Origin of the sequence: Acinetobacter sp. NRRL B-65365, from assembly GCF_001605865.1 — a bacterium.
GTDB lineage: Bacteria > Pseudomonadota > Gammaproteobacteria > Pseudomonadales > Moraxellaceae > Acinetobacter > Acinetobacter vivianii.
This window is the reverse complement of the sequence record NZ_LRPD01000027.1, coordinates 56,926-100,604: the sequence shown is the minus strand read 5'-3', so window position 1 is coordinate 100,604 and position 43,679 is coordinate 56,926. Positions and strand designations below refer to the sequence as shown.

Sequence of the window (43,679 nt, the reverse complement as noted above, 5' to 3'; positions counted from 1 at the left end):
TTATGCAGAAATCAAAATGAAAGAATATCGTGTTATTGAGGATACTTTTCTTGTACAGTCAAATATAGATCAAAAGAGTGGTTTGATTGTTTCACCAGATCAAGGAGAAAAAGAGTTTGCCCTTCATGCTTTGACAACAATCGAGGGTACACCTAAGAAGTCTGGTGTTTATAAGATAAATATTTCTGGCACCGTCAGAGATGGATTAAAAGATTTTAATAAGGATTTTATTTTAAAAATTGAAGAGTAAGAGGATTGTGTATATAAGAAATATGAGTGGATAAATGACAAGGAATAAGTGTTTTTATGTATTTGTTTATATTGTTCTTTTGATAGAATAGACAGTTTAAAATAGAATTTTAGAATTGACTAGCTATCTCAACGAAACTTAATAATTACAGTGGATTATATTGTAGGTAAATTTTTTATCTAATAATAAAATAGTCGGGAAAGTATTTTATTGAAGTTTATATAGGTTTTTATGAGAAACGTGATGATGAGTTAAGTAAAACCTATGTTTTTATAAACAGCACCCCAATATTATATGATTAATCTTGGGGTATTCTAGGTCAGAAACGACTTTCCCAAAGCTCTTTCGCGTTTGCCATTGCATCATCATAGCTACTGACCACACCCATGGTATACAACGCAATCCCCATCGTTTCGATCACTGCCATTTCTCCATATTCATGCGTTTGTTGACCCAACCAAACTGCTTTAAATACTGCAAGATCAAGCTCTTCTTCAATCGGGCTACGGTCAGGAGTAAGTTTTGGCAACTCATGTTCGTATAACTCACCATTTTTAATCCCACAGATTAAAGTTTTTGCATCAGGATTACGTTCAAACTCGCCGCCTTCACCCTTAATCACCGCACTATTTTGATATCCCAAACGGAAAGCAGTTTGCTGGTGTGACGTTCGATAAGCAGGATGAAAAATGGCTTGTAAGGTGGCTTTGGCATTAAATGGATTAATCAGTCGCGCCAGAGTGTGAATCGGAGAGCGTAATCCCATCACATTTCGCAGTGAAATAAGTTCGCTTAAAATCGGTGAAATTGCTTCTAGTGGAAGGTAGGCAAAGTTGTGCTGTTGAAGTTGTTCACGGACATCCTGTTCATTCTGGCAAATAGAATAGCCTAAGTATTGCAAAACCTGTTCAGTATAAACACGGTTAATGGTGTGGCCAGATGCGCCGTGCATCACAATCTTGTAACCATGATGCGCTAAAGTCAGTGCAGCCAATAAAAACCACGGATAGTGTTTACGTTTACCTGCATAAGAAGACCAGTCTAGATCCACCTCCAGTGGCAGAAAGTTAAGCTGGTCACGCGTAGCTTGGACAAAACCTGCCAGTTCATCGACAGATTCTTCTTTAACGCGGAGTAGCATTAAAAATGCGCCAAGCTGCACATCTAGTACTTCATCTTTCAAGATCATGCTAAAGGCCTGATAAGCCTCTTCGTAACTGAGTGAACGTGAACCTGTTTTGCCTTTCCCTAAAATACGAACATATTGAGCAAATGGATGTTCTGCGGTTTTATAGATATTTCGTTTTGTGTTCATGGCCGTATTGAGGATTGTCACTGAAAATGAGATCAATATGACATAAAATAAGGGCATGTAGCATAAAAAAACCAATAGGCTGTTTAATCAATAAACAGTTGTGGTCTGGGAAGCCATCGTGCAAATAAAATTATTGACCCAATCAGTCTAGTGATTTGATGTAAACGGGACATGACATCTGATCTAAAAGTTATTAGCATGACTTCGTACAAATTTTTAAGAACAAAGAAAGCGAAAGGAAATAAAGATGTTAGCTTATGATGCAGATTTGGAACTCTTCCGTGATAATTTTAAACGCTTTATGAGCGAGCAGATTGCACCGCATTATGATCAATGGGAACGTGAAGGCATTATGCCGCGTTCAGTGTGGTCTGCATTGGGTGAAAATGGATTCTTGTGTGTGGATGTACCAGAAGAATACGGTGGTTATGGTGTGCCAACACATTATTCACTCATGTTGGTGGAAGAATCTGCTCGTGCAGGTTACTGTGCATTATCAACTGCAATTTCATGTCATTCTGAAATCGCTGCACCGTATATTCAGCACATTGCAACAGAAGAACAAAAACAGTACTGGTTACCTAAAATGGTATCGGGTGAAGTCGTCGGTGCGATTGGTATGACTGAACCAGGTGCAGGCTCAGACTTACAGGCAATGCGGACCAGTGCAATTTTGCAAGATGACCACTATGTATTAAATGGTTCGAAAACCTTTATTTCAAATGGTCAGCATGCTGATCTGGTTGTGCTTGCAGTAAAAACTGACCCACAAGCGCGTGCTAAAGGTGTGTCATTGATGTTAGTCGATACGCATTTGGATGGCTTTAAAAAGGGCACCAACCTCGACAAAATCGGATTACATTCACAAGATACCTCAGAGCTATTCTTTGATAATGTCAAAGTGCCGAAAGATCAATTGCTAGGCCAAGCAGGGCAAGGTTTTGCTTACTTGATGCAGGAGCTGCCACGTGAACGTACTGCGATTGCAGCAACAGCTTTAGGTGCGATTCGTGGAGCAATTGATTTAGCAACGGCTTATGTCAAAGAGCGTCAGGCATTTGGTCAGGCCATTTCACAATTCCAGAATACACGTTTTGTCTTGGCACAAGCGAAGATTGATGAGTTGGCAACTGCTGCTTTCTATAACCAAAACGTTGAGCTCTATAACGAAGGTAAACTGGACGTAGAAACTGCTGCGGCATTGAAGAGCTTCAGTACTGATATGCAAATGAAAGTTGCAGATAACTTACTTCAGTTATTTGGTGGTTATGGTTATATGACTGAATACCCAATTTCACGTTTCTTCGTTGATGCGCGTATCCAGCGTATTTATGGTGGTACCAACGAAATTATGAAAGAAATCGTGGCGCGTGGAATTATTGGTAAAGCTTAATTCATACGCTTCAAAAACAGCCTGCTCAATAGCAGGCTGTTTTGTTTCATGCAGGAGGATTAAGGCTTTGGTTCATCAAATAAGGCCGCACAGCGTTCAGTTTGACATCCTGCAAGTAGAATGGCTTTGGGTAAGCTGGCATACATATTGGTCAGGTGTTGTTCAGCGGGATGTTGAAAATACCAAAAAGAAAATTGTTTTGAGTGTTGGTCTTTAAAATTTTGATAAAAATCATTTTGCTTTTTTAAAGCATCTGGATCCGCCGAGGGGCCTTTGCCTAATTCTTGTGTACCCACGGTGGTCATGAGCATCACGTTTTGAGTTGTATTGGCTTTATTTTTTAACCATTCAGCCTGTCTATTTAATAAGGCATAGTTGTCAAACCAGAGTGAAGGGCTTGCTGCAATATAGCGCTGAAATGTTTGTGGCTTGGAAAAGAAGGTATGCAATGCAAATAATCCGCCAAAGGAGTGTCCGAATAAGCTTTGTTGTTGGGCATTGACTTTAATCCGTGAACTGATTGCTGGTTTCAGTTCTTTATCCAAAAACTGGATGAACTGGTCTGCACCACCATATTGATATTTTGCTTGCGCTTGAAACTCGGCAGACGTTTTAGGGGTATAGTCTAAAGCACGTTTTTGCACATCAAACGTGCTCTGGTCAGGATAGCCTACTGCAACAATTACCACAGGGCTAAGCCCCAAACGATTTGCACCTGCACCAACTGATTTCGCAATATTGGCAGCGCTTTCAAAAGCGGCATTGCCATCTAAAACATACAGCACAGGAAAGCCTTCCACAGGTGCTGTACGATCGGGAATGGAAATCTGAATCAGGTAGTCCTGAGCAGTATATTTCGATTTCAGGATAAAACTTTGTCTGGTCTGGGTATTTGCTTGCACTTCACGTGCTGAACTGGAACTTGCTGTAGAAGGCTGCGCAATCACGGACTGGGTCGCGATCATAAGAGAAAAAGTTAAAATACCAAGACGTTTCAACATCACTTTATTTACACTCGTCAAAATTTTGACAAGAAATATATAATGAAAATCATTATCAATAAAGTTTAATGGGAAAAAGAGTTAAAACTCAGCGTGTTTAATGCATAAAAGTATTGTTATACTCTAGCTCGGATAATCGATTCATAGATAGATTGTAATCCATTCTTATAGATGATTTTGCTGAGGCTGCATTCAATGGTAAACGATGGACAAAACACATCGAATTCACTTAATTTAGAACAAATTCGTAACGATATTGATAGTGTTGATCAACAAATCCAAGAGTTACTCAACCGCCGTGCGACACTGGCAGAAGCGGTAGCTAAAGCGAAATTTGCATCCGAAGAAAATCCACTGTTTTATCGCCCGGAACGTGAAGCGCAAGTGCTCCGTAAAGTCATGGAGCGTAATCAAGGGCCTTTGTCTGATGCAACCATGGCACGCTTATTCCGTGAAATCATGTCTGCATGTCTGGCGCTTGAAGCACCACAAAGCATTGCATTCTTAGGACCAGAAGGGACGTATACGCACTCTGCTGTGTTAAAGCATTTTGGTAAAGATGCGGTTGTGCGTCCATTACCAACCATTGATGAAGTTTTCCGTGAAGTCGAAGCGGGCAGCGCGCATTATGGTGTTGTTCCTGTAGAGAACTCATCTGAAGGGATTGTGAACCATACGCTGGATTGCTTTAAAGCATCGACAGTGAATGTGATTGGTGAAGTTGAGCTTCGTATCCATCACCAATTCCTTGTCTCAGAAAATACCCGTAAAGACAGCATCAAACAGATTTATGCGCATCAACAAACCTTGGCTCAGTGCCGTAAATGGTTAGATGCCCATTATCCAGGCGTTGAGCGTGTTGCACTGAATTCAAATGCAGAAGCGGCTCGTCGTATTCGTAACGAATGGCATTCTGCTGCGATTGCATCTGATATTGCGGCAAGCATGTACAATCTTGAGATTTTACATAGCAATATTGAAGATAACCCAGAAAATACCACACGTTTCCTTGTGATTGGGCGTGAGAAGATTCCTCAAAGCGGTAATGACAAGACCTCGTTATTGATCTCTGCACATGATCGTGCGGGTGCTTTACTGGAAATTCTTGCACCGTTTGCGAAGCATCAAATCAGCTTGACCAGCATTGAAACACGTCCAGCTTTACCTGAAAAATGGGCTTATGTGTTCTTTATCGATTTAGAAGGACATATCGGTCAGGAAAATGTTGCGGCGGCATTGGAAGAAATTCGTCCAATGGTAAAAGAGTTACGTGTACTCGGATCTTATCCAATCGCTGTTTTATAATCCCGTTTTATCGAATGGATAGATGACTTCGGTATCTATCCATATCAATGTCGTCTCATTAGGCAAATATGTTTTATGTCTCAACCATTATTTAAAAAAGTTGCATTTATCGGACTTGGACTGATTGGGTCTAGTCTTGCCCGTGTGATTGTGGCAGAACAACTTGCATCTCAAATTGTGGCTTCAACACGCTCAAAAAAAACATTAGAAGATGCCAAGACACTCGGTCTTATTCAACACGGTTATGCAACGCCTGAAGAAGCAGTTCAGGATGCAGATTTAATTGTTTTAGCATTACCCGTTCGTGCGACACAAAAAGTGCTTGAACAGATCAAGCCCTTTCTTGCCGAAAATGCCATTATTACCGATGTAGGTAGTACGAAAGGCAATGTGGTTGAAGCGGCAAAAGCAGTATTTGGTGAAAATTTACCTGTCGGTTTTGTGCCGGGGCATCCCATTGCAGGTGCAGAACATACTGGCGTACATGCGGGTAAAGTGGATTTATTCGTCAATCACAAAGTGATTCTAACGCCACTGCCGACCAGCGCGGAGTGGGCGGTTGAAAAGCTGATTCAGCTTTGGTCTGCGGCAAAAGCAGAAGTGATTTGCATGGATGTTGCTAAACATGATGAAGTGTTGGCACATACCAGTCATTTACCGCATTTGATGGCATTCAATCTGGTTGAGCAACTGGCAAATCGTGAAGATAATCTAGATATTTTCCGCTATGCTGCGGGTGGTTTTAGAGACTTCTCTCGGATTGCAGCCAGTGATCCGCAGATGTGGCATGATATTTTCTTTGCCAACAAAACCGCAATTTTGAATGCTGTTGATGGTTTTGAACAGCAATTATCCGTTTTGAAAAAATTGATTGAACAGGAAGATTCGCATGCGTTGATGGGGCTACTGGGCCACGCGCAAGCGGCACGCCAACATTTTAATCATATGTTAGCCAAAAAACCTTTGATGGAGAAAAACAAGGTGACACAGCAATTTAGCATTTTACCGGGAAAGAAAACATTTACAGGTAAATTCACCGTACCGGGTGACAAATCTGTGTCACATCGTTCCATCATGTTTGGTGCGATTGCAGAAGGCACAACTCATGTGACAGGCTTTTTGGAAGGTGAAGATGCACTCGCAACTTTACAGGCATTCCGTGACATGGGCGTGAGCATCGAAGGACCAAAGAATGGTGAAGTGACCATTCATGGCGTGGGCATGCAAGGCTTAAAAGCACCTGCAAGCGCATTGTATATGGGCAACTCAGGCACCAGTATGCGCTTGTTATCAGGCATGCTGTCTGCGCAAAAATTTGACTCGGTAATGACGGGTGACGCGTCATTGTCTAAACGTCCAATGGAGCGTATTGCCAAGCCACTTCGTGAAATGGGTGCACTCATCCAGACCACAGGCGAGAAAGGTACACCACCTGTGAGTATTACAGGTAGTCAGGCGCTTAAAGGAATCCAATACGATTTACCAATGGCGTCAGCTCAGGTGAAATCAGGCATTTTATTGGCTGGTTTATGGGCTGAAGGTGAAACATCGGTGACTGAACCAGAACCGACGCGTGATCATACTGAACGTATGTTGCGTGCCTTTGGTTATGATGTAAAAACTGAAGGCAATAAAATCTCGCTTGTCGGTCGTGGCAAGTTAGTCGGTACAGATATTCAGGTGCCTTCTGATATTTCATCTGCTGCATTCTTTATGGTGGGTGCTGCGATTACTGAAGGTGCTGATGTGGTACTGGAAGCAGTCGGTATTAATCCAACTCGCACAGGCGTGATCGAGATCCTTAAGCAAATGGGTGCTGATCTGACAGTTGAGAATGAGCGTATTGCAGGTGGTGAGCCGATTGCAGATATTCATATCAAAGGTTCAAGAACATTGAAAGGCATTCACATGCCAGAAGATCAAGTGCCTTTAGCCATTGATGAATTCCCAGCATTGTTCATTGCTGCTGCATGTGCAGAAGGTCAAACTGTATTGACAGGTGCTGCTGAGCTTCGTGTTAAAGAATCTGACCGTATCCAAGTGATGGCAGATGGTTTGAAAATCATGGGGATCGACTGTACACCAACGGAAGATGGCATCATCATTGAAGGCAAAGGTAAATCTGGCGACTGGTCAGCGATCTTTACGGGTGGTGAAATTGAATCACATCATGACCATCGTATTGCCATGAGCTTTAGTATGGCTGGTTTACGTACCTCAGGTGAAATCACGATTCATGGTACAGAAACGGTTGCGACAAGTTTCCCAACTTTTACCGAACTTGCAAATTCAGCTGGATTGGATTTAAGTGTAGTCAATCCGTAATCTGATTTGAATCAAGCAGCATTCAGCTATTGAAGGTTGAGTGCTGCTTTTTTTATGTACTTATCTCTAAAAAGAATTTGTTAAAACCATCCATTTAACGCTTAAATACTAAAAATGATGACTTCTCTGATGTACATATCTAATCGGGTCGAAATTTATCAATTTAACAATAGAACTAAGACAATCAGCTAATCGTTTAGAGACGATTGTATATATAATAATTCAGAGTATAGGCGTTGGATTTAGATTGTGATGCAGCGCTAAAATATAATAAAAGAGGGAATAGCATGAAAACGTTGCAATTTATAGCAGATTGCCCAAAACATGGAGTGGTCGATCATCCACCGAATGAGTGCTATATCACACAAGAATATGTGGCTGCACTGCTGTTTAAACAATTAGAACAATATGGTTTTGATGCACAGCATATTCGTCATGAACATGAAAAAATTGAAGTGCGCATCGACAATCATCAATTGCCGCTTTCGATCTTATGCTCGCAACAAGACACAGAAGGACATATTTTGTGTGAGATTTCAGCCAATCCACAACGTGAACAAGCGTGGTTTGAAAAGATCGAGACGCAAAGTATTATTCGCCAACTGGCTCAGGCCGTAGAAAATAGCTTAAAAGCGGAACATAGTTTTTCTCAGTTTGTATGGAAAAGCTAAGTCTTTTTTACGAATAGAATCTTAAATGAAGTGCATTAACATCATGACCGTTTCGGTGTATGGTGTATATTGATTTAAACGCTTTATTTGAGAGTATAGGTGCATGATACAGGTCGATTTTTCTAAATTATCACCCCAAGTGGTTTGGCAACATTTTGAGACCTTATGTACGATTCCTCGGCCTTCCAAGCATGAACAACAATTAAGACAACATTTAAAAGATTGGGCGGAACAGCGTAAGCTCCAAACTTATGTCGATGACATTGGTAATCTGATTATTCGTAAAGCGGCAACTGCGGGTAAAGAACAGGTGGCTGGTGTGATTTTGCAGGGGCACTTGGATATGGTGACTCAGGCAAATCGAGGAACCCAACATGATTTTTTTAAAGATCCCATTCGACCTGTATTAAAAGATGGCTGGCTAATTGCTGAAAATACCACTTTAGGTGCAGATAATGGGATTGGCGTTGCATTGGCACTGGCGGTATTAGAATCAAATGATATTGCACATGGGCCGATTGAAGTCCTGTTGACGATTGATGAAGAAGCGGGAATGAGTGGTGCGCGCTTACTTGAATCTGGCGTTTTAACTGGACAATGGCTTTTTAATATCGATACCGAAGAATGGGGCGAGCTATATCTTGGCTGTGCAGGCAGTATTGACCTAGAAATAGGGCATCCACTTGAATATGAAACAGCACCAAATGATTTAATCTTTGTAGATTTACTGGTATCAGGTCTGAAAGGTGGTCACTCTGGGGTTGATATTCATTTAGGTCGTGGGAATGCCAATGTCATTCTAGCCAATTTCCTTAATGACCATTTAGCACAATCCAATGGTCGATTGGTTGAATTTGTCGGTGGAACAGCACGTAACGCCATCCCGCGTGAAGCTGTTGCAACCATTGCAATTCAGGCAGAACAACTGACTGATTTGGAAAACGCTGTTGTAGCGACACAAGCTGCATGGCAACAGACACTACAGGGTATTGATGATCAGTTGCAAATCACGGCACAGCAAAATACCAGTCAGATAAATGAAGTGATTGCGTTACATCAACAACAAGCGTGGTTGCAGGCATTAGCAACTTGCCCTTATGGCATTGCTCAATGGAGTAGTGCTTTACCTGATGTGGTTGAAACCTCGAATAATATCGGTGTGGTCAAACTCACTAAAGACGAAGCAAAAACCTTGATTATGGTTCGTTCGATGGTGAATCAGCAGGCGTTAGCCTTTGCACAGAACATTCAACAGCACTTTGCCAATTTCCAGATCAAATCTGAATTAACGCCGTTAGTATCAGGTTGGACACCGAATCCAGAATCAGCGGCATTAAAGTGCTTGCAACAAGCGTATCAGTCTGTATTTAAAATTGAGCCAAACTTGAAAGTGATTCATGCGGGGTTGGAGTGCGGCATTATTGCGGAACATTATCCTGATTTGCAAATGGTGTCTTTTGGCCCAGATATTCAGGGGGCGCATGCACCGGGAGAGCGAGTTAAAGTGGATACGGTAGAGAAATGCTGGAAGTTGTTGGTGACGGCGCTAGAATCTATTGAGTAATTTTTGTTTAAGATTCAGTAATCAAAAGATTAAAGTAATAAAACCCTTTTGTTAGACTGACGGTACGTCCTTGCTACCGCAGTCTAACAGAGCGACATCCATGCCGCCTACGCGATAGTTAATAGTGGTTGAGGTAGAAAAACACAAAATAATGAAACTTTAAATTTTGCCATAAAGATTTACTTTGATTTGAAATAGGTTTTTATCCAACTCGATAAATTCAAATTCACAATTAATAAATTTTTCAATCATGGTGGCCTGAGTACGGGGATGCTCGCTCAACATACTAGATGGCTGCTGGTATTACATCTATTTTCCTTATTATTTAATTAAATGAACATACTGTCAGTACATGGTAATGCGAAGTAACGAGTCACTTTACTTTCGGCAAAGGTTTACTAGGTACATGGTGCTGAGCCTAATCTGTGAAGATTGATGCACGGCTCACATGCTTCCGTAGCCGCCTGAATTATTTTCAATCCCTCAAGCGGATGCAGGATCTTGTACTCGCCCAGTATGTCCAAACTGTGATTGTGAACTAAATTCACAAAATCTGTTGTCTATTCGACTAAATCAATCTGCCAATTGGCAGCCTGAATCTTGATATTTAAATCGCGTAGTTTCGCGCTGATATCATCGGCTTGTTTTTGCAAGCTAGAAACAGGGATAACCTTTTTCCATTTAATCTCTCGTGAACTATAACGATCAGATTCACGATGGGTATTGGCAATCGCATCAACGAGAATTTTATGCTGTTCTGCATAATTATCACGTAAGCTTAATAGGGATAGCAATATTTTACCATCCTCTAATTTTGCTTGTGCATTGGTCAAATGAATACGACAAATCAATTGATTGCTTTCTTGGGTTAAAGCAAACACTTGTTTGATTAGCTCATTTGGATCTTCACTTGGTTCATCACCATCTTGTACCAACACATTGGCATTGATCCGTTGTTTTAATGAAGCAAGCTTTTTTTGTTGATCACTTCGAAGTAATAGCGCTTCTGCGAGTTTCATTTTATTTACCTTTTATTCAATATGTACAATGACTAAGTTTGAAACATCTTCCAATTGCATACTAAATTTTGCAAATTCCGTAATATCTTCTAAAGTTTCATTTTCATGCCAGGTTGTCATGAAGCAATGATTGACTGGTGGTTGATAGTTATAAAAACCTAGATAGGTTTCATCTAGGATATCATCCCAAATAGAGCACTCATATCCTGTCACCATTGCTTGAATGCATCGTTTTGAATAGACAATCTGCTCACAAATCCAATTACGCCATTCAGGTCGGATTTTTTCAGCATTGACAATCAAGATGATGAAATAGGATTGCTCTGGTAGCACGAGATGGGCTTCCTCATTTGCTCTGATTCTATAGCTTTGAATATTTAAACAATCCTTTTCCATAACTAACCCTTAACATTCATCACTTGTCTTAGTGTATACACCACTTCAACCAAATCCCGTTGTGGTTTCGGCTATAGGCCGATGCAATTTTATCAATCACAGCAGCTTACAGTATTCCGCATCTTTGGTTTGAATTAGAGTGACTTCCAGTAATCATTCTCCTAGACGATCTTTCTTATTTTGAGATGGGCTGGATAGAAACTCTAAATTCCAGAGTTTTTCGGCATGTCGACCTAACCACCAGAAAGATGCTGCCAATATAATAAAGAAAATGGCTTTATGCATACCATTCCAGAAGAACTCAAAGTACTTGGTATATAGGTTGATAAATAAGAAGGTGATACCAAAACCACGTGAGGTGGCATCGTCATGTTTCAAACCATAGACAATTGCAATGATGGCAATAAATGCGAATAAAACACCCCAATGCAACAGCTCATATTGTTTAACGTTATACCAGCTACTTAAGTCACCATAGTTGCCAAAGATTGATAGAAGCCATAAGGCAATAAATAGATAAAGCAATCCCATGACATAAGTTGAGTGCGCAAAGTCTTTAAAATGCGCATAACGTTTAAAGAGAAGACTTAATCCAATCAGTACTCCACCAAAGAACACAAACCGTAAAGGGAAGTTCATCCCTAGATAATATGCACCCCAACCAGACATATAACCTGTTTCAGTTCCAAACCATGAACCCAATGAAAGTAATGAAAATACCCAAATCAGTTTGGATGGAAACCAGAAGGCAAGAGCGGCATAAATGAGGGTTGAGAGCAGGAATAACAAAGAGAAATGTCCGCTGCCTGTATCAATCGCTTGTCCGAAATAAGCAACAGATGCTGCTGTGGAAAGGACACCAGCAAAAATAATGGCTTCATTGCTAAATTGATGCAGTGGTTTGGTTTTACGTCGACGATATGCAAAGCCATAAAAGGCCGCCGCAACTCCTGCAAAAATCAGACAAGGAATGATTTTGGAATCAATAAATATTTTTTCAATCAGTTCCATCAAGAACTGATCCGCTGTAATTGCGGCAATGGCAATCACGGCACAAATCATCGAAATCCAGAAAGAGTATTTTGCCAAGCGTTCCCAGTCAAAAGGACGAATCGAAAAACTATGCTTTAACTCATTGGCAACATCAGGCGTAATGGTGCCTTGTTGTTGCCATTGTTCAATGGTTTGCTTTAAAAAAAGTCCTTGTTTTTTATTTAATTTCATTAAAGAACCCGAATGTCTGTACATCTATACTGATATAACAGACATTGGATTGAAAAGACGTATAGTTTTCTTAGTAATTTGTTGTTAAGTCTACAGTTTTAAAAAGCGAGCAATCACTTGTCTGAGCTGTTTTAAGTAACCTGTAAAGAAATGATTGGCACCTGGCAAAATCGTGATTGGATGTTTTTGCGGCTTTGCCCATGCAATCATATCTGATAGCAAGGTAATGTCATCTTGCTCGCCATGAACAAATAAGATATCGCCGTCAATTGCAGGGGTTTTATAGTGGCGTAAATCGACCACAGAACCTGTTGGTAATCCACAGAGCACCAATTGTTTTGGACGTAATTCATCGCTGAGTTGTGCTTGGCATTTTGCCAAAACATGTGAACCAAAGCTAAAACCACCTGCATAGAAGGTCAAACCTGCATGCTTCTCGCGGGCATATTCAATCACAGCCATAATGTCATCAGTCTCGCCGTGCCCTTGGTCATGTGTGCCTTCGCTGCCTGCCAGACCACGGAAACTTGGACGATAAACTACACAGCCCATTTCATTAAAAATCTGAGCCAGTAGTACAGGAACTTTATGATTTGGTGTCCCGCCTTGCAAAGGATGTGGATGGCAGACAACAGCAAAACCTGTGACTTCACCTTGAGGTTGATCGACAAACATTTCAATTTGACCAACAGGACCTTGGATGAATAATTGCTCAGACATAAGATACGCAATGGATAATGGAAGAATCCACTATTTTACCGATAATGAAGAATGAAAACACGAATTGGCATTAAAAATTATCAACTGTTATAGTTTCACCAAGATAAATTTATGTTTGATTGATTATGCTTGCTTTAATTTCTCCTGCTAAAACACTTGATTACACAACAGCACTTCCTACAGATACATATACTCAACCACGTTTGTTGGCACAATCACAGCAGTTGATTGATGTATGCCGTAAGCTTTCGGCAACTGAAATCGCGTCGTTAATGACGGTAAGCGAAAAAATTGCCAATTTAAATGTAGAGCGTTTCCGTGACTGGAATGCTGATTTTGATTTTTCCAATGCACGCCAAGCGATGTTTGCTTTTAAAGGGGATGTGTATACTGGTTTAGATGCTTATCACTTAAAAGATCAAGATATTGATTTTGCCCAGCAGCATTTGCGTATGTTGTCTGGTCTTTATGGATTGTTGCGTCCTTTGGATTTGATGATGCCGTACCGTTTAGAAATGGGTACTAAATTAAAAAATGCTCGTGGGCATAATTTATATGAATTCTGGGGCAGCATCATTACGGATCAAATTAACCAAGATTTATCTGAAATTAATTCGAAAGTATTGGTAAATTTAGCCTCTGACGAATATTATAAGTCTGTGAATGAAAAGAATATTCAGGCGGAAATTGTTAAGCCAGTATTTCTGGATCAGAAGAACGGAAAATATAAAGTCATTAGCTTCTATGCGAAAAAAGCGCGTGGTCTGATGGCAAGATACTTGATTGAAAATAAATTAAGCCAAGTAGAACAATTAAAAGCATTTGATAGTGAAGGTTATTACTTTGATGCTGAAAGTTCATCGGATAAAGAGTTGGTCTTTAAGCGAGATGAGCAACACGCAGCGTAAGTTTGCCTTGGGCAGGGTGGGATGTTAACCAAAGAGCATTTATTAAAGTATGCAATATCGTCTGATCAAGTTTGTGTTAAAGGGCAATTAACAGAACCTCGCAGTTATGGAGTGTACGCATTACCATTAGATACAGATGGTACTCGACGATTTCGATTTGGTAATCATCCCATGCGCCAGCAGGAACTAAAACAAGAGCTTGGTTCCTGCACTTTGTATCAGCTTTTTCTTGAGCGTAAAGATGCTGAATCTTTAGCAAAATGGCTTAATAAAGCAATTCAGTGAGAATTGGCAATGCAGCAATATTTAGCCGTATTAGAAAAATCATGGTTTGAGCTACATCAGTATTATCATTTTTCTGAACCGCAGAAAATTTTTAATAAGTTGATTGCTGCCTATAGTGAAAAGCAGCGCGCTTATCATACAGTTCAGCATTTGTATGAATGTTTGGTGTTGCTTGAATCGATTCGAGCCAATTTGAATGATGCAAATGCTGTTGCATTGGCACTTTGGTTCCATGATGCGGTTTATGATCCGCAAGCGAAAGATAATGAATTGAAGAGTGCCGAGCTATTTGAGCAATATGTAGCTCATAATTTATCAGCAGATGTTTTTCAAAAGATAAAGCGATGGATTGTTGCGACGCAAAAGCATGCATCGACTGATGAGTTGGATTTGCAATTTTTACTGGATATTGATTTAGGGATCTTGGCTGCATCTCCAGCGCGTTTTGAGGAATATGAACAACAGATTCAAAAAGAGTATGCTTGGGTAGATTCTGGGATTTATTCTATTAAAAGAAAAGAAGTTTTAGCGCATTTTTATCAAGCAGAACCACTGTATCAAACGGAATATTTTCAACAGAATTTTGAGCAAAGGGCGAAGCAAAATTTAAATCGAATATTAAATATTTAGAATTGAGAGAATCATGGATCAGCTAATTCAAATATTGAAAGAGCTAGCGAAACAGCATCCGTTAGAAAAATATTTTGTATGGGAGTTGCCAGAAAGTAATCCATTACCAATCCCTGTGCATCTTGCCTCCATATTTGAGCAAAATATTTATTTAAAACATAATTTCAATTCTTTATTGAATTCAGATGATTTAGCTGGTCGGTACTGGTTGATTCAAGAATGGGGAGGTATACGTTCTTTTAAGCAAAATCCTAAAAATGATCTGTTATTGCTTAAATTTGAAAATGAACTTACAAAAGGTGCTTTAACAAGAACTACTTTTTCAGTGATCTCTTCTTTATCAAAAGTAGCATCATTTATGGATCATCAGGCTTATGCAGTTTATGATTCCAGAGTCATTTATTCTTTAAACTGGTTGTTGTTTAAATATTCAACATTAAAGGAGTTTTATCCTCAACCGATTGGAAGGAATGCTGATATAACACAATATGAACTTAATACGATTTTTAATTTGTTTGATGGTCCTGTGAACTAAAAAACTCACCGCATTGCTTATCATGATTATTGCCAATTAATGAAAAAATTATCGATGGAAGTGTATGCTAAGAGTGAGCCGTATTGGGCTGAAATGCTTTTGTTTATCCTTGCACCAAAATATATTGTGAATGATATAAAAAGTTCATTACAGATAGCATTAAAATGCTAGAAAGAAATGAGTGTTTTGGCGATTAAAAAAGGGAGCCCAAAAGCTCCCTTTAATATTTTGCTTACTTAAAGAAATAGCCAGTTTCTGGTGAACTCGCATTCGCCATACGCTTACGTGGCATACGACCTGCTAAAAATGCTTCACGACCTGCTTCAACGGCTTTTTTCATCGCAGAAGCCATTAAAATCGGGTTTTGAGCGGCAGCAATCGCCGTATTCATAAGAACGCCATCACAACCGAGTTCCATTGCAATGGCTGCATCACTGGCTGTACCAACACCCGCATCTACCAAGACAGGAACCTTGGCATTTTCTTTAATGATTGAAATGGTATGTGGATTCAAAATACCAAGACCAGAACCAATCAAACTACCCAAAGGCATAATCGCAACACAGCCCATGCTTTCAAGTTCTTGAGCAACAATCGGGTCGTCCGATGTATACACCATGATTTCGAAACCATTATCAATCAAGGTCTGTGCAGCTTTTAGGGTTGCAGTGACATTTGGATATAAGGTTTTTTCATCACCGAGTACTTCTAATTTCACCAGATTATGACCATCAAGTAGCTCACGTGCCAGCATACAAGTACGAATCGCACTATCTGCATCAAAACAACCTGCGGTATTGGGCAAAATCGTGTATTTCTCAGGTGGAATCACTGAAAGTAGATTCGGTTGATCGGCATGCTGACCGATATTTACACGACGAATCGCAACGGTGACAATTTCTGCACCACTTGCTTGAATGGCTAAATCGGTTTCATTTAAATCTTTATATTTACCAGTTCCGACCAATAAACGTGATTGAAATGTACGTGAACCAATAATTAAAGGGGAATCTTGCATGGGCTTACTCCATTTTTAGCCAATTAGCCGCCACCAACAGCTTGAATAATTTCAATACGATCTTCAGGAGCAATTAAGGTCTGCTCAAGTCTACTTTTCGGAATAATCTGTTGGTTCTTCTCTACAGCGAAGCGTTTACCTTCAAGCGCCAAGCTTTGAATGAGTTGCTGTAGATTTTCACAAGACGTGTCTGTTGACTCGCCATTTAAATAGATGTGCATGATAAATCCTTATTTCGCATGCTTAATCGCTTGCCATGCGAGTATTACCCAGCCTGCAATCATAAATGCACCGCCAATTGGGGTGATTGCACCTAAGATTCTCGGTAGACCAAGCGCCATAATGTACAACGAACCACAGAAAAAGGTGATGCCAATTTGGATCAAAATATAAGGAATTTTTATAGAGAATGTTGGCGTGGTTTTATGTAGGACACCTAAAATCAGTAAGCCCAACGCATGATAGAAAAAGTACTGGGTTGCTGTACCCCACCAAGCAAGCTGCTCTGGTGTAGCAAAAGATTTAAGACCATGCGCACCGAAAGCACCGACCATGACTGCAAGCGCAAGATTAAGCGCCGAGATTGCTATCCACATAATGAGAATGGAACAAGAAACTTGATGAACAAAGTTAACATATTCGGATGTTTAAACAAAGCCAGATAAAACAAAAGGGCATGAAAGCCCTTGTGTTTGATTTAATCTTAACTCGCTGACATAGCGGTTTTGATTTTTTCCATTGCATTCTTTTCTAACTGGCGGATACGCTCAGCAGAAACGTTATATTCAGCCGCCAACTCATGCAAAGTTGACTTATCATCATCTAACCAGCGACGTTGCAGAATATTACGCGAACGGTCATCAAGCTGATCCATTGCCTCGTGTAAAGCAGAAGTACTTTGCTCTTCGTAGTCTTCTTCTTCAACTAGGCGTGCTGGATCGTAACGATTATCTTCTAAATACAACGCTGGAGCAGTATGTGGTGTATCGTCATCATCATCGCCTTGCGCTTCAAAAGCAGCATCATAAGCGGTTAAACGACCTTCCATTTCTAACACCTGCTCAGGTGTTACTTTTAAATCATTAGCAATCGATTTTGCTTCTTCTAGCGTCAATCGTTTACTTGATTTCTTGAGGCTACGTAAATTAAAGAATAATTTACGTTGTGCCTTGGTGGTCGCGATTTTAACGATACGCCAGTTACGAATCACATATTCATGAATTTCAGCTTTAATCCAGTGCACTGCAAAAGAAACTAAGCGAACGCCCATATTCGGATCAAAGCGCTTAACTGCTTTCATTAACCCGAGGTTACCCTCTTGGATGAGATCACCTTGTGGTAATCCGTAACCTGCATAGCTACGTGCAATATGTACGACAAAGCGGAGGTGTGACATTACCAAAAGTTTGGCAGCATCAAGGTCTTGGTCATAATAATAACGCTCAGCAAGTTCTTTTTCCTGCTCGGCCGTTAAAATTGGAATTTGATTGACAGTACTGATATATGCACCAAGGTTTACGCCTGGCGCAGACAATGACAGGGGCATCAATTGATTGCTGCTGTCAGTAGTCATGGAGTCTCCTTATAGGATGGTATTTGAGTCAACAATTTCATCTTAATGCGAATGTTCTTCATCACTAAGGAAATTTGAGTATAGAAATGTAAAGTTAACTATTTTATCTTTACCAAGAGTTTAGCAAAGAATCATATAGATTCAATTAAATAGTGAAATTCATTGTCTGAAATTTTTTGTGTCTGGCACTGAAGTTGCTGAATTTGGCAATATCGTGTTACATCAATTTCACTGTGTGGATCTGATGATTTCAATAAAAACTGTGTTGGACGGTCTGCTTTTTTTAAAGCGCGCTTTAACATCAATAGGGGCATTGGGCAGGGTTGTCCCAAGGCATCAATAATTTCAGGTGAATTTGGTGTACCAGTCATAAGCATTTAAATTGTTCCATTCAAACGTATGTTAACAAATTTTCGCGTAATTTTTATGATAAAAATTTCATTAAAAAAACAGCTAAATTATTGAAAAAACCTGATAGAACATGTGGAAATAACTAAAAATAATCCTATTAATTGTCATAAACCCGTGCTAAGCTCGATGCGTTTTAGGAAGAGTTTAATACAATATTAATGTAATAAACCCTATAACAAATGGATGTAACCGGAAATTGTTGATAGTTTTACAGAATGATTACAAGCTTTAAAATTATAAATATTTTAAAACCTTGTTGGCTCTGCTGTTTGCAACACCGGAAGGTCCTTATCTTTCAATATCTGAGGATTGACTTATGACAGCTCGTGAACAAGGCGTAGTAAAGTGGTTTAACGACACTAAAGGCTTTGGTTTTATTCAGCGTAATGGTGGTGATGACGTATTCGTTCATTTCCGCGCAATTATGGGTGATGGCCACCGTTCTTTACGTGACGGCCAACGCGTAGAATTCAGTGTTGTTCAAGGACAAAAAGGTTTCCAGGCTGAAAACGTTCAGCCTTTAGACTAATTTGTTGCTTTAACGCAATATAAAAACGCTCCAATGTAATTTGGGGCGTTTTTGTTTATAATAGCCACTTTCTTTTGGTCATTGATGGTTCGAGAGCATATATGACGTCTGGTTTTGAAACCTTAAATTTACATCCGCAGTTGAAGAAAGCGATTGATGCTTTGGGTTTTACAAAAATGACCCCAATTCAGCAAAAGGTTTTAAAATATACATTAGCAGGGCATGATGCCATTGGTCGAGCGCAAACGGGTACGGGTAAAACCGCTGCTTTTTTGATTAGCGTGATCAATGATCTGTTAAATAATCCAGTTCAAGAACAGCGTTTTCGTGGTGAGCCACGTGCGTTAATTTTAGCGCCAACTCGTGAGTTAGCGTTACAGATCGAAAGTGATGCACAAGCATTAACCAAATTTTCAAATTTACATCTGGTCACTTTGTTGGGTGGCGTAGATTTTGAAAAACAAAAGAAAATGTTAGACCGTAATTTTGTCGATATTATTGTGGCTACTCCTGGTCGTCTAATTGATTTTGTCGAGCAAAAAGAAGTCTGGTTAGATAAAATTGAATTCTTGGTCATTGATGAAGCAGATCGCTTGCTCGATATGGGCTTTATCCCGTCAGTAAAGAGAATTGTTCGTTTTTCACCATTTAAAGAGCAACGCCAAACTTTAATGTTCTCTGCAACATTTAGCTATGATGTTCTTAATCTTGCACGTCAATGGTTATTTGAGCCGGTTACGGTAGAAATTGAACCTGAGCAAAAAACCAATAATGACGTTGAACAGCGTGTGTATGTGGTTGCGAAAGAAGATAAATACAAACTATTGCAAGAGATTTTGCGCGAAGAACCGATTGATAAGGTGATGATCTTTGCGAATCGTCGTGATCAGGTGCGTCGTTTGTATGATCATTTAAAGCGTGATGGTTATCGTGTTGGTATGTTGTCGGGCGAAATTGCACAAGATAAGCGTTTGAAGATGCTGGATCAATTTAAGCAAGGTAAGAACAATATTATGATCGCGACTGATGTTGCGGGTCGTGGTATCCATGTGGATGGCGTTTCGCACGTGATTAACTTTACCTTACCTGAACAGTCTGATGACTATGTACATCGTATTGGTCGTACCGGTCGTGCAGGTGCGCAGGGTGTAAGTATTAGCTTCTTATCGGAAGATGATGCTTTCTATTTGCCTGAAATTGAAAAAGCGATTGGTAAGAAATTGCCTTTAACGCGTCTGGATGGTTATTGCTAAGTCTGAAACTACTTTGATTTAAGCGATTTCTGACAGAGAAAGTTTTTCAAAAAAAGACCAAATTATTTTGTGATTTGGTCTTTTTTATTATTTAGTAAGATTTGCTACTCAAATTACACAAAAGATTAAAGATTTTTTTATAATTCCTGTGATTAGTTGCTGAATTGAAATAAATCAACATGTAGAATATGGCGCATTACCTGGGAGGATATTATGGCTCTAATCTCAATGCGCCAGCTCTTGGATCACGCTGCAGAATATAACTACGGCGTACCAGCGTTTAACGTAAACAACTTAGAACAAATGCGTGCAATCATGCTCGCTGCGGATGCAACAAATTCACCTGTGATCGTGCAAGCTTCAGCTGGTGCGCGTAAATATGCAGGTGCACCTTTCTTACGTCATCTTATTTTAGCTGCGATTGAAGAGTGGCCACATATTCCAGTGGTAATGCACCAAGATCATGGTACAAGTCCAGATGTTTGCCAACGTTCGATCCAGTTGGGCTTTAGCTCAGTTATGATGGATGGTTCATTGGGTGCGGATGGTAAGACACCAACATCTTATGATTATAACGTTGATGTAACCCGTCGTGTGGTTGCAATGGCGCATGCTTGTGGTGTTTCAGTTGAAGGTGAGATTGGTTGCTTAGGTAGCCTTGAAACTGGTATGGCTGGTGAAGAAGATGGTGTTGGCGCTGAAGGCGTACTTGATCACTCTCAATTACTAACTTCTGTTGAAGAAGCGACTCAATTCGTTGCTGATACCAATGTGGATGCTTTGGCAATTGCTGTTGGTACTTCACACGGTGCGTATAAGTTTACTCGTCCACCTACAGGCGATATTCTTGCAATTGACCGTATCAAAGAAATTCATGCTGCATTGCCAAACACGCATCTTGTAATGCATGGTTCAAGCTCTGTGCCGCAAGAATGGTTAGCTGTGATTAACCAGTACGGTGGTGATATTAAAGAAACTTATGGTGTGCCTGTAGATCAGCTTGTAGAAGCGATTAAACATGGTGTGCGTAAGATTAATATTGATACCGATTTACGTTTGGCTTCTACGGGTGCAATGCGTCGTATGATGGCAGAAAAACCAAGTGAATTTGATCCACGTAAATTCTTTGGTGAAACTGTTGAAGCAATGAAAGAAATCTGTGTTGCTCGTTACGAAGCATTCAGTACAGCAGGTCATGCAGACAAAATTCGTCCAATTTCTTTAGAGAAAATGGTTGATCGTTACAAATAATTGATTTGTAATGTAGAAAAATAGCGGCAATTGCCGCTATTTTTTTTATTTGTATTTTTCTGGGTAATAAAAATGCCAGCACGTGGCTGACATTTTCACTTCACTTAAGCTCAACTTACTTTTTTTGCTGAGCTTTAGAGTCTAGGTTAGCATCTTTGATTTCAACATAAGCATTGGCGCGAAGTTCACGCATCCAGCTGTCTACTTCAGTATCAAACTGACGTTCGCCCAAGATTTGACGTGCCATACGCTCTTGCACTTCTTTGGTCATATCTTGTTGACGAGTATCTGTGACTTGCAGAATGTGCCAGCCAAATTGACTTTGGAAGGGTTGGCTAACTTGACCAACAGGTGTCTCTTTCATTACTTTTTCAAACTCAGGCACCATCACACCTGGGCTAACCCAGCCTAAGCTACCGCCATCACGTGCAGAGCCTGTATCATTTGAATAAGTAGCTGCCAAGGTTGCGAAATCATCGCCCGCTTTAGCACGATTGTAGAGGCTATCAATCATTTGCTTGGCGCGATCTAAGCTCACGACTTCTGATGGTTGAATCAGAATATGGCGAGTCTTGTATTGTGGAACCAGCGCTTTTTGTTCATTTTGCTTACGTTCTAATAACTTTAATACGTGTGTTCCATCACGTACATTGATTAGCTCGGTTGTTTGTCCCACTTGAAGTGGAGTTATACGTGCTGCCAATTCTGTTGGAATCTCTGATAATGAACGGAAGCCCATATCAAGACCATCTACTTTTACAGCACCAGTTGAAAACTTGCTGCTAATCGCTTTAGGGTCATCACTGGTAGTGAGTGATTGTTTAACCTGCTGAGCGACTTGCTGTACATCATTGGTATTATCACCAGAGATACGCATATGGATGACGTGAACTTGTGTACCCAGTGCAGCTTGACCTTCTGGTGATTTCAGGAAGTTTTCAACATCATGGTCACTGATTTTAATACGTGACATCACTTGTTGCTGACGTAAACGGCCAATTGCAAGATCTTCCGCAACACGGTTACGCAAGTTTTCGTAAGTACCTGGTGCAATAGCATCTAGCTTTTGCTGAAAAGCTTCTAGTGAGTTTGCACCCGACTGATTTGCAACTTTCAGTACAGCAGCATTCAAGCTTTTCTCATCAGCTTTAATACCGTAACGCTTAACCTGTTCCAGTTGCGCTTGACGTACAATCAGTTGATCTAAAACCTGCATTTGCAAGTATTGTTGCGGTGGAACAGTTTTGTTTTGTGCTTTTAATTGGTGTTCTGTTTCAGCAACACCTTGTTCTAAATCACTTTTAAGAATGACACTACTATCCACAATTGCAACAACCTCATCCGTTGGTTGAGCAAAGCTTTGCATTGATGAAGAAATTAGGGCAGCGAGAACAGTGGCTCTAAAGATATGTTGAAAAGGTTTTATCTTCATTAACGTTGTGTCCAAGATTGATTAATTTTGTTGAAACCTAAAACTCTATTCTCCAGAAGTGAAGCGAGCTTATTGTTTAAAGCACCAAGACCTTTTAGCGTGAATTCAGCCATAACCGCATTCTTTTTACGAACGTCTGGGGTATTTGGATCATCCAGATCGTTATAGTAAGAACGGCCATAGACTGACACAGCCCAACAACAAGATTCATAATTTACGCCAAGTAGATATTCGCGCATGACATTGTTGTCGATGTCGTATTGAGCATGACCCATAATACGCCAATTGTCTTTTACAGGTTGTATAAAGGATGCAACCACTTGATCGTAAGAATTTTGACGATCAGGAATATCTTTGCGGTAGAAATAGCCTAAGTTATAGAGATTACCTTTGTCGCCTGTATAGTAGGCTTGGAAATCGCGCTGTGCATTGTCACCGTTTGACATCCATGCAGCATTTGAACTGATCGTAACGTTCTGGTTGAGCTGGCTAGATAAACTCACAATCGGGCCTGTACGGCGTTGTGTATCAAATTCATCTAGTTTTTCGTTTAGGCTTACACGACGATCACTGAAATAGTAACTTTGTCCAACACTTGCTTTGATACGTTCTAAACCTTCCGTATCTAAAAGGCTATAAGTCACGCCAAGTGATAGGAAGTTATTGTCATCTAAACGGTCATGACCATAGAAACGGTAGGGGTTAAATAGTTGGTCGTAATTGATTGACGCTGAAGTAGAGTCAAAGTTTGGATGATCATCCTGTTTTTTATATGGTGAATAAGCATAGAAAGCACGAGGTGAAATGCTTTGTAAGTACTTACCATCTTTTTCAAATGTCATTCCTGTAGCAAGTGTAAATTGAGGAACGACAACTGATTTTTCTAAGTCATCTGAAGCTGATAATCCACGGCCTTCTTTTGAATCCTGATCGAAGAAAGTATTGATACTGCGAACAGAAACTTCTGGAACGACATAGAACCATGATGGCGTTAGATAATTATATCGAACTGCAAACTGGTTGTAGATACGGGTACCACTTGATTCAAGTGCGGAACCATCTTCAATTGATTTCTTGAAGTATGCGGTATCATTATTAAATTCATATTGGAGGCCTTGTGGATCACCAGTGACATAATTTAATAAGAATTGCGGCAATCGCGCATAAGGTTTATCTGCATCTTTAATCGTTTTATCCAAGGTCTGGAAGTCTTCGACTTTTAACTGAGCTCTAAGACCAGGGATACCATTACCATAATTCAGTTCCCAGGCACGACGTAAATTTAGATCTGTACGTGTGTTGGGGTTGTTATTAAAGTCTGAAAAATAATCTTTATCTGATGCGTAGTTATATTCTAGATTGGTCGACCATTGATCATTGATTCTCCAGTTATGGAGAAAGTGGAGGTCTTCACGGTCTTCATTGTCATATTGATTATCTTGAGCAATATAACCACCCCAAATACGACCAGAACCAAAGCTTTCGGTCATGTAGCGGAATTCAGCATCTAATTTCGCCCCACGTTTACTCATAAAGCTTGGTGTGAGCGTAAGATCGTAATTCGGTGCAAGGTTTAGATAAACTGGTGCGGCAAGTTGTGCGCCACCATCATTACTATAGCCAAAGCTTGGACTCAGTAAACCTGTAGTACGGCGGTCATCAATTGGGAAATTGAAATACGGAACGGCAAGTACGGGCACATCTTTAACATAGAATTTTGTACCGCGTGTGACACCACGACCTGTATCCTGATTTAACTCAATCTCTTTGGCCTGGATTTTCCATGCTGGTTTTTGTTCTGGTGGACATGCGGTATAACTTGCATCTTTAAAGATCACCAGATTTTCGTTGGCACGTTTGATCTGAGTGGCATGACCATGTGCATGTTGTTGTTCTGAGATATAGAAACTATTGTTTAAATCCCCAGTCTGGGTCTTTAAATTATAGTCAATTGCATCACTTTGGGTGAGGAGACCTGATTGAGCAAGTTGTACTCGACCCTCGGCATTGGCATGCGTTTGTGTTGAGTCAATAGTGACCTGATCGGCACGAATAGTACGGCCTTCCTGATCGATGACGACATTGCCTTGCAGAACTGAATCGCCCGCTGGATTGTAGTGTCCATAGTCAGCGGTAATCACTGAAGTTGTGGTACTCGCATCTCCCGCTTTTGTTTCAGGATTAATTGGTGTTACCCAAGTCCCTTGGCAAAAAGAAGAGCTTAAATAGCGGTTATCACGCAATTGGGCTTCTGGTGCAGATTTGTCTACATAATATTGCTGGAAAAAATGTTCCCCAGGATAACTTTCTTGGTCTTGCTGTCCTTGATTTCGAATGGCTGCTTTGAGCTGTTTGTTGTCAAGCGTAGAGACAGCATCAGCTTGTGCCGCGAAACTGGATTGAATCGAGCCGCCACACAAGAGTGTCAAAATAGCTGTTGCTAAAGGATTAAATTTAAACTGATGTTTCATTGTCTCATTAACCAGTACGCTAATTCACAATTAATTATTGTCGCATCATAGAGAAAAAGTTGATAAGTGGCTACACTTAAGCTTTCAAAATCTCAGCTAGTTTTAGATTTTATTGCAAATGAATACACAACGTGAACAATTGATACAAACTTGGCTTCAAGCCACTCTCCAATCTGATCAATTCGAGATCAACTTTTTAGCAGGAGATGCAAGCTTTCGTCGTTATGCACGAATTAAGTTACAAAACAAAACATATATGCTCATGGATGCGCCGCCTGAAAAAGAAGATTGTGCACCATTTGTAAATATCGATGAGTTCTTTGACAAAAATGGTGTGCGTGTTCCGCATATCGTGGCTAAAGACCTGACATTGGGTTTATTGCTACTGGAAGATTTTGGTGATGTGGTGCTATCAACATTACTGAATGATAAAACAGTAGATGAGTATTATGCTCAAAGCTTTAAACAGTTGATTGAGCTGCAACAGATTGATGGGCAGGCTCATTTGCCAGCTTATTCTTATGAAAAGCTCATGACTGAAATGCGTTTGCTAACTGAATGGATGTTGCCTTCATTAAAGATTCAGCCGACAGAGCAGCAGTTGGAAACCATTGAACAAGCATTTGATTTTCTGGCGATCGAAGCAACTCAGCAGCCGCAAGTAATTGTACATCGTGATTTTCATAGTCGTAATTTAATGAAAATTGAAAATGAACAAGAATTAGGGGTGATTGATTTTCAGGATGCTGTGATTGGCGCAGATACTTATGATCTGATTTCGATTACGCGTGATGCCTACGTGCAATGGAATGCTGAGCGTGTTTATCAATGGTTTGAAGTGTTCTATAACTTATTACCCGCTTCTGCCAAAGAAAATCGTAGTTTTGATCAGTTTAAGCGTGATGCAGACCTGATGGCGATTCAGCGTCACATCAAGATTTTAGGTATTTTTGTCCGTTTATTCGAACGTGATGGCAAATCAGGTTACTTAAAAGATTTACCGCGAGTGATGTGGTACTTACTTGAAGAAAGCCAAGGTTATGATGAGTTGAATGACTTTATGCAATTTATCCGTGACGTTGTCATGCCTAAGTTTATTGCGCAATATGGTGATTACGAGGTAGCAGCATAATGAAAGCGATGATTCTTGCTGCTGGTTTAGGCAATCGCATGCGTCCACTGACTTTGCATACGCCAAAACCTTTGCTCGAAGTCGGTGGGAAACCGCTGATTGTCTGGCATATTGAAAAGTTGCAGAAGGTTGGTGTCACAGAGATTGTGATCAATACGGCTTGGTTAGGCGATAAGCTTGTTGCTGCTTTAGGTGATGGTTCACAATTTGGTGTCACTATCTTGTGGTCACACGAAGGCGAAGGTCTGGAAACAGCAGGCGGTATCATCAATGCTTTGCCATTGCTGGGTGAGGAGCCGTTCATTTTGGTGAATGGGGATGTCTGGACCACGATGGACTTTTCAACGCTGTTAAATGTTCAGTTAGAAGATAAGCAGGCGCATTTGGTTTTGGTCGAAAACCCGCCTCAACATTTAAAAGGAGACTTCATCCTGGCAAATGATTTAGCTTATACTTTTGAGCAGGAGCAGTTGGGCGAAGCCTTAACCTATAGTGGTGTTGCTGTTTTAGCGCCACACATGTTTACTGGGCTAGAAAATGGCAAGCGACCTTTGGCACCATTGTTGAAACAGGCGATGCAACAGCAGCAAGTTTCAGCAGAAAAGATGCAGGCGATCTGGGTTGATGTGGGAACACCTGAGCGTTTAGAACAGCTTGATCAACAAATCAAGCAAGGCGCTTTCGTATAACAAAAATTGCTTTGTCTATCTTTGATTTGCCTAAGAAAAGACAAAAACTTAATGGATTGTGCAGTTTATCATGCTTGTAAATGATTAACTGCATAATCGTTCAACAAGTTCTACTGTGCCTTGTATCAGAAATGGGTATACTGCACAGCAAATTTATCGAGATGTTGCACTGTTATGCATCCTTTTTTTCAAGAATTAAAGCAAGGTAGTCAAGCTCTGGGTCTGAACCTGAGTGAGGACACCCTAACACTCTTATTGAAATATCAAGATGCTCTGGTGCTGTGGAATAAGGCATATAATTTAACGGCTATTCGTGAGCCGAAAGAAATGCTGGTTAAACATTTATTAGATAGCTTAAGTATCTTGAATGATTTGCCGCAAGGTCGTTTATTAGATGTAGGAACGGGTGGTGGAATGCCAGGCATGATCATTGCATTATGCCAACCAGAACGTTCTTGTGTCCTTTTGGATTCGAACGGGAAAAAAATTCGTTTCCTGAAGCAGTTTATTGCTGACTTGAAACTGCAAAATGTAATTGCAGTTCAAACACGTGTTGAAAATGAAGATAGTATTGGTGAGTTGGGTCAGTTCGATGTCATTACAAGTCGCGCATTTGCGTCTTTAACCGACTTTGTCGATGCTGCACAACCATATATGCATGAGCAGAGTATTATTGCTGCAATGAAAGGCTTGATTCCAGCTGATGAAATTGAGCAAATGAAAGATGAGTATTCATGTAAGATCATTGAACTTCGTGTCCCGAGATTAGATGAACAACGTCATTTACTTTTACTTCAACGTATTCAATAAAAATATTAAGGGTAATCATGGCTCAAATTATTGCGATTGCAAACCAAAAAGGTGGTGTAGGGAAAACCACGACAGCAGTCAATCTTGCTGCCTCTTTGGCGATCTTGAAAAAACGTGTCTTGTTAGTTGATATGGACTCACAAGGGAATGCCACCATGGGGTCTGGCATTCAAAAGAATGATTTACTGTACTCGGTGACAGATGTGTTACTGGGTGAAGTGCCGATTGAAACTGCGATTCAGAAAGCAGAAGTCGGTTATAAGGTTTTAGGTGCGAACCGTGAACTTGCTGGGGTAGAGCTAGCAATTGCAGAACAGGAAGGGCGTGAGTTCATTCTTAAAAATGCCTTGCAGGAAGTAGAATCTGCTTTTGATTATATCATTGTCGATTGTGCGCCAAGTCTTAGCTTGATTACTGTCAATGCCTTAGCTGCCGTAAATGGCGTGATTATCCCGATGCAATGTGAATACTATGCACTGGAAGGTTTGGCTGATCTTACGCAAACCATTGACCGTATACAAAAAGCCCTTAATCCAAACTTGGAAATTGTAGGGGTATTACGTACCATGTATGACGCTCGTAATGCATTGACACGTGATGTGTCTGCCGAGTTAGAGCAATATTTTGGTAAAAAGTTATACGAGACCGTGATTCCTCGTAATATCCGTTTGGCGGAAGCGCCAGCACATGGTTTACCTGTGATCTATTTTGAGAAAAGTTCTAAAGGCGCTATTTCATATTTGAATCTCGCTGCAGAAATATTGAAGAAAAGTAAAGTGAAAAAAGGAAGCGCTGTATGAGCATCAAAAAACGCGGATTGGCTAAAGGTCGTGGTTTAGATGCGCTATTAGGTTCAATTCAAAAAGAGAAATTGCAACTTGAAGCACAGGCCTTGGATCATGGTCAACTCAAGCAAATTGATGTCAATTTATTAAAACGTGGTGAATATCAGCCACGTCGCTTTATTCATGAACAAGACTTACAAGAGCTTGCAGCATCGATTGAAAAACATGGTGTGATGCAACCGATTGTCATTCGTCCTGTCGACGATGAGCAGCAACCATACGAAATTATTGCCGGTGAGCGTCGTTGGCGCGCAGCGCAATTGGCAGGTTTGACTGAAATTCCTGCGATTGTGCGTGATTTAAATGATCAGGTTGCCATTGCTTTAGCGTTAATTGAAAACATTCAGCGTCAGGATTTAAATCCAATTGATCAGGCAATGGCTTTACAGCGTTTCCATGATGAGTTCGGTTTAAGTCATCAGGAAATTGCCGATACCGTTGGTAAGGCACGTACCACCGTGAGCAACTTATTGCGCCTCTTGAGTCTTGCTGATCCGATTAAAGACCTGATGCAACAAGGTCAAATCGATATGGGACATGCGCGTGCTATTCTCGCGCTAAAAACCAAAGACCAGATTTCAGTCGCGAAGATCGTGATTGAAAAAGGTTTATCGGTACGTCAAACTGAACAGCTAGTACGTGAGTGGAGTGAACCAAAACCTGAAAAGGAAAAGGCTCAGATTTCTCCTGACATTGAACAATTGACTCAGAAACTGTCAGAACGTTTCGGAGCAAATGTAAAAATTGACCATAACCAGAAAGGTAAAGGGAAAATGGTCATTCACTACCACTCATTGGATGAGTTGGATGGAATCCTCAATATTTGTTTACCTAACTAATATTTAGGATACGTCCTTTTATATTTTAAATATTATTGGGGAATAATATGTGGGAACTTGTGAAAGCGGGTGGCTGGTTAATGCTGCCCCTTATTCTGTCATCAATTTTTACGGTTGCGATTACGATTGAACGATATATTCGTTTAAAGCGATCACAAGTTTTACCTCAGGCTTTACTGGTCAATGCGACAGATGCTGATACTGTGATTGCACAGCTTGAGCAGGATGACGCTTTGAAAAGTCCACTCGGACGTATTTTAAAAGCAGGTTATGATCATCAGGATCAGGGTGAACAATTTGCCCGTGCGCAAATGGAAGCCGCTGCTTCGCAAGAGATTAGCGCCTTAGAAAAAAATATTAATTTCCTTGGTACATTAAGTGCAATTGCACCTTTGCTGGGTTTACTCGGTACCGTACTGGGAATCATTGAATCATTTTTGGTGATTGATGTCGGTTCTGCGGGCAATGCCAGCATGATGATGCCTGGGATTTCAAAAGCCTTGATTACCACAGCCGTGGGGATGCTGATTGCGATTCCTGCAATGATTGCCTATCGTTATTTTCAACGTGTCGTGCATGAATATGTTGCAGAGTTGGAACAGCAATCGACTTTATTTCATGCTGCGCTTTTCTATAAAAAAGCGTCTCCTTTACAAGAACACCGTCGTGCAAGCTGAGCCGAGGTGGCATCATGAAATTTAAACGTTCTCAAGTTGAAGATATTCATATTAATTTGACACCAATGATTGACTGTATGTTATTTATTTTGGTGTTTTTATTATTATCCACGACTTTTAGTCAACAAAGTCGTATAAATCTGACACTGCCCGATGCACAAGGGGTTCCGCCTAAACAGTTCGATCACAAAATTGAAATCATGGTAGACTCCACAGGGCATTATGCTGTGAATGGTCAGGCTTTATCCAGTAAAGATATTGCCGATTTAAGTACTGCGATCAAGCAGGTTGCTCAAGATCGTCGCGATTTGATGTTTATTATTGCTGCTGATGCGAAAGCCACTCATCAAGATGTGATTCGGGTGATGGATGTGGCAGGCCAGCTTGGCTTTATGAACGTCAATATCAGCACTAAAGTTCCAACTAGAGGTTTTACTGAGTGAATCAAGATTTTAAGGTTTATGTCCGCTTAATATCGTATTTAAAATCTTATTGGGGCGTTGCCTTATTTGTCTTGCTTGGTTTTGGTATCAACGCTGCTACAGAAGTTTCTGTGGCAAAGTTGCTTAAATACATTATCGATGCAATTCAAAATGGTAGTCGTGAGAATCTGGACTGGTTTCCTGCACTCATCGTCTTGTTAATGTTCTTCCGTGGCGTAGGTTTATTCCTCGGTGGATATTTCTCAGCGGTGATTTCGCGGAGTCTGGTATTCAGTATTCGTCAGGAAGTGTATGCAAAACTTCTAAGACTGCCAGCTCAGTATTATCTTGATAACAGTGCGGGTCATATCAGCGCAAAGCTGATGTATAACGTTGAGCAGCTCACCGCGGCATCCTCTGAGTCTTTGCAGACTTTGATTAAAGATGGTTTGATTGTTATTGGTTTGTTGAGTTATCTACTCTATACCAACTGGCGTTTAACCCTATGTATCGTCGTTTTCATGCCGTTTATTGGTATTTTGGTCAGAATCGCATCGAAGAAGATGCGTAAGCTCTCGATTCAAGTACAAAATACCATGGGTGATGTGAACCATGTGGTACAAGAAACCATTACCGCAAACTCGGTTGTGAAAAGCTTTACTGGCGAAGAGTTTGAACAGAAGCGCTTTTATAAGTCTTCTGAAGAAAACTTACGTCGTGGTTTGAAAATGGTTGTGGTGCAAAATATCAATAGCCCAATCATTCAGCTTTTGTTGTCGATGGCAATGGCAATCATCCTTTGGTTAGCACTACGTCCGCAAGTGTTTGGCGATACCTCTGCGGGTGAGTTCATTTCATTCATTACTGCTGCTGGTTTAATTTCTAAACCTGTAAAGAATTTGACTGATATCAATGAAAAACTGCAACGCGGTTTGGCTGCAGCACATTCAGTATTTGAGTTATTAGATTTACCTGAAGAAGTTAACGATGGTCAGTTGAAACCTGTGTTAAAAGGCAATATTCAATTTGATCATGCGAACTTACGTTATGAAGATGGTACACATGCCATTAAAGATTTCTCTTTAACCATCAAAGCAGGACAAACTGTTGCTTTGGTTGGGCGTTCTGGTGCGGGTAAGACCTCATTGGTTAACATGCTGCCACGTTTTCAAGAGCTAAGTGAAGGTCAGATTTATTATGATGGTATTGCTGTCAAAGAAATTGAGCTGGCTTATTTACGCTCTCAAATTGCCACAGTGAATCAGCAAGTTGTACTATTTAACCGTTCAGTACGTGACAATATTGCTTATGGTCAATTACAAGATTCAAGTGATGAGCAGGTGATTGCAGCAGCGAAAGCAGCTTATGCACATGACTTCATCATGAATCTGCCACAAGGTTACGACACAATTCTGGGTGCGCAGGGCTTAAACCTTTCAGGTGGCCAGCGTCAACGTATTGCGATTGCCCGTGCAATTCTTAAAGATTCTCCAATCTTGATTTTAGATGAAGCAACCAGTGCGCTGGATAATGAATCTGAATACTTTATCCAACAAGCCTTTGATGAAGCGATGCAAGGTCGTACTACCATCGTGATTGCACACCGTTTATCAACTGTTGAAAATGCGGATCTGATCGTGGTGATGGATAAAGGCCAGATTATTGAGCAAGGTACTCACGCTGAGCTGTTGGCTAAGCATGGTATGTATTATCAATTACATCAACGCAATTTTGAGGAAGACTAAGCATGTCGATGGCGCAACGTATTCAGGATGCCTGGAATGAACAGGCTTCATGGTTGGTGGTGTTGCGCCCACTGTCATGGTTGTATCGATTGGGCTTCTGTACCAATCGGGCACTTTATAAAAATGGTCTAAAAAAAGTGTATAAAGCACCAGTCCCAGTCATGGTGATTGGTAATATTACGGTCGGTGGTAGCGGCAAAACACCTTTGTTGATCCAGTTGGTCAAATACTTGCAACAGCAGGGCGTTCGGGTGGGTGTGATCAGTCGTGGTTATGGGGCTGAAGGGCCTTTTCCGCTCTTGGTTACTCAATCCTCCGAGCCTGATGCTGCTGGCGATGAACCTTGTCTTATTGTGCAGTCTACACAAGTTCCGATGGCTGTTGGTCCGAATCGTCAAGCGGCAATCGAGCTGTTACTGCAAAATCAACAACTTGACTTGATTATTAGTGATGATGGTTTACAGCATTGGGCCTTAGCACGCGAAATTGAATGGATTGTACTGGATCAAAATCGTGGTTTGGGTAATGAGAAATTATTGCCAGAAGGTTATTTAAGAGAGCCTAAATCACGCCTAAACCACAGTACAGTGATTGAACATACCAAAGTTGCTCAACCTAAGCAGAACATGCATCTAGAAGTAGGCCAGCCTTATTTATTAAATGCCAATCTGGACGCGCCTTGGTTTGATCCAAAGCAGTATTTTAATGCGGTGGTGGGTATTGGTTTCCCACAGCGTTTTTACCAGACCTTGAGTAAGCTCGAAGTTGATCAATATCAAGCGCATGAATTTCCAGATCATCATGATTATGAAATTGCTGATTTAAGTTTTGATAATCCAGATGCAATCATTACCACGGAAAAAGATGCCGTAAAATTCAAGGCATTATTAAAGCAACATCCTGAATTTAATATTCCGATTTGGGTGGTACCCGTCGAAGCAGTATTATCACCTGACTGTTATGTGTTGTTAAAACAGCAATTAAAACAGGTCGGGATTCAACTTTCTTAGAGATCTATCATGAAGCATATTGTTATTCCTGCTCGTTTTGCGAGCTCTCGTTTGCCAGGAAAACCATTACTCCTTATTCATGGTCGACCGATGATTTTGCGGGTGGTAGATCAAGCAAAAAAAGTTGCTGGTTTTGATGATTTGTGTGTTGCAACAGATGATCCACGTATTGCCGAGGTTTGTCAGGCCGAAGGTGTGGATGTGGTTTTAACCAATCCTGAGCATCCATCTGGCACGGATCGTTTAAGTGAAGTTGCTCGTATCAAAGGTTGGTCAGCAGACGATGTGATTGTGAACGTACAAGGTGATGAGCCTTTATTGCCTGCTCAACTGGTACAACAGGTCACACAGCTTTTGATTGATAATCCACAATGCTCAATGTCTACTTTGTGCGAGCCGATCCATCAGTTAGATGAATTTCAACGTGATAGCATCGTGAAAGTGGTGATGAGCAATCATAATGAAGCGCTTTATTTTAGTCGTGCGACCATTCCTTATTATCGTGACGGCGTAAAACAAGCTGTACCAACGCTACACACACAGGCTTTCCGTCATTTAGGTCTATATGCTTACCGTGTGAAATTATTGCAAGAATACGTGACTTGGGAACAGGGCAATCTGGAGAAACTGGAAAGCCTAGAGCAATTACGTGTTTTGGAAAATGGTCATCGCATTGCGATTGATGTTGCAGAAGCGAACTTACCCCCAGGCGTAGATACACAGGCGGATTTAGATCGTCTCAATACAATGCCTGTGAGTGCATTTGAATAAGATTATGGTCGATACTCAAATGAAAACACTGTATCCCTGGCATGCACAGACTTGGGAACTTCTCAGTACTCGATTTCCTCATCTGGGACATGGGTTATTATTTTATGGCAAAAAAGGCTGTGCCAAAAAAGAGTTTGCTGAACGTTTTGTTGCTTGGGTGCTTTGTTTAAATAAACAGGCACAAGCTGCTTGTGGTGAATGTACAAGCTGCCAATGGCTAAAATCGGATACGCATCCTAATTATGTGCATATCACGACAGACGAAGAAAATAAAAAACAAAACGCAAAAATCAAGATCGAGAAAATACGTGACTTACTGCCATTTGTCCAACAAACAGGTGAAGGCTGGCGTGTTGTGGTCATCGAGCCTGCGGAAGCATTAAACACAGCCTCTGCAAATGCTTTGTTGAAAACGCTAGAAGAACCGGGTGAGCGAGTCGTATTGATTTTACTTGCTGATCATTATTTGAAATTACCCGCAACCATTCGCAGTCGATTACAGCATTTTGCGTTAGATCGTTTAACGCTTGACGATGCGCAGACTTTTGTCAAACAGCAAATTCCAGAAATTTCATCAAGCCAAGTGTCATTATTGCTGAATCTTGCCAATGATATGCCGCTAACGGCGATTGAAATTGAAAAAAGTGAGTGGTTGCAGAAACGCGCTATTTTCCTTACTGACTGGTTGAAGCTGGTGGCAGAAAAAAATATGCCTTTGAACTATTCAAACAAATGGTCTAAAGAGCTTAATTTTTCAGAATTTATGACCATGTTTGAGTATCTGCTGGGTGATTTGGTGAGTTTGAAACTCAATCAGGCGCTTAAAAATGATGATCTGGATTTTAGTCGTTTGGTAGAGTGTTATAACCTTGAGCAGCTATTTGGAATCTATTCTGATTTGCAGCAGAAAAAACGCATGGTTGAGCAGAATGTTCAAACCCAACTGGTAATGGATGAGCTGTTTATTCAGTTGATGAATGTAGCTTAATCGTGCTTTAAGTACTCGGCTGACTGATTGTTTCAATAAAACAGGGAATGAACTGGACTGAAAATAAGTTCATTACCTTGTTTTATATTATTTATGTAAAAATTGTATCTAAAATGTACATTGCTCTTTAATCCTTGATCAAAAAAGAATATAAAATGTGAAACACTTCACAATAATATTAAAAAATAAGGAATATTGAGATGAAAATTAAATCTATCGCGATTGCGTTGTCATTTGTAATTTTACCCAGCATGGCAATGGCTGAACCGAAGTTTATTTCGAATATTAATGGATCATCTTTTCAGATTAATGCGTCTAATGCGGGATCACAAGCTTACGAATGTGTATATAGCTACTCTTTCAATCATGTCCGTGGTACTGGCGCAAATCAGTTCAGTGGTAAATTTTATATTGAAGCTGGGGCCAACAACATTTCTGTCATTGCCAGAAATACCGATCAAGCGATTAGTAAATTAGACTTTGATTATAAATGTACTGAAAAATAAAAACTTTATTATTATCCTTGTTAAAAAGCCGCTCACAAGAGCGGTTTTTTTTCTAAATCACATCTGTATTTTTGTTGTCATTTCTTTTAAGTTGTCATCTGTTGTAAAACTACGGCACGTATTATTCGAAAAAGTGATAAATAAGCTGCTTTTTTAAATGCCCTAAATTGTATTTAACCTAAACATCATTTGTTGTTTGCAGGATTGTTTTCTATAATTCAGTCATATAAGACGTATAGATATTAAATGAACGATCACGAAAGATAAGGCTATAAATCAGATGGAAACATTCGGATGTTTTATACGTCGAAAGTAGACGTTCTAGATTTTGATGTTTCAATATTGAACAGGGGAAAGTTATGCAACCACAAATGATGGGCGGAATTATACAGGTCAACATTCCAGACAAAGCGACCTTACAATCAAGTTATATGCCTTTTGTACAAGGCGGCGGTTTATTTGTGCCAACTAAACAAGCGGTGAAAATGGGACAGGAAGTTTTTGTACTAGCAACTCTTCCAGAACAATCCCAAAAGATTCCATTGACTGGGAAAGTGATCTGGATTTCTCATAAACAGACACATTTTAAGCCACAAGGTTTTGCAATACAGCTCGCTGGTGAAAAAGGCGTGTATTATAAAAATGAAGCTGAGAAATTGCTGGCCGGATCCAAAGGTCTGGATCGTCCAAGTTATACCATGTAGTTATGAAGTAAATAGGATAGAAGAGTGTTTGTTGATACGCATTGCCATTTAACCATGTTGGATCTAAGCCCTTATCAAGGTGACTTGGATCAGGCACTTGAGCAAGCCCGTCTTGCTGGTGTTTCGAAATTCATGGGCATTTCGGTTGATCTTGAAGATCATATAAAGTTGGCAGAAATTGCATCCCGACACGATGATGTTGGGTATTCTGTCGGTGTTCATCCATGTGAAGATGAACAGGTGATGGCGCGCGCGACAACAGACTATCTCGTCAATCTTGCTCAATCCGATAAAGTGTGGGCTTTGGGTGAAACGGGACTGGATTATTATCACAGTACAGATTTCGTCGAGGAACAAAAGCGTTGCTTTGCCCGACATATTGAAGCTTCAAAAATCGTGAAAAAGCCTGTGGTTGTGCATACTCGTGCAGCCAAGCACGATACCATTGATATTATTCGTGCAGAACAGTCTACCCATGGTATTTTGCATTGTTTTACCGAAGATTGGGAAACAGCAAAAGCTGTTTTGGATTGTGGTTACTATATTTCTTTTTCTGGGATTGTTTCTTTTAAAAATGCTCAGGATTTACGGGATGTGGCAAAGCAAGTGCCGCTTGATCGTCTTTTGATAGAAACAGATAGTCCTTATTTAGCGCCAGTGCCTTATCGCGGTAAAAGCAATGAACCGAAATATGTTCCTTTTGTAGCAAAAGCATTAAGTGATGTATATGATAAATCGGTTGAAGAGATTGGCATGATTACAACACAAAATTTTGAAAATCTCTTAAATTTGAAATAAACGGTTTTGTTGTATTAGGAAAGAGAGTTATTACGTGAAAATGGATCGTCAAGCTCAGTTTAGAGCACGAGAAGTATTAATTTTTCAAATCGCGGAGCAACTCCTGTTAGAAAATGGTGAAGCAGGCATGACGCTGGATGCGTTGGCAGCTGAGCTGGATCTTGCTAAAGGCACGTTATATAAGCATTTTCAAAGTAAAGATGAGCTGTATATGTTGCTGATTATTCGTAATGAGCGCATGTTATTGGAAATGATTCAGGATACTGAAAAGGCATTTCCTGAACATTTGGCTTTCTTTATGTTGCACCATTTGCATCATCCTGAGCGTACGGCCTTATTCCATCAGATAGAAGAGCGGCTTTCGACCACTGGACAGGGTATCCAATTACTCTTCAGTGAGCTATATAAGGTGCGTAGACAGCGTTTGCGTATCATTATTCGAATGACGGAAAGTTATTTGCTGGGCATTAACAGTACCATGACAACGCGGGATTACCTTGCTTCGATCTGGTCTTTGACCTATGGCGCAGCCGTTATCCTGAATTCGAGTTTCTATCAGCGTTATCTGGGTTCACGAGATACCTTACGTGTCGCTTATATTGAACAGGCTTTGGCATTACCGAAGCTGGTCGAAACTGCGCTTGCATAGTTGAAATGATAATGAGATCACCAAAGCATTCACAAAAGGCTTTTACCCTGATTGAGGTGATGGTGGTGATCGTTATTATGACGATTATGGCATCTCTTGTGGTTTTGAATATCGGTGGGGTTGATCAACGCCGCGCCATGCAAGCCCGAGAGATGTTTATTCTCGATCTGAAAAAAATTAATAAAGAAGCCACTGATCAGGCAAAAGTTTTTGCGTTAAATACTCAAAATGCGACGGATGTTGCACCTTTCAGTTATAACCTCTATGAATATCATGACCAAAGTCTTGAACAGATTCAGCAGGCAGACCGCACTTGGCAACTGTATAAAGAGTTTAAGACACGTCAATTACCCAATAATGTATCTTTGAGTATACAAAGTTTAGATACAGCAAATTATAACAAGGCAAAAAATGAAGACTTACTTGGCGGTAAGGCTCCTCAACTGATCTGGTTTGGAAATGGTGAAGCGAAGCCTGTCCGAATCCAGTTTTATTATGCGCAACAGCCGATTGGACATGAGTTTGAGCTGGATCATTTGGGCAAAGTCAATGAAAATTAAGTCTTTAGTATATTGTCCAGAGAGTGGTTCTTCTGTTGCGGTGCGGAAACTATCTATATCACGCATTGCTTCTCCGTCTTCTTGTGAAGCAGAGCTTCTCAGGGTGAAACGTTGTTTCTCTAATCCTGCAACTCGAAGCATAGCTTCTCATCTTGCGACACGATCGAGCTTTGCTCGATTTAATAGTGCTCACATCGAGCATAGCTCTCCGTCTTCTTGCGAAGCAGAGCTTCTCAGGGTGAAACGTTGTTTCACTGATCCTGTAACTCGAAGCATAGCTTCTTATCTTTCAGTACGGCAGAAACCTCGCACCTCAAGCGTAGCTTTCGGCCTTGCAGCAGGGCCGAGCGTTGCTCGGCGTAGACCTGCTTCAGGATTTACTCTACTAGAAGTGATGGTGGCGTTGGCGATCTTTGCTGTTGCTGCGATTGCGTTAACCAAGGTGGCGATGCAATATACGCAATCGACATCAAATGCCATTTTAAGAACCAAAGCACAATTTGTGGCCATGAATGAAGTGGCAATGATGGAAATGAATCAAGAATGGCTGGATGGAACACAATCCAAGCAAGTGACCTCTCAAGGGGAAACTTGGCAAATCGATAAAAAAGCACAATCTACAATCAGCCCTAAAATCCAGCGAATTGAATTACAAGTCAGTTTATTTAATAAAGAACAAGGTAAGGTCGAAGCGGGGATTACCAATCTTGTGTTCTTTAACTATCCTGCCAAAGCTAGAACATAATGAAATATACACGCGCATTTACTCTGGTCGAGTTGTTGGTTGCAATTGCAATCTTTGCAGTACTTTCTATGCTGGGCTGGAAAGTGTTTGACTATTTATTAAAAGTAAAAGACCGTAATGCAGAACATGAATTGCACTTATTTGCTTTGCAGGATGCTTATCAGCAGTTCTTGCGGGATAGTTTGCAGATCATACCTTTGACAGCTAATGATGGACGACAGTTGCAAGCTGCGCTTGTCTTGAATGATCAGCACTTTGCATTCAGCAAGGCTGGTGTTTCTGACCCACTGAAACAAGGTTTGTCGCCTTACGAGCGTATTGAATATCGTTATGATGCTGAACAAAAGAAAGTTTATCGCCTCAAATATTCAAATCTGAATATTCCTAATCGGGTACAACCTGTTTCAAGTACTCTATTGGAAAATGTAGATCAATTTAAAGTGATGGTTTTGAACCCACAAGAATTGACGCAATGGCCTGAAAATAGTGATCCAAGTAATATCGCTGAACTGAAGAAATTACCGTTTGGAATCAAAGTTCAGTTGACAGTGGCTGGTACAGACTACGAGTGGATTTATAGTCTGCTCAATAATAATTCAGATGCAGGCGGCCAGTAGTGTCATGAAAAAACATTCATCTCAACATGGCATCGCTCTATTAACGATTCTGGTAATGGTAGCTTTGGCGACCATTCTAGCGGCGACCATTGCCAAGCGACAAACCAATACTGCCGAAAACACGGGCTATTTAATGCGTCAAAACCAGTCTCTGCTTTATGCAAAAAGTGCAGAGGCATTTTTCTCGGAATTGCTGATACAAGATAGCGATAATGGGGAAAGTATTGACCATTTACAGGAAAACTGGGCAAAACCGATGCCGCCATTTCCTGTAGATGATGGATATGTTTCTGGTCGTTTGGTTGATGAGTCTGGAAAATTTAATCTTAACAATCTGGTGAAAGCCGATGGAACAAAGGTGGATGAAGCTGCGCAACGCTGGTTTGAAAAGCTGCTGCAACGGGTAGGTTTGCCTGCTGAGTTAAGTCAGGCCGTAATTGACTGGCAAGATGTTGATGATGAAACCACGGGGCCAATGGGAGCCGAAAGTAGTTATTATCAGGGTTTGGATCCTGCTTATCTAACGCCAAATACCAAATTCCACAGTGTAGAAGAGTTGAAACTGGTCAGAGGATTTGAGGGTAAGAATTATGATTTGATTAAACCCTATGTCACGGCATTACCTGAGCAAACCAAGGTCAACATGAATACGGCATCAGCCTTGTTATTGGCCAGTATTGATCCAAAAGTCGATGTAAAAGCGGTTGAACAAGAGCTAAAAGCGAAACAGGCGAATTTGACTTATTTCAATAATATTGAAGATTTATGGCAGCTCAATGCATTTTCTGGGATAGAAGAACAGAATAAATCTGATGCCGCTGATTTGCTGGATAGTAAATCCAACTATTTTACTGCACAAATTGAAGTGGTTTTAAGCGAACGAAAACGTCAATTTACCAGCTCTTTAGCACGTAAGGATAAGCAAGTGACTGTTTATTCAAGAAGTCTTTCGCCTTTCCAGTAAATTTCTGGATTGGTTAATCAAATGGTGACAAGGTTTAAAATCAATCCCAATCCATGTTTTTTTGCTTTATAATAAAATTCGTTTGCAGATAAAGATTAGCTTGGTGCATGTTAATTCGTAAATTGTTTAAGTTTGAGAATGCTCATATTGTACGTAACTGTACATCGGATCGTTGTAAGCGTTCGATTCATGGGCATAGTTATAAAGTTGAATTATTATTAAAAGCGTCAAAGCTGGATCATGGGCAAATGGTCTATGATTTCGGCTTACTCAAAGGCGTTATTAAGGAGCTATATGATAGCTTCGATCATGCAATCTGTTTTTGGCAGAAAGATGACCCTGCTTATATTGATGCATGTAAGACATTCAGTGCGCGCTGGATTTCCTTACCCGTTTCGCCATCGGCAGAACAGTTTTCGCGTATCTTTTTCTATCTCGCTCAGCAAGTGTTAAATTCAACTGTTACCCAGAATGGTGAAGGGGACGTTGAAGTGTATTCAGTGATTGTGCATGAAACAGATACTGGCTATGCACAGAGTTTTCAGGAAGATATTGAAAATACACAAATGGGCGAATTGAGTCTGGAACAGATTGTCTTTTCAGAACAGGTACAGGCTGAATGGAGCGACGTTCAGATGTACGAAAACCTGAAAAAAGGAACAAAATTCCAGAATCCGAATGTAGAGTTACAAGTTAATATTTAAGTATTCTTCACTTAAATAAAAGAATTTATTTCAAGGAATGTTGATGCAACTTACTGAACAGCAACAGGACAAACTTAATAAAGTTCAGTTGGACGAGTCTTGGAAAATCTCATTATCAGAGTTTCTTCTGAGCCCTAAAATGGATAATTTGCGTGAGTTTTTACAACAAGAAAAACTTGCAGAAAGAGTCATCTATCCACCAAGCAAGCAAATCTTTAATGCATTGAATACCACACCATTAAATGCAGTGAAGGTCGTGATTCTAGGGCAGGATCCTTATCATGGTCCAAATCAGGCCAATGGTTTAAGCTTTTCTGTGCAAAGAGGGGTTGCATTACCGCCATCTTTGCGTAATATTTTTCACGAATTAAATACTGATCTGGGTGTTCCTGTTTCTCGTCATGGTGACTTGAGTAAATGGGCGGCACAAGGTGTGTTATTGCTCAACAGTGTACTTACGGTCGCGGCAGGACAGCCAACTTCACATCAAAAACAGGGATGGGAAGACTTTACCGATTCAGTCATTGATGTATTGAATGAGCAGTGCGAACATATTGTGTTTATTTTATGGGGTGCTTATGCACAGCGTAAAGGGCAACGTATCGACCGTAACAAGCATCTTGTTCTAACAGCAGCTCACCCGTCACCACTCGCTGCAAACCGTGGTGGTTTTTTTGGCTGTAAAGTATTTTCTAAAACTAATCAATATTTGAAACAACATGGCATTGAGCCTATAGACTGGCAATTGGACGCATAATGACTTCTCCCGATTTAAATAGCTATCATCCTGATTTAGTTATTGAGCATGCAAAAAATGGTTGGCGAATCATTCGTCTTAATCGCCCTAAATCACTGCATGCTTTAGATGAGCCGATTGTAAGTGCTCTGCTTAAAGTATTTGAGCATTTTCATGAAGATGAAAGTGTTAAAGCGATCTGGTTCGATTCGACGACACCAAAAGCATTTTGTGCAGGTGGGGATGTCCGTAAATTACGTCAGCTTGTCATCAATAAAGAAGTTGAAACAGCGAATCAATTTTTCCAGCAAGAATATGCGCTTGATTTACTCCTACATAATTATGCAAAACCGATCGTTGTCTGGGGTGAAGGCTATGTAATGGGTGGTGGTTTAGGCTTGTTTATGGCAGCGCCATTCCGTTTGGTTACTCCATATTCGCGTCTGGCAATGCCTGAAATCAATATCGGTTTATACCCAGATGTGGGCGCAAGCCGCTTCCTTGCTGACCGTGGTCAAATCGGTTTATTTACCGGTTTAACTGGCTCAATTATGACCGCAGCGGGCGCATTCAGCGTAGGTTGGGCAACGCATATTTGTGAAGCACAACGCGATAATGTTCTGCAAAAGGTTTTAAATGTCGATTGGAATCATTATCCAGCGGGTGCTTTCCGTGCGATTGATGATACCTTGAATAGCTTACATCGTCCTGTTGCTGCAGGTCCTTTGCAAAACTCAATTGATGTAATTCATAGCGTTTGTCGTGGGCAAAACTTTGAATATGACTATCAATCGATTATTGGCCTCAGTGATGCAAGTAGTGACTGGTTACGTCAGGCAAGTGAGAACCTGCAAAAAGGTTCACCAAGCACTGCAGCAATTACCTGGTTGTTATGGCAATGGGGTAAACAAGGCCATGCGTGGGATGAAGTTTTTGCATTAGAGGCCCAAATTTCTGAATGGAAAATCCGTCATCCTGATTTTGTTGAAGGTGTGCGTGCCCGTCTGGTTGATAAAGACTTATCACCTGAATGGAAAGCAACAGAACAGTTAACACTTAAAGGTATCTTGGGTGACTGTGCACCTGTAACCAATATCGAGAGCTGGAATGCGTTGTTGAAGCACTATGGCGTGATTGCTTAAGCTGATATGACTGTAGAAAATCATAATGATGAATACTGGATGCAGCTTGCCTATGTGCAGGCTGCATTAGCGGCATCACAGGGAGAAATTCCTGTCGGTGCCGTTCTTGTTAGCGATGATCAGGTCATTGGTGCAGGATACAATGCA

Annotated in this window: 48 protein-coding genes and 2 pseudogenes (1 of these 50 running past the window's edge); 36 read left to right on the top strand and 14 right to left on the bottom strand. The window is 40.5% G+C overall.

Translation table 11 applies throughout. From position 1 onward, the window contains the following. A partial coding sequence (locus AWW72_RS11820) for a hypothetical protein (protein WP_062847463.1) occupies window positions 1-250 on the top strand: 250 nt, incomplete at its 5' end. A 319-nt stretch (window positions 251-569) separates the two neighbouring features. Here AWW72_RS11820 and AWW72_RS11815 read toward each other — a convergent pair. Then, entirely contained in the window at window positions 570-1,565 is a 996-nt protein-coding gene (locus AWW72_RS11815) for a glycosyl transferase family protein (protein WP_062847462.1), read from the bottom strand. Window positions 1,566-1,812: 247 nt separating this feature from the next. On the opposite strand from AWW72_RS11815, the gene AWW72_RS11810 reads away from it, so the two are divergent. After that, on the top strand, window positions 1,813-2,958 hold the full coding sequence (locus AWW72_RS11810; RefSeq protein ID WP_004772567.1) for an acyl-CoA dehydrogenase family protein: 1,146 nt from the start codon (window positions 1,813-1,815) through the stop codon (window positions 2,956-2,958). A gap of 59 nt (window positions 2,959-3,017) precedes the next feature. Here the strand turns inward: AWW72_RS11810 and AWW72_RS11805 are convergent, their stop codons facing one another. Next, window positions 3,018-3,959: an alpha/beta hydrolase gene (locus AWW72_RS11805; protein ID WP_062847458.1), complete on the bottom strand. Its 942-nt coding sequence runs from the start codon at window positions 3,957-3,959 to the stop codon at window positions 3,018-3,020. Window positions 3,960-4,154: 195 nt separating this feature from the next. Between AWW72_RS11805 and pheA the strand changes: the two genes are divergently transcribed. From pheA to AWW72_RS11785, 4 genes are all read left to right on the top strand, one after another. Continuing rightward, on the top strand, window positions 4,155-5,264 hold the full coding sequence (pheA, locus tag AWW72_RS11800; protein ID WP_004772565.1) for a prephenate dehydratase: 1,110 nt from the start codon (window positions 4,155-4,157) through the stop codon (window positions 5,262-5,264). A gap of 75 nt (window positions 5,265-5,339) precedes the next feature. Continuing rightward, window positions 5,340-7,589 carry a bifunctional prephenate dehydrogenase/3-phosphoshikimate 1-carboxyvinyltransferase gene (locus AWW72_RS11795; RefSeq protein WP_062847457.1) on the top strand — a complete coding sequence of 750 codons (2,250 nt, stop codon included), beginning with the start codon at window positions 5,340-5,342 and terminating at the stop codon, window positions 7,587-7,589. A gap of 287 nt (window positions 7,590-7,876) precedes the next feature. Further along, window positions 7,877-8,260, top strand: coding sequence for a hypothetical protein (locus AWW72_RS11790; RefSeq protein ID WP_004772562.1), 384 nt, complete (start codon window positions 7,877-7,879; stop codon window positions 8,258-8,260). Window positions 8,261-8,363: 103 nt separating this feature from the next. Continuing rightward, window positions 8,364-9,824 (top strand): aminoacyl-histidine dipeptidase, encoded by a 1,461-nt coding sequence (locus AWW72_RS11785; protein WP_062847456.1) that lies wholly within the window; start codon window positions 8,364-8,366, stop codon window positions 9,822-9,824. A 159-nt stretch (window positions 9,825-9,983) separates the two neighbouring features. On the opposite strand, the pseudogene AWW72_RS19670 reads toward AWW72_RS11785, so the two are convergent. The 5 genes and pseudogenes from AWW72_RS19670 to AWW72_RS11765 all read right to left on the bottom strand — a co-directional run. Then, window positions 9,984-10,106, bottom strand: a pseudogene (locus AWW72_RS19670) (RNA 3'-terminal phosphate cyclase); the annotation flags it as partial. 278 nt (window positions 10,107-10,384) lie between these two features. Next, window positions 10,385-10,843: a DIP1984 family protein gene (locus AWW72_RS11780; protein WP_004772559.1), complete on the bottom strand. Its 459-nt coding sequence runs from the start codon at window positions 10,841-10,843 to the stop codon at window positions 10,385-10,387. A gap of 12 nt (window positions 10,844-10,855) precedes the next feature. Then, window positions 10,856-11,239, bottom strand: a complete 384-nt coding sequence (locus AWW72_RS11775; RefSeq protein ID WP_062847455.1) for a DUF7684 family protein — start codon at window positions 11,237-11,239, stop codon at window positions 10,856-10,858. 153 nt (window positions 11,240-11,392) lie between these two features. Continuing rightward, window positions 11,393-12,463: a DUF2157 domain-containing protein gene (locus AWW72_RS11770; protein ID WP_062847454.1), complete on the bottom strand. Its 1,071-nt coding sequence runs from the start codon at window positions 12,461-12,463 to the stop codon at window positions 11,393-11,395. A gap of 90 nt (window positions 12,464-12,553) precedes the next feature. Beyond that, the gene (locus AWW72_RS11765; RefSeq protein WP_005257957.1) at window positions 12,554-13,183 is read right to left on the bottom strand and encodes an alpha/beta hydrolase; all 630 of its coding nucleotides are present in this window, start codon (window positions 13,181-13,183) and stop codon (window positions 12,554-12,556) included. 125 nt (window positions 13,184-13,308) lie between these two features. On the opposite strand from AWW72_RS11765, the gene yaaA reads away from it, so the two are divergent. Genes yaaA through AWW72_RS11745 form a run of 4 tightly spaced genes read left to right on the top strand, consistent with a single transcriptional unit; the run spans window position 13,309 to window position 15,541 of the window. Continuing rightward, window positions 13,309-14,091, top strand: coding sequence for a peroxide stress protein YaaA (gene yaaA / locus AWW72_RS11760; protein ID WP_062847453.1), 783 nt, complete (start codon window positions 13,309-13,311; stop codon window positions 14,089-14,091). A gap of 21 nt (window positions 14,092-14,112) precedes the next feature. Then, window positions 14,113-14,376, top strand: a complete 264-nt coding sequence (locus tag AWW72_RS11755) for a hypothetical protein (protein ID WP_062847452.1) — start codon at window positions 14,113-14,115, stop codon at window positions 14,374-14,376. Window positions 14,377-14,385: 9 nt separating this feature from the next. Continuing rightward, window positions 14,386-15,006, top strand: coding sequence for an HD domain-containing protein (locus AWW72_RS11750; RefSeq protein WP_062847451.1), 621 nt, complete (start codon window positions 14,386-14,388; stop codon window positions 15,004-15,006). A gap of 13 nt (window positions 15,007-15,019) precedes the next feature. Further along, window positions 15,020-15,541: a hypothetical protein gene (locus AWW72_RS11745; RefSeq protein ID WP_249409170.1), complete on the top strand. Its 522-nt coding sequence runs from the start codon at window positions 15,020-15,022 to the stop codon at window positions 15,539-15,541. Window positions 15,542-15,773: 232 nt separating this feature from the next. Here the strand turns inward: AWW72_RS11745 and AWW72_RS11740 are convergent, their stop codons facing one another. The 5 genes from AWW72_RS11740 to AWW72_RS11720 all read right to left on the bottom strand — a co-directional run bounded on the left by AWW72_RS11740 (window position 15,774) and on the right by AWW72_RS11720 (window position 18,503). Further along, window positions 15,774-16,559, bottom strand: coding sequence for a thiazole synthase (locus tag AWW72_RS11740; RefSeq protein ID WP_062847450.1), 786 nt, complete (start codon window positions 16,557-16,559; stop codon window positions 15,774-15,776). Between the two features lie 23 nt (window positions 16,560-16,582). Next, window positions 16,583-16,780, bottom strand: coding sequence for a sulfur carrier protein ThiS (gene thiS, locus AWW72_RS11735; RefSeq protein ID WP_004639327.1), 198 nt, complete (start codon window positions 16,778-16,780; stop codon window positions 16,583-16,585). A gap of 9 nt (window positions 16,781-16,789) precedes the next feature. Then, a complete protein-coding gene (locus tag AWW72_RS11730) occupies window positions 16,790-17,155 on the bottom strand; it encodes a DUF423 domain-containing protein (protein ID WP_062847449.1) in 366 nt (121 codons plus the stop codon). Between the two features lie 107 nt (window positions 17,156-17,262). Continuing rightward, window positions 17,263-18,132, bottom strand: a complete 870-nt coding sequence (rpoH, locus tag AWW72_RS11725) for an RNA polymerase sigma factor RpoH (RefSeq protein ID WP_062847448.1) — start codon at window positions 18,130-18,132, stop codon at window positions 17,263-17,265. A 131-nt stretch (window positions 18,133-18,263) separates the two neighbouring features. Continuing rightward, window positions 18,264-18,503, bottom strand: coding sequence for a sulfurtransferase TusA family protein (locus tag AWW72_RS11720; protein ID WP_062847461.1), 240 nt, complete (start codon window positions 18,501-18,503; stop codon window positions 18,264-18,266). Between the two features lie 356 nt (window positions 18,504-18,859). Here AWW72_RS11720 and AWW72_RS11715 point away from each other — a divergent pair, with 356 nt between their 5' ends. From AWW72_RS11715 to fba, 3 genes are all read left to right on the top strand, one after another. After that, window positions 18,860-19,072, top strand: a complete 213-nt coding sequence (locus AWW72_RS11715; RefSeq protein WP_004653893.1) for a cold-shock protein — start codon at window positions 18,860-18,862, stop codon at window positions 19,070-19,072. Window positions 19,073-19,173: 101 nt separating this feature from the next. Next, window positions 19,174-20,325 carry an ATP-dependent RNA helicase RhlB gene (rhlB, locus tag AWW72_RS11710; RefSeq protein ID WP_005257937.1) on the top strand — a complete coding sequence of 384 codons (1,152 nt, stop codon included), beginning with the start codon at window positions 19,174-19,176 and terminating at the stop codon, window positions 20,323-20,325. A 213-nt stretch (window positions 20,326-20,538) separates the two neighbouring features. Then, window positions 20,539-21,576, top strand: a complete 1,038-nt coding sequence (gene fba / locus AWW72_RS11705; RefSeq protein ID WP_062847447.1) for a class II fructose-bisphosphate aldolase — start codon at window positions 20,539-20,541, stop codon at window positions 21,574-21,576. Between the two features lie 115 nt (window positions 21,577-21,691). Here fba and AWW72_RS11700 read toward each other — a convergent pair whose 3' ends face one another. Both AWW72_RS11700 and AWW72_RS11695 read right to left on the bottom strand, forming a co-directional pair. Next, window positions 21,692-23,008: a peptidylprolyl isomerase gene (locus AWW72_RS11700; protein WP_005257935.1), complete on the bottom strand. Its 1,317-nt coding sequence runs from the start codon at window positions 23,006-23,008 to the stop codon at window positions 21,692-21,694. After that, window positions 23,008-25,479, bottom strand: a complete 2,472-nt coding sequence (locus AWW72_RS11695; RefSeq protein WP_062847446.1) for an LPS-assembly protein LptD — start codon at window positions 25,477-25,479, stop codon at window positions 23,008-23,010. Before AWW72_RS11695 ends, AWW72_RS11700 begins: the two co-directional genes overlap by 1 nt. A gap of 118 nt (window positions 25,480-25,597) precedes the next feature. On the opposite strand from AWW72_RS11695, the gene AWW72_RS11690 reads away from it, so the two are divergent. The 23 genes and pseudogenes from AWW72_RS11690 to tadA form a co-directional block, all read left to right on the top strand. Further along, on the top strand, window positions 25,598-26,611 hold the full coding sequence (locus AWW72_RS11690; protein WP_004772537.1) for an aminoglycoside phosphotransferase family protein: 1,014 nt from the start codon (window positions 25,598-25,600) through the stop codon (window positions 26,609-26,611). Beyond that, window positions 26,611-27,300, top strand: a complete 690-nt coding sequence (gene murU, locus AWW72_RS11685) for an N-acetylmuramate alpha-1-phosphate uridylyltransferase MurU (RefSeq protein ID WP_004772536.1) — start codon at window positions 26,611-26,613, stop codon at window positions 27,298-27,300. Before AWW72_RS11690 ends, murU begins: the two co-directional genes overlap by 1 nt. A 174-nt stretch (window positions 27,301-27,474) precedes the next feature. Continuing rightward, complete coding sequence (gene rsmG / locus AWW72_RS11680; RefSeq protein WP_004772535.1) at window positions 27,475-28,110, top strand: 16S rRNA (guanine(527)-N(7))-methyltransferase RsmG; 636 nt, start codon at window positions 27,475-27,477, stop codon at window positions 28,108-28,110. A gap of 17 nt (window positions 28,111-28,127) precedes the next feature. Next, a complete protein-coding gene (locus tag AWW72_RS11675; RefSeq protein ID WP_004772534.1) occupies window positions 28,128-28,910 on the top strand; it encodes a ParA family protein in 783 nt (260 codons plus the stop codon). Continuing rightward, complete coding sequence (locus AWW72_RS11670; protein WP_062847445.1) at window positions 28,907-29,794, top strand: ParB/RepB/Spo0J family partition protein; 888 nt, start codon at window positions 28,907-28,909, stop codon at window positions 29,792-29,794. Before AWW72_RS11675 ends, AWW72_RS11670 begins: the two co-directional genes overlap by 4 nt. A gap of 47 nt (window positions 29,795-29,841) precedes the next feature. After that, entirely contained in the window at window positions 29,842-30,471 is a 630-nt protein-coding gene (locus AWW72_RS11665; RefSeq protein ID WP_062847444.1) for a MotA/TolQ/ExbB proton channel family protein, read from the top strand. A 14-nt stretch (window positions 30,472-30,485) separates the two neighbouring features. Continuing rightward, window positions 30,486-30,914 carry an ExbD/TolR family protein gene (locus tag AWW72_RS11660; RefSeq protein ID WP_005257922.1) on the top strand — a complete coding sequence of 143 codons (429 nt, stop codon included), beginning with the start codon at window positions 30,486-30,488 and terminating at the stop codon, window positions 30,912-30,914. After that, on the top strand, window positions 30,911-32,638 hold the full coding sequence (gene msbA / locus AWW72_RS11655) for a lipid A export permease/ATP-binding protein MsbA (RefSeq protein WP_062847443.1): 1,728 nt from the start codon (window positions 30,911-30,913) through the stop codon (window positions 32,636-32,638). The genes AWW72_RS11660 and msbA overlap by 4 nt, the downstream gene beginning before the upstream one ends. Before the next feature lie 2 nt (window positions 32,639-32,640). Further along, window positions 32,641-33,648, top strand: a complete 1,008-nt coding sequence (lpxK, locus tag AWW72_RS11650) for a tetraacyldisaccharide 4'-kinase (RefSeq protein WP_062847442.1) — start codon at window positions 32,641-32,643, stop codon at window positions 33,646-33,648. Between the two features lie 9 nt (window positions 33,649-33,657). After that, on the top strand, window positions 33,658-34,419 hold the full coding sequence (kdsB, locus tag AWW72_RS11645; RefSeq protein ID WP_062847441.1) for a 3-deoxy-manno-octulosonate cytidylyltransferase: 762 nt from the start codon (window positions 33,658-33,660) through the stop codon (window positions 34,417-34,419). A gap of 4 nt (window positions 34,420-34,423) precedes the next feature. Next, window positions 34,424-35,407 (top strand): DNA polymerase III delta subunit-related protein, encoded by a 984-nt coding sequence (locus tag AWW72_RS11640; protein WP_062847460.1) that lies wholly within the window; start codon window positions 34,424-34,426, stop codon window positions 35,405-35,407. A 200-nt stretch (window positions 35,408-35,607) separates the two neighbouring features. Beyond that, window positions 35,608-35,913 (top strand): hypothetical protein, encoded by a 306-nt coding sequence (locus AWW72_RS11635; RefSeq protein WP_062847440.1) that lies wholly within the window; start codon window positions 35,608-35,610, stop codon window positions 35,911-35,913. 359 nt (window positions 35,914-36,272) lie between these two features. After that, window positions 36,273-36,617, top strand: a complete 345-nt coding sequence (locus AWW72_RS11630; RefSeq protein WP_004772519.1) for a PilZ domain-containing protein — start codon at window positions 36,273-36,275, stop codon at window positions 36,615-36,617. Between the two features lie 24 nt (window positions 36,618-36,641). Next, entirely contained in the window at window positions 36,642-37,415 is a 774-nt protein-coding gene (locus AWW72_RS11625; RefSeq protein ID WP_005257909.1) for a TatD family hydrolase, read from the top strand. Between the two features lie 40 nt (window positions 37,416-37,455). Then, window positions 37,456-38,064 carry a TetR/AcrR family transcriptional regulator gene (locus tag AWW72_RS11620; protein WP_004772516.1) on the top strand — a complete coding sequence of 203 codons (609 nt, stop codon included), beginning with the start codon at window positions 37,456-37,458 and terminating at the stop codon, window positions 38,062-38,064. A gap of 11 nt (window positions 38,065-38,075) precedes the next feature. Next, entirely contained in the window at window positions 38,076-38,624 is a 549-nt protein-coding gene (locus tag AWW72_RS11615; protein WP_062847439.1) for a pilus assembly FimT family protein, read from the top strand. Between the two features lie 367 nt (window positions 38,625-38,991). Continuing rightward, window positions 38,992-39,369 (top strand): annotated as a pseudogene (gspI, locus tag AWW72_RS19860) (type II secretion system minor pseudopilin GspI); the annotation flags it as partial. Beyond that, window positions 39,369-39,986, top strand: coding sequence for a type II secretion system minor pseudopilin GspJ (gene gspJ / locus AWW72_RS11605; protein WP_062847438.1), 618 nt, complete (start codon window positions 39,369-39,371; stop codon window positions 39,984-39,986). The pseudogene gspI and the gene gspJ, both read left to right, overlap by 1 nt. Window positions 39,987-39,990: 4 nt before the next feature. Beyond that, window positions 39,991-40,950: a type II secretion system minor pseudopilin GspK gene (gene gspK / locus AWW72_RS11600; RefSeq protein WP_062847459.1), complete on the top strand. Its 960-nt coding sequence runs from the start codon at window positions 39,991-39,993 to the stop codon at window positions 40,948-40,950. Between the two features lie 107 nt (window positions 40,951-41,057). After that, on the top strand, window positions 41,058-41,654 hold the full coding sequence (locus tag AWW72_RS11595; RefSeq protein WP_004772509.1) for a 6-pyruvoyl trahydropterin synthase family protein: 597 nt from the start codon (window positions 41,058-41,060) through the stop codon (window positions 41,652-41,654). A 43-nt stretch (window positions 41,655-41,697) separates the two neighbouring features. Next, window positions 41,698-42,411, top strand: a complete 714-nt coding sequence (ung, locus tag AWW72_RS11590; protein ID WP_062847437.1) for a uracil-DNA glycosylase — start codon at window positions 41,698-41,700, stop codon at window positions 42,409-42,411. Continuing rightward, window positions 42,408-43,532 (top strand): enoyl-CoA hydratase/isomerase family protein, encoded by a 1,125-nt coding sequence (locus tag AWW72_RS11585; RefSeq protein ID WP_171067027.1) that lies wholly within the window; start codon window positions 42,408-42,410, stop codon window positions 43,530-43,532. Before ung ends, AWW72_RS11585 begins: the two co-directional genes overlap by 4 nt. 6 nt (window positions 43,533-43,538) lie before the next feature. After that, window positions 43,539-43,679 carry the 5' end (the start) of a tRNA adenosine(34) deaminase TadA gene (gene tadA, locus AWW72_RS11580; protein WP_062847436.1) on the top strand. Its footprint extends 369 nt past the window's final position, so the window shows 141 of its 510 coding nt (coding positions 1-141); it begins with the start codon at window positions 43,539-43,541; its stop codon lies beyond the right edge, outside the window.

Coding starts and splice junctions, on each gene's coding strand:
- AWW72_RS11815 (WP_062847462.1), bottom strand. CDS start 1,565: ATGAACACAAAACGAAATATCTATAAAACCGCAGAACATCCATTTGCT.
- AWW72_RS11810 (WP_004772567.1), top strand. CDS start 1,813: ATGTTAGCTTATGATGCAGATTTGGAACTCTTCCGTGATAATTTTAAA.
- AWW72_RS11805 (WP_062847458.1), bottom strand. CDS start 3,959: ATGTTGAAACGTCTTGGTATTTTAACTTTTTCTCTTATGATCGCGACC.
- pheA (WP_004772565.1), top strand. CDS start 4,155: ATGGTAAACGATGGACAAAACACATCGAATTCACTTAATTTAGAACAA.
- AWW72_RS11795 (WP_062847457.1), top strand. CDS start 5,340: ATGTCTCAACCATTATTTAAAAAAGTTGCATTTATCGGACTTGGACTG.
- AWW72_RS11790 (WP_004772562.1), top strand. CDS start 7,877: ATGAAAACGTTGCAATTTATAGCAGATTGCCCAAAACATGGAGTGGTC.
- AWW72_RS11785 (WP_062847456.1), top strand. CDS start 8,364: ATGATACAGGTCGATTTTTCTAAATTATCACCCCAAGTGGTTTGGCAA.
- AWW72_RS11780 (WP_004772559.1), bottom strand. CDS start 10,843: ATGAAACTCGCAGAAGCGCTATTACTTCGAAGTGATCAACAAAAAAAG.
- AWW72_RS11775 (WP_062847455.1), bottom strand. CDS start 11,239: ATGGAAAAGGATTGTTTAAATATTCAAAGCTATAGAATCAGAGCAAAT.
- AWW72_RS11770 (WP_062847454.1), bottom strand. CDS start 12,463: ATGAAATTAAATAAAAAACAAGGACTTTTTTTAAAGCAAACCATTGAA.
- AWW72_RS11765 (WP_005257957.1), bottom strand. CDS start 13,183: ATGTCTGAGCAATTATTCATCCAAGGTCCTGTTGGTCAAATTGAAATG.
- yaaA (WP_062847453.1), top strand. CDS start 13,309: ATGCTTGCTTTAATTTCTCCTGCTAAAACACTTGATTACACAACAGCA.
- AWW72_RS11755 (WP_062847452.1), top strand. CDS start 14,113: ATGTTAACCAAAGAGCATTTATTAAAGTATGCAATATCGTCTGATCAA.
- AWW72_RS11750 (WP_062847451.1), top strand. CDS start 14,386: ATGCAGCAATATTTAGCCGTATTAGAAAAATCATGGTTTGAGCTACAT.
- AWW72_RS11745 (WP_249409170.1), top strand. CDS start 15,020: ATGGATCAGCTAATTCAAATATTGAAAGAGCTAGCGAAACAGCATCCG.
- AWW72_RS11740 (WP_062847450.1), bottom strand. CDS start 16,559: ATGCAAGATTCCCCTTTAATTATTGGTTCACGTACATTTCAATCACGT.
- thiS (WP_004639327.1), bottom strand. CDS start 16,780: ATGCACATCTATTTAAATGGCGAGTCAACAGACACGTCTTGTGAAAAT.
- AWW72_RS11730 (WP_062847449.1), bottom strand. CDS start 17,155: ATGTGGATAGCAATCTCGGCGCTTAATCTTGCGCTTGCAGTCATGGTC.
- rpoH (WP_062847448.1), bottom strand. CDS start 18,132: ATGACTACTGACAGCAGCAATCAATTGATGCCCCTGTCATTGTCTGCG.
- AWW72_RS11720 (WP_062847461.1), bottom strand. CDS start 18,503: ATGACTGGTACACCAAATTCACCTGAAATTATTGATGCCTTGGGACAA.
- AWW72_RS11715 (WP_004653893.1), top strand. CDS start 18,860: ATGACAGCTCGTGAACAAGGCGTAGTAAAGTGGTTTAACGACACTAAA.
- rhlB (WP_005257937.1), top strand. CDS start 19,174: ATGACGTCTGGTTTTGAAACCTTAAATTTACATCCGCAGTTGAAGAAA.
- fba (WP_062847447.1), top strand. CDS start 20,539: ATGGCTCTAATCTCAATGCGCCAGCTCTTGGATCACGCTGCAGAATAT.
- AWW72_RS11700 (WP_005257935.1), bottom strand. CDS start 23,008: ATGAAGATAAAACCTTTTCAACATATCTTTAGAGCCACTGTTCTCGCT.
- AWW72_RS11695 (WP_062847446.1), bottom strand. CDS start 25,479: ATGAAACATCAGTTTAAATTTAATCCTTTAGCAACAGCTATTTTGACA.
- AWW72_RS11690 (WP_004772537.1), top strand. CDS start 25,598: ATGAATACACAACGTGAACAATTGATACAAACTTGGCTTCAAGCCACT.
- murU (WP_004772536.1), top strand. CDS start 26,611: ATGAAAGCGATGATTCTTGCTGCTGGTTTAGGCAATCGCATGCGTCCA.
- rsmG (WP_004772535.1), top strand. CDS start 27,475: ATGCATCCTTTTTTTCAAGAATTAAAGCAAGGTAGTCAAGCTCTGGGT.
- AWW72_RS11675 (WP_004772534.1), top strand. CDS start 28,128: ATGGCTCAAATTATTGCGATTGCAAACCAAAAAGGTGGTGTAGGGAAA.
- AWW72_RS11670 (WP_062847445.1), top strand. CDS start 28,907: ATGAGCATCAAAAAACGCGGATTGGCTAAAGGTCGTGGTTTAGATGCG.
- AWW72_RS11665 (WP_062847444.1), top strand. CDS start 29,842: ATGTGGGAACTTGTGAAAGCGGGTGGCTGGTTAATGCTGCCCCTTATT.
- AWW72_RS11660 (WP_005257922.1), top strand. CDS start 30,486: ATGAAATTTAAACGTTCTCAAGTTGAAGATATTCATATTAATTTGACA.
- lpxK (WP_062847442.1), top strand. CDS start 32,641: ATGTCGATGGCGCAACGTATTCAGGATGCCTGGAATGAACAGGCTTCA.
- kdsB (WP_062847441.1), top strand. CDS start 33,658: ATGAAGCATATTGTTATTCCTGCTCGTTTTGCGAGCTCTCGTTTGCCA.
- AWW72_RS11640 (WP_062847460.1), top strand. CDS start 34,424: ATGGTCGATACTCAAATGAAAACACTGTATCCCTGGCATGCACAGACT.
- AWW72_RS11635 (WP_062847440.1), top strand. CDS start 35,608: ATGAAAATTAAATCTATCGCGATTGCGTTGTCATTTGTAATTTTACCC.
- AWW72_RS11630 (WP_004772519.1), top strand. CDS start 36,273: ATGCAACCACAAATGATGGGCGGAATTATACAGGTCAACATTCCAGAC.
- AWW72_RS11620 (WP_004772516.1), top strand. CDS start 37,456: ATGGATCGTCAAGCTCAGTTTAGAGCACGAGAAGTATTAATTTTTCAA.
- AWW72_RS11615 (WP_062847439.1), top strand. CDS start 38,076: ATGAGATCACCAAAGCATTCACAAAAGGCTTTTACCCTGATTGAGGTG.
- gspJ (WP_062847438.1), top strand. CDS start 39,369: ATGAAATATACACGCGCATTTACTCTGGTCGAGTTGTTGGTTGCAATT.
- gspK (WP_062847459.1), top strand. CDS start 39,991: ATGAAAAAACATTCATCTCAACATGGCATCGCTCTATTAACGATTCTG.
- AWW72_RS11595 (WP_004772509.1), top strand. CDS start 41,058: ATGTTAATTCGTAAATTGTTTAAGTTTGAGAATGCTCATATTGTACGT.
- ung (WP_062847437.1), top strand. CDS start 41,698: ATGCAACTTACTGAACAGCAACAGGACAAACTTAATAAAGTTCAGTTG.